Origin of the sequence: Candidatus Brevundimonas colombiensis, from assembly GCA_029202665.1 — a bacterium.
GTDB classification, from domain to species: domain Bacteria; phylum Pseudomonadota; class Alphaproteobacteria; order Caulobacterales; family Caulobacteraceae; genus Brevundimonas; species Brevundimonas colombiensis.
This window is the reverse complement of the sequence record CP119326.1, coordinates 3099537-3155226: the sequence shown is the minus strand read 5'-3', so window position 1 is coordinate 3155226 and position 55690 is coordinate 3099537. Positions and strand designations below refer to the sequence as shown.

The window sequence follows — 55690 nt, the reverse complement described above, 5'->3', positions numbered from 1 at the left end:
GGTGCTGGGCCTGTCGGACGCCTATGAGACGGGCACAGGATTTCTGGTGACGCCGGTCATCGGCTGGCTGGATGCGGCGCCGGCCGTGACGCCTTCGCCGGACGAGGTGGCCGAGGTGTTCGAGACGCCGTGGGATTTCCTGATGGATGCGGCCAACCATCGCCGCGATTTCTATGATCTGGACGAAGGGCTGCGACGCTGGTTCTGGGCCATGCCTTGGGGCGAACGCTACATCTGGGGTGTCACGGCGGGCATTCTGAAGGGGCTGCACGCGCGGCTGTATGGCGACGAACCGGCGCCGGAAGCCGCCTCGGTCGAGGACGCGGCATGAGCATGTCGATGCGCGGCCAGCCGTGGCTGGAGGCGTCGGCCACCCGCGCGGTGATGGCGGCGCTGGAGGCGGCGGGCGGCCCAGGCTGCGCGCGGTTCGTCGGCGGCTGCGTCAGGAACAGCCTGCTGGATCAGCCCGTCGACGACATCGACATCGCCACCGTTCTGACACCCAACCAGACGACGGCGGCGCTGAAGGCGGCCGGGCTGAAGGCCGTGCCGACCGGGGTGGAGCACGGCACGGTGACGGGGGTGTCGGAACGCCGCCCCTATGAGATCACCACCCTGCGCCGCGATGTGGAGACGGACGGCCGACGCGCGGTCGTGGCCTTCACCCACGACTGGGCCGAGGATGCGGCGCGGCGCGACTTCCGCCTGAACGCCCTCTATGCGGATGCGGCGGGCCAGGTGTTCGATCCGACCGGCGGAGGTTTGGCGGATGCGGCGGCGGGACGGATCGTCTTTGTGGGCGAGGCCGAAACGCGCATTCGCGAGGATTATCTGCGAATCCTGCGCTTTTTCCGCTTCTACGCCTGGTACGGGCGGGGCGCGCCCGACGCCGCCGGGCTGGCGGCCTGCGCGGCGCTGAAAGGCGGCATGGATCAGCTGTCGGCCGAGCGAGTGTCCAAGGAACTGCTGAAACTGCTGGCCGCACCCGATCCGCGCGCGACGGTTCAGGTCATGGCCGAGGCGGGGGTGCTGGCCCAGGTGCTGCCGCAGGTCCAGCCGCTGACGCTGTTTCAGGCCATGTGTGATGTAACGCCCGATCCGGTCCTGCGGCTGTCGGCCCTGTTGCCGGCCGAGACGTCGGCGGTCGCGGGCGTGGCAGGGGCGCTGCGTCTGTCCAACGCGCAGCGGGATCGGTTGACGGCGGCGGTGGCGGACGGTCCCGCGGTCGCACCGGACATGGGTGCGGCTCGGGCGCGGGCGGCTGTGTATCGGCTGGGTCGGGGCGCCTTCGAAGATCGGCTGGCGCGGGCCGAGGCGGCGGATGGCGGCGACGGCCGAGTGCTGCGCCAGCTTGCGGCGGACTGGACGCCGCCGAAGCCGCCGGTGAACGGGCGCGATCTGGCGCGGCTGGGCGTGACGCCAGGACCGGAGACGGGCCGGCTGTTGAAGGCGTTCGAGGATGGCTGGATCGCCGACGACTTTCCCGCCGATGGTCACGAGGCGCGGCTAAAGGCGCTGATTACGGCTATTGGGCGCGGGTGAACTCTGTGATGACCGGCCGGTGGTCCGAACCGGTGGACTGGCCCAGACGGCGCGTGATTACGGCCAGGTCGGGCGAGCGATAGACCTGGTCGATGGTGATGCCGGCGAAGGCGGGGGCCAGGCTGGGCCAGGTGCCGGGCCAGCCTGGCGCCGGGATCAGGTTCATGTCCGCCTGAATCTGGCGGCCGATCCGGGCCGTAGAAACGCTGTTGAAGTCGCCTGCGGCGATGACGGGATTGTCCGGGGCGGCCAGTCGCCGCTCGGTCAGGGCCATGACCTGGCTGATCTGGCCCCACTGGTATTCATAGGGCCAGGGCCGGGTCAGATGCACGGCGAAGACATTGATCGGCCCGATGGGGGTCTTCACCACGGCCCCGGCCGCGCTGAGCCCGTCCTGCCGGTCGGGCAGGCGCTGAACGATCGGATAGCGCGAGGCGACGATGGACTGGGCATGGTCGCCCGGCCCCCGCATCCGACCGACGGCGGTGCGGTGGGGATAGCCGGCCAGAAGCTCGTCCAGCCGGGAGGCCGGGGCGTCGCCCACCTCGACCAGCACCAGGATGTCGGCGTCGGCCGCGACGATGGAGCGGCGCATGGCCTCGACGTTGGTGTTGAAGACCCACAGATTGGCGGAATACAGCCTGACGATGGGTTGGTTCGGCGCGGGCGTGCCGGGCGTCGGCGCCCACTGAGGCCAGACCCCGGCCGCCAGGATCAGACAAGCCGCCGCGCCGACCCAGACGGCGGGCCACAAGCGCAGCAGCAGACAGACGGCGGTCGTCGCCACGGCCGCCAGCAGGGCCGGGGCGGTGAACTGGGCCAGGATGTCGACCCATCGATGGCCGACCCCGCTCAGGGCCGCGATGCCGATCACCGCCAGACCCGCCAGGGCGACGCTGGCCAGTGCATTCGCCGTCAGCTTGAACAGGGGCATCGGCGCACCGACCTTTCGGATTGAACAAGGGCGCGTCGTCCCGCGTTAAGGCGACGCTTTGGAGGGCGATATGGCCGCACGGTCAATCCGCGATATCGAAAACATCTGGTCCAATGTCGAGAGCGTGAAGAAGCTGTCCGACCGGGTCATCGGCATCGGCCCGTTCGGCATGGGGCTGGATGCGCTGCTGACCTGGGTGCCGGTGGTGGGCACGGTCTATACGGTCGGCACCGGCGGCTGGTTGATGCTGCAGGCCGTGCGAGCCAAGGCGACGCCGGCGACCCTGGCGCGGATGGGCGCCTATATGGCCTTCGACACGGCGACAGGGACGGTGCCCATCGCCGGGGATCTGGTGGACACCTTCTTTCCCGGCCAACTGATGGCGGCGGGGGCGCTGCAGAAACATATCGAAAGCACCCATTGGGTCGAGGACAGCGAAGCCAACGCCCGCGCCAGCGGCGATCACGACCGCCACGAAGCCAAGGTGCAGGCGGAAAAGGGCCTGAAACGGATCGTCTATCTGCACGACTGAAATAGGATGGCTGGGGGCGGCGCTCCATCCCATCCTTTGAAGTAAAGTCGCTTGAATACAGTCGCTTGGCAAGCGCCAGCGACCATCTTCCGGCCTGAGGACGCGACGCGGCCAGACTGATCTCCGACGACAACGGAGATTTTCGATGAGCGACGACTTCAGCGCGCGTCTGGCCCTGCCTTATCTGGCGGCGGGGCAGATGCAGAAACACGTGACCCTGAACACGGCCCTGACGCGGCTGGACGCCTTGCTGCAGACGGCGGTGGTCAGCCGCGCGACGACGGTGCAGCCTGTCGTCCCAGCAGACGGCGACCTCTACATCCTGCCGGCGGATGCTGAAGGGTCGGCGTGGGCGGGGAGGGGCGAAGGCGCCCTGATGCGGTTCGAGGCGGGCGGCTGGACCGCCGTGCCCACGCCGCCCGGCCTGATCGCCGTGGTGCGGGACGAGGCTGTGGTCGTGATCCGTGACCAGACAAGCTGGACCCCGCTGGGCGCCTGGCTAGGCGAGGCGCAAGGGCTGAGCCGGCTGGGGCTGGGGACCACGGCGGATGCGACAAATCCGCTTTCGGCCAAGCTGAACGCGGCCCTGTTCACCGCCCGCGCCGTTGAAGAAGGCGGCGACGGCGACCTGCGCCTGACGTTCAACAAACAGGCGGCGCCTGACGTGCTGTCGCTGTTGTTTCAGAGCGGATACGCCGCCCGCGCCGAACTGGGCCTGATCGGCGACGACGACCTGGGGCTCAAGACCTGCGACGAAACAGGGGTCTGGCGTTCGGTGTTCCGCGTGGATCGGACCACGGGCCGCGCCGCCTTCGACCAGGGCGTGCTGCGGCGCGAGACGATCCTGATGACCGCCGACGGCGACTATTCGCCCCCGGCCTGGGCGCGCTGGGTCGAGGCGGTCTGCGTCGGCGGCGGAGGGGCGGGCGGGGCCGGTCTGGCGGGGCCTGCCGGAACCCCGCGTTTCGGCGGCGGCGGCGGCGGCGCGGGCGGACTGATCCAGAGCGCTTGGGCGGTCGAGAATCTCGACGGCCCCCTGTCGATCACGGTCGGCGCGGGCGGCCAGACGGCGACGGGCGGCGAAAGCCGGATCGCGGCGAAAGGCGTCGTCCTGTTGCGTGCATCGGGCGGATCGGCGGGATCGACGGGCGCCAGCGGCGGGGCGGCCGGCGGTCCCGGCGGCCTGGGTCTGCGCCCGGCCAATGCGGGCGGCGCTTCTTCCATCACGGCGTCGGGCGAGACGGGCGTCGAGAGCCTGTGTCCCGATGGGCCGGGCGGCGGAGGCGGCGGAGGTGGACTGAGCGCGGCCGACACAGCCCGCCCTGGCGGCGGCGGCGGCGCGGGCGGCTGGTCGACGGCGCGCGCATCCGGCGGAGTGGCTGGCGCGTCGGGCGGCGCGTCCGATCCGGCCCTGTCTCTGGTCGGCGGGGGCGGCGGGGGTGGAACGGCCTCGGCTGGCGGTGCAGGCGCGTCGGGCGGTTCCGGCGGCGGGTTCGGCGGCGGCGGCGGCGGCGGCGGGGCGGGCCTTACGGCGGGTGGTGCGGGCGGTTCGGGCGCGGCGGGCGCGGTTCGCATCACGGTCTTCGGATGACCCGGCGCAGACATCCGGCGGAGCCGGTCGAGGTGCTGGAGGACGAGGCGTGGGAAGCGCCCGACAGCCTCAGCGACACGGAATGGCGGGCGCAGTCGGGCTGGGACGGCCGCTGCGACCCAACCCCTTATGACGAGGAGGATGCACGATGAGCGGGCGTATTCAGAAACCCCTGGCCGAGGGGCGCTGGCTTTTCCGCCGCCTCTACGCCTTCGCGATCACCGCAGGGCTTTGGGTGCTGCTGATGCAGGTGGTGAGGCGGATGCCGCCCCAGATGCTGCCGCGCACGGCGGACGGGTTGATGGGCCTGCTGGCCCTGATCCTGGTCCTCTATCTGGTTGCGCCCACCGCCCAGCAGTTGATCGCCCTGTCGGCCAATGCGCGCCTGCGGATGCCGGGGGGACGGCCATGAGCTTTCATCTGTCCGTCCGCTCGCGCACGCGGCTGCAAGGCGTGCATCCGGCCCTGGTCGCCGTCGTCGAGGCGGCCATCGTGCGCTCCTCTGTGGACTTCATGATCACCGAGGGGCTGCGCACGCCGGCGCGTCAGGCGGTCCTGGTCAAGGCCGGAGCCAGCCAAACCCAGCGGTCGCGCCACCTGACCGGACACGCGGTCGACGTCGCCGCCCTGATCGAGGGACAGGTGCGCTGGGACTGGCCGCTGTATGGCCGGATAGCCGAGGCGTTCAAGGCGGCGGCGCTTGAGCTGAAGACGCCGCTGATCTGGGGCGGCGACTGGAAGACGCTGCGCGACGGGCCGCACTTCGAACTGGATCGAAAGGCGTTTCCATGAGCGCGGGGTCGTTTTTGCGCGCCCTGACGCCGGTGGGCTGGCTGGCGACGGGCGTCGCGGCCCTGATCTGCATCGTCGCCCTGCTGGGCGGATTGGGCTTCCGCTGGGACCCGCTGAACCTCCAGCAGAAACGCCTGGCGGCCGAGCAGGGCCGGGCTCGCGCCGCCTCGACCGAGGCGGCGGCGCAAGAATGGGCGCGACGCCTGGAGGTTCAGGGCGCGGCGGACCAGGCGCTGCGTGTCGATCACTATCAACAGACGACGACGGGGGCTGGGCGGGCGACCGCCGCCGCCGTCGTCCAGGCCAGGAGCGCCGATGACGCCGACCACCCCTTGGACCCCCGCCGCGCTGATCGTCTGCGCGCTCATGACGGCCAGCTGTGCCGGATCGCGCCCGATCTCGACGGTTGCGCCGCCGCGACTGGTTCTGCCGCCCGCAGCGACACGGCCTTGCGCCCTGGCCGTCCTGCCCGCTGAGCCGACGGCGGGCGATCTGGACGCCGCCTATGTGCTGCGCGGCGCCCAGATCGTCGCCTGCGACGGGGCGCGGCGTCTGGCGGTCGAAACGCTGATGGCCGAACGGGCGATGCAGGACGCCTACGAAAAGCGCCGGGGCGGCCCACGCTGAGGGGCTGCAAAAACGACTCGGCATTTTCTGCCGCCCTGAGGCGGGACTTGCCGGGTCGTCGCGCCGCACGACGACATAAGTTCAGTAAAATCAACGCTGCGTCGCGTTGATGTGCGATTTTGAAACTGGCCCCGCGCTTGCTCCTGATGGAGCGAGCAAAAAGCTCCTGGCGCTAAAATGGCGCCGGACATCACACGAAGTGAAAAGGACAGCCAAAATGGCTACGAGCATCAATACGAATTACGGCGCCGCCATCGCGCTGCAAAACCTCAATGCGACCACCGCAGAGTTGGGACGCACGCAGAGCCGTGTGAGCACGGGCCTGAAGGTCGCCACCGCCAAGGATAATGGCGCGATCTTCGCCATCGCGACGACCCAACGCGCCAATATGGCCGCCATGGACGCGGTCAAGAACTCGCTGCAACGCGGCCAATCCATCGTCGACGTCGCCCTGGCCGCCGGAGACACCGTCACCTCTGCTCTGCAAGAGATGAAGCAACTGGCGGTCAACATTCAGTCCTCCACCGCCGGTTCTGACTCTGAAGCTCACTACCTTAAGGACTACAACGCCTTGGGTAAGGAAATTGACGCGGCGCTGAAGGGCGCCAACTTCGACGGGGTCAATCTGTGGAACATGACCACGGCGACCGCGGTCACCACCAATCTGAACGGCGGAAGCTACGAGATCGGTTTCGGCACGGTCGACAAGGCCGCGGAGACGACGATCGCTGCGGTTTCCGGCGGCGCGGCCGCCCGCGCCGACGCCACCACCACAGCCGTGGACGCCGCCATCAAGGAGGTCACCACCAATCTGGCGACCCTGGGCACCCAGTCCAAGTCAGTCGGTCGCCAACTGACCTTCGTCGGCAAGCTACAGGACGCCACGGAGGCCGGTATCGGCAATCTGGTGGACGCCGACCTGGCCAAGGAAAGCGCCAAGCTGACGGCGCTTCAGACCAAGCAGCAGCTGGGCGTGCAGTCGTTGTCGATCGCCAACTCGTCCAGTTCCTTCCTTTTGAGCCTGTTCCGCAACTAAGGGCTCGCCGGCGTCGCGTGGGCCGTAGAGCGCCCGCGCGTCCTCTTTCCTCTCCATCACTGGGCAAAAGTTGCCGGGTGATGCTGGGTTCCCGGCAGAATTTGCCGGGAGATAAGGATGGTGAATAGACAATTAACGTGTAACTTCAATATCTTGCAATTATTGCCTAGGCCTACAACTGGCCCGGCAATTGCTTCTCACCAGGCTGAGCAAAACGCTCCCGTCGCCAAAAAGGCGCCGGAGATCACAAAGTGAAAAGGACCCGCCAAAATGGCGTACAGCATCAATACGAACTACGGCGCCTCCATCGCGCTGCAGAACCTGAGCAAGACGACCTCCGACCTGCAATCGACGCAAGCGCGCGTCAGCACGGGCCTTAAGGTCGCCACCGCCAAGGACAATGGCGCCATCTTCGCCATCGCCACCACGCAACGCGCCAACATGGGTGCGCTGGATGCGGTCAAGAACTCGCTGCAACGGGGGCAGTCGCTGGTCGACGTCGCTCTGGCGGCGGGCGACACGGCCACTTCGGCGCTGCAGGAAATGAAGGCCCTGGCGGTCAACATCGCCTCGTCCACCGGCGACGCCCAGACGGCCTATCTGAAAGACTACAACACCCTGGGTAAGGAAGTGGCCTCGGCCCTGTCCGGCGCCAGCTTCGACGGCGTCAATCTGTGGGCGACGGCGGGGGAAACGAATGTGACGACCAACGCTTCGGGCGGCACCTACGGCATCGGCTTCGCGGCCGATATGAGCGCGGACTCCACCCTGACCGCTGTCAACGCCGGCACCGCGACCACCACGACCGCCACGACGACCGCTGTCGACGCCGCGATCAAGACGGTGACGACCAGCCTGGCGACCCTGGGCACCCAGTCCAAGTCCGTCGGCCGCCAAATGACCTATGTCGGCAAGCTGCAAGACGCCACGGAAGCCGGTATCGGCAACCTGGTGGACGCCGACCTGGCCAAGGAAAGCGCCCGCCTGACCGCTCTGCAGACCAAGCAACAGCTTGGCGTGCAGGCGCTGTCGATCGCCAACTCGTCCAGCTCAATGCTGCTGGGCCTGTTCCGCTAAGGCGACCGGACGGGGCGGTTCGCCGCCCCGTCCGAGCGTTTCTCACCCTAGAGGCGCGCGGGTCAGTTCGCGCGGGGAGCCATGACAAACCATGTCGCGAGAGTAACCAGCTTACCCCAGCCGATCGCGCCGACGACCGTGCAGGTCGCCCAGCCCGAACCCCGCAACGACAACGGCGACGCCAGCCGGTATCGCCTGACGATCGAGGCGATCGGCAAGAACCGTTATGTTTACAAGGTTCTGGACCGGGTGACGGGCGAGTTGATCCGCCAGCTGCCGCGCGAAGACGTGGAGAGGCTGGCCGCCGATCCGGCCTATCGCGGGGGGAAGGTGGTTGATACATCGGTCTGACGACCGACAACTTACGCTTCGAAATCGTTGACGCCGCCGGCTGACCGGACGGCGCAATCATGGTTTCCGGCGCGTTAACCCTACGCTCACGACTCATGGTTAATATCGCCAGGAACAGAACGTCCGGGGCTTGAAGCCATGACCACCAGCATCCGCACCAACACCTCGGCGATGCTCGCCCTGCAGAATTTGAACAGGACCAACGATCAGTTGGCCTCGACACAGACCCGGGTGAGCACGGGGCTGAAGGTGCAAGGGGCCAAGGACAACGCGGCCGTCTGGGCGGTGGCTCAGGGCCAGCGTGCGGATCGCGGCTCGCTGGAGGCGGTGACCACCAGCCTGAAACGCGCTACGACAATCGCCGATGTCTCACTGGCCGCTGGCGCTCAGATTTCCGACATTCTGGTCGAACTGAAGCAAAAGGCGACCGCCGCCGCCGATCCCAGCGCGACCGCCGCGATGAGGACATCGTACAACGACGAATATCAGTCGTTGTTGAAGTCGATCCAGTCGTTCGCCGACAACGCCACCTTCGATGGTGCAAACATCCTGGACGCCAGCGCGACCACGGCGCTGAGCTTTCTGGCCAGCGCCGATGCATCGGAAACCATTTCACTGGGCAGGCAGGACCTGACGTTGACGGGTCTGTCGCTGACGGGGACCAGCCTGACCAGCGACACGAACGCCTCCGCCGCCCTGACGGCCGTCAACACGGCGATCGCCACCAGCAGTGCGCGCCTGGCCGAACTGGGATCTCAGGCCAAGCAGATCGAACGCCACACCACCTATGTCGGCAAGCTGTCCGACGCGCTGGAGGCGGGCATCGGCAATCTGGTGGATGCGGACATGCCTAAGGAAAGCGCCCGTCTGACCGCCCTCCAAGTCCAGCAGCAACTGGGCGTGCAGGCCCTGTCCATCGCCAACCAGTCGCCGCAGATCATCCTGTCGCTGTTCAAGAACTGATCGGCGTTTAAGGCTTCGTTATCCGGGCGGGGGCATGATCGACGCGGAGCCGCCTGAATGATCAACAACAGCTATCTGCTGGGTCTATTCGGGACGTCGACGGGAACGTCGTCGTCACCATTCAGCGCGACCACGACCGCCATTCCCAAGAAGAAGACGCAGCCGACCGCGCCCTGGGCCTCCACCGCCGCCGCTGCGGCGCCCAAGGCCAGCGACATGGTGCGTGCGGCGCTCGCCGGGCGGCGCCTGATCAACGAATCCGCTGTCGATTTGGATCTGGCGGGTGCATCGGCCGATTATCGCAAGCTTTTCGCGCTTTATCAGGGGTTGAACACCCTCAGCGCCTTGGCCGACCGCGCCAGCGCCAAAGGGCTGAGCAGCGCCGAAGCCGCCCAGGTCGGCAAACGGTTCGAGGCCGGTCTGGCGGAGATGTCGGACTATCTGAAGTCCGCCCGTTTCGAAGACGTGCGGCTGGTCCAGGGCGTGTCCCAGTCGACGGTCAAGACCGGGTATGCGCTGGAAAAGGCGCAAGCCACATTCGTCACCACGCCGATCCACGACGGCGCGCTGAGCGATCCGGTCAAGGCGTTCCAAGGCGACGTGAAGTTCGCCATCACCATCAAGACGACGGCGGGCAGTCAGGCCATCGATGTCGATCTGTCGGACATGGGCGACACGCCCCGGACGATGGACAACGTCATCGCCCACATCAACGGCAAACTGGATGCCGCCGGGGTCTCCACGCGCCTCGAACGCGAGATGATCCAGGCCCAGCCCAAGGTGGTCAAGAGCGGCTCCAAGACCATCACCCTGCCGGCCGGGCCGGATCAATGGGCGCTGAAGGTACGGGGCGGGGTCGGCGAGACCGTCGGCTTCAAGGCGGTGAATACCTCGGACGCCGTCTATGTGACCCAGGGCGGCGGGACCTCAGGCGCGGCCCAGCTGCTGAAGTTCCAGGCGGACGGCGGCGCGGCGCCGGCGGCGCAGCAGGGCGTCAATGACCCATTCTGGGTCGAGGGCAGGGCGGGGCAGACCAATCTGCCGGACGGCGTCGCCGCCGTGCGGTCCAGCGCCGTGGCGCCTGACGGTTCGATCTGGGTGGTCGCCGACCTGACCCAGGGCGCCGCGAATCAGCCGATCAAGGGCGCCCGCGATGTCGCCCTGCTGAAATACGATTCCGCCGGCAATCTGATGCAGACCAAGCTTCTGGGGGCCGCCTCGACCGCCAACGGCTTCTCCATCGCTGTGGACGCCGACGGCCGCGTCGCGGTCGCCGGTTCGGTGACCGGGGCGCTGGAGCCGGGCAAGAGCGGCGACGCCGCCAACACCGCCGACAGTTTCGTCACCGTCTTCGACAACGACGGCAAGGAACTGTGGACCCAGAGGCGCGGCGCCAGGGCGGCGGACGAGGCGACCGAGGTCAGCTTCGGCGCGGACGGCATGGTCTATGTCGCCGGACGCTCCAAGTCCGCCATGTCCGGTCAGGCGGCCCTGGGCGGCTGGGATTCCTATCTTCAGACGTTCCAGGAAAAGCCGATCGCGATCAACGGCCCGGATATCGGGGTGAACATCTCGACGCTGCAATTCGGCACCAGTGGCGACGATTCGGTCCAGGCCATGACGGTGTCGGGGGCCGACGTCTACACCGCCGGGGTCGAGGACGGACGTGCGATCGTGCGCCGCTTCACCCTGGACGCCTCAGGCGTGCCGACCTTGGCGGCGACGCGCGATCTGGGCTTGGCCAGCGGGTCCATCGCCGGGATTTCGGTCGAGAACGGCAAGGTCGTGCTGACGGGCCAGACCGACAATCCCGCCCTGAACATCGGCACGACGACCAACGCCCACGCCGGCGGAACCGATGTCTTCGTGGCCACCCTGTCGACCGATCTGCAAGCTGCCGCCAGTGACCGGCTGACCTATTTCGGCGGGACGGGCAACGACACCGCCGCCGACGTGAAGATCAAGGACGGCAAGGTCTGGATCACCGGCACGAACCGCGACGCCGGCGCCGCGAAGACCGATCCGACCAGGGCCTATCTGGCGCGTCTGGATCTGGCCACGGGCGCCGTCGAATACAATCAGACCTGGCGCGGGGAGGGGGATCAGGTCTCGCCCACCAGCCTGAGCATCGTTTCGGGCGGCGCCAGCGTGCTGGACCGGCTGGGCCTTCCGCAGGGCGAGATCATGCAGGAAGATTCCAAGCTTTTGACCGTGGCCACATCCGCGCGCGTCGGTGATCAGTTCAGCATTTCTCCGGCCGGCGGGGGACGGGCCGTCACCGTGACCATCGAGGCCAAGGATACGCTGGACACCCTGGCCAAGAAGATCATGACGGCCTCCAACCGTCAGCTGAAGGCCACCGTCATCACCGATTCGCGTGTCTCGCCGCCCGTGCAGCGGCTCCAGATCGTCGCCGCCGACAACAAGCAGGGCGCCGTCATCTCGGCCGGCGCCGTGGGCAAGGACGCGTTGGCGGCCTTGGGCCTTTCGCCCGGCTTCGTCGGCAAGACCGGCGACAAGTCGGCCAAGACCTATGGTTTGAACCTGCCCAACACGCTGAACTTGAACGATTCGACCAGCATCAAGGCCGCGATCGACGCCCTGGCCCAGGCCATGACGGCGGTGCGGTCGGCCTATCGGTCGCTGGGGCCGCAACAGGCGCCGACCACCAACACCCAGTCGAGCGGGGGCTCCTCGACCGCCTATCAGAAGACCCAGGCCGCCAACTTCCAGGCCGCGTTGAACCGCCTGTTGGCCTGACTCCGCGCAGGGGCGTCCAAGGCGGTTGACGCCCGGCTCCCGCTTGGCCTTATTGGCCTTCCCTTCAGCGAAAGCCCGTTTATGGCCCTTCCGAAAGACAACCGCGTCATCCTGGCGGTCGGCGCAGGCGTGGTCATCGTCGCCGCCGTCGTGCTGGCCCTGATCTTCACCGGAGGCGGCGACAAGACGCCGGAGCCCTCCCCCGCGTCAAAGGGCGGGCTGGTGGTCAATCTGGCCGAAGCGCCGACGCTGGAGCCGACGCGTGAACTGCGCTGCTTCGTCGACGGCCAGTTCGTGGGCATGGCGACCCTGGCGGACTGCGCGCGTCGCAACGGTCTGGCGACCGACGCCCTGGACGTGGGTCTGGACTCCACCGGCGCCCTGGCCGCCGCGCCCACCGCCGCCTTCGCCCCGCCGCCCCAGCTGCCCGCCGTGCAGATGACCGAGACCCCGCCGCCCGCCAGCGTGGAACAGACTCCCGCGCCGCGTCCGACGCCGACCGCCTCGGGCAGTCCTTGTCTGCGCCACACCGGCTCTGACTGGCGCACCCTGTCGACCGGCATGAGCCTGAACGCCTGTGTTCAGGCGCTGTACGCCGGAACCTGCGTCGGGCCGGGCGATGCCCAGTACGGCCGTTGGGGCGACACCACGCTGCGTCTGGTGCCGCGCCGGGTGGAACAGTCGAACGACAACGCGCGTTTCCGGACCCTGGCCGAGCAGGATCGCAACTGCCAATTTCCGGGGATGAACTGATGCGTTTCGCCCTTATCGCCATCGTCGCAGGCGCGGCCGCTCTGGGCGCCTGCTCAAACAAGCCTGAGTATGAGTTCGCCCCAGGCGCCTGCTATTTCGTGGCGACGCCGGACAATGCGCCGCCGCGCCTGCAGAAGATCGCCGACGACCAGCCTCAACTGGAACAGTGCGCCGCGCGTCTGGAAGAGATGCGTCTTCGCTTCCTGCGGATGGGCGGATCGAACCAGGAGATCGCGGGCGCCTATCAGGGGCGCTTCATCTTCATCGACCGCGAGGGCGTCAAGATCGGCAAGAGCCTGACCGGCAGCCGCTTCTTCTCCATGGCCCGCACCGGCGATGGTCGCCTGGCCATTCCCGGCGCCATCCAGCGCGACGAAACCGGCCGACCCGTGGCCGTAGCGGCGGACAGCGCCGCGAAGTAAAGACTTGCGTGGTGTGAACAAAGGTGGAACATTTCGTTAATCCACCGGTTTGGCGGGTCTGATGTCGAATGCGGCTGGCGGTGATCCGCATCGGCTCTAAGACATCCGGCTGAATTACGGGGCGGGCGAGAGACGCGCCGCCCTTTGACAGAAGGAAGTTCCCATGGCTGGCAGCGTCAACAAGGTCATTCTGGTCGGCAACCTGGGCCGTGACCCGGAAATCCGCTCCATGCCCAATGGCGATCGGATCGCCAACCTGTCCATCGCCACCTCAGAGACCTGGCGCGACAAGTCTTCGGGCGAGCGCAAGGAAAAGACGGAGTGGCACCGGGTCGTCATCTTCAACGACAACATCGTGAAGGTGGTCGAGAACTATGTGAAGAAGGGTTCGACCGTCTATATCGAGGGCGCGCTCCAGACCCGCAAATGGACCGATCAGCAGGGCGTCGAGAAATATTCCACCGAGATCGTGGTCAGCCGCTTCAAGGGCGAGCTGACCATGCTGGGCGGCCGGTCGGAAGGCGGTTCGTCGGGTGGCGGTTACGGCGGCGGTCGCGGCGATGACGACTATTCCTCGGGCTTCTCCACCGGCGGGGCGAACAAGCCCAGCGGTCCCAAGGAAAGCTACGACCTGAACGACGACATCCCGTTCTGATATCAAGTCGGTGCGGCGGGGGGCTTACAGCTATCGTCAGGATCCCGCCGTCCCGGCCTTTCCGGACGACCGGCCCCTGGTGCTGTTCGACGGCGATTGCGCCCTATGTTCCGGCTCGGCGCGCAAGATTTTGAAGCACGACCGCGCCGGGCGGATCCGTCTGGCGCCGACCCAGTCGCCCTTGGGTCGGGCGCTGTTGATCCATTATGGCGTCGACCCCGACGATCCCTATACGATGCTGCTGATCCAGGACGGCGTGGCGCGCCAGCGCTCGGACGGCGTGCTGGGCATCGCGGCCCTTTTGCCACAGCCATATCGCCTGGCGGTTCTGGGACGGATCGCGCCGCGGTTTGTTCGCGACACCCTGTATGACTTCATCGCACGTCGTCGCCGCCGTTTTCCCGGCGCGACGTGGTGCGCCATGCCGCCGCAGGGCGTCGATCTGAACGACAGGATGCTGGGATGAGCGGACGGGTGCTGGTGCTGGGCGCCAATGGGTTCATCGGCTCCCATGTCGCCGCCGCCCTGGCCTCGGCCGGGTGGTCCGTGCGGGCTGGCGCGCGCCGTATCGCCGGGCCGTCCCGACGCGCGCCTGATTTCGACTGGGTGTGCGCCGATTTCGCCCGGCTGACCACGGCCGAGGCCTGGAAGTCGGTGCTTATGGGCGTCGATGCAGTGGTCAATTGCGTCGGCGTCCTGCAGGACGGCGGCGGCGACAGCACGCGCGCCGCCCATGTCGATGGACCGCGCGCCCTGATCGCGTCGTGTCAGGCGGGGGATGTGCGGCGACTGGTGCACATCTCTGCCGTGGGTGCGGACGACGCGGCCGGCACGCCCTATGCCCGCACCAAGGCCGAAACCGAACGGCTGGTGGCGGCCAGCGATCTGGACTGGTTGATCCTTCGACCGTCGCTGGTGGTGGACCGGGCGGCGTTCGGCGGAACGGGACTGATCCGGGCGCTGGCGGCCTTTCCGGTGTTCAGCCCGGTCGTGGGCGGCGATCAGACCTTCCGGCCCATTCCGCTGGGCGATCTGTCCGCCGCCGTCGTCGCGGCGGTGAAAACCGACGCGCCCTCGCGCCGGGCGTTCGACATGCCGGGGCCGCAGCCGGTGACCATGATCGAGACGGTGCGGCTGTATCGCGGCTGGATGGGCCTGAAGCCTGCGCCGGTGGTTCGCGTGCCGCGCGCCCTTGCCGCGCCCGCCCTGGCCGTCGGCGACCTGCTGGGCCGGCTGGGATGGTCGTCGCCGATCCGCACGACGGCCGTCAAACAGATGGATCACGACGTCGCGGGCCAGGACAGCGGTTGGGCCGAGGCGTTGGGGGTGCGCTCGCGCGGCTTCACCACCTTTCTGGCCCAGACCCCGGCGTCGGTCCAGGATGTCTGGCACGCGCGGCTGTGGTTCGTGCGGCCGGTCGCCATCGTGACGCTGGGCCTGTTCTGGCTGATCACCGGCCTGATCAGCTTCGGCCCAGGCTGGAGCCGTGCGGTCGCCATCCTGCATGAGGGCGGCTATGGCCGCCTGGCCGGTCCTATCGCCTGGTGGGGCGCCTTGCTGGACGTGGTGCTGGGGTTGATGCTGTTCGTGCGGCCCTGGACGGCGCAGGTGGCCGTCTTCATGTGCCTGGCCACGGTCGGCTATCTGATCGCAGGCACGCTCAGCCTGCCGCACTATTGGATCGACCCGCTGGGGCCCTGGCTGAAGGTTCTGCCGATGATGGCGCTGTGCCTGTTCGTCGCCGCTACGGACGCGCGCCGATGAGCCTGTATGTCCTGCTGAAGATCGTTCACATCCTGTCCGGCGCGGTTCTGTTCGGGACCGGGGCGGGGATCGCCTTCTTCATGTTGCGCGCGCACGCCACCCAGGACGCCCGGACCGTCGCCCAGGTCGGCCGGATCGTGGTCCTGGCCGATTTCGTCTTCACCGCCAGCGCCGTGGTGGTTCAGCCGATCAGCGGTCTGGGCCTGATCCATCTGCAGGGCTGGTCCTTGACCAGTCCGTGGCTGCTGGCCGCCTATGGCCTCTATGTTCTGATCGGGATCTGCTGGCTGCCGGTGGTTTGGATTCAGTATCGGATGATGAAGCTGGCCGAACAGGCGGCGGGGCAGGGGGCGGCGCTGCCGCCCGCCTATCACCGGCTGTTCCGCTGGTGGTTCGCCCTGGGCTGGCCCGCGTTTGCAGGCGTTCTGGCCATCTATTGGCTGATGGTGGCCAAGCCGGGTTTCTGAACACGAAACTTCGGGTCATCCAATGTGAACCGACGTCCGCGCGCGAGAATGACATAGCTGAATCATGACAGACGCCGTCCCGCCCGCGCCCGCCAGACCTCATGCCCTGACCGGGCTGGAGATCGCCGCCATTCTGGCGATCATCGTCGTGTGGGGGGTGAACAATGCGGGCGCCAAGCTGGCGACGGAACACCTCAGCCCGCTGCTGGTCGGGGCGATCCGTTTCGGCATCGCAAGCGCCTGCCTGTTCGCCTTCGTGCGGCCGCCGTTCCCCGACTGGAAAAGGCTGCTGATCATCGTGCTGGTGGGCGGGCCGTTGCAGTATGGGCTGGTGTATACGGCCTATTGGCTGGCGCATGACATCAGCCCCGTGACCGTGGCCAATCAGCTCTGGATTCCCTTCACCTCCCTGTTCGCCTTTCTGATTCTGGGCGAGCGGCTGAGCCGTGGGGCGATGGTCGGCATGGGGATCGCCTTCGTCGGCGTGGCCTGGATGACGATGGACGCCCATGCGCTTCAGGACTGGCGCGCCATTCTGGTGGGGATTGCGGCGGGGGCGGCGTGGGCGGTGGCGACGGTGGTGGCGCGGCGCACGACCTCCATACCGCCGTTGAAGATGCAGGGGCTGCTGGCGGCGGGCACCCTGCCGGTGCTGGCCTTTGGCTCATTGGTGTTCGAGCACGATCAGATCGAGGCGATCCGCACCGCGCCGCCGATGGTCTGGGTGTCGCTGATCTGGGCCGGGGTGGTGTCGTCGGTTCTGGCCACGACCCTGCTGTTCTGGCTGGTGCAGCGGCGAGAGGCCGGGCGGGTGACGCCCTATCTGCTGGCGACGCCGGTGGTGTCGATGGCCATCGGCTGGGGCCTGATGGGCGACGTGCTGACGCCGCAGATTCTGACCGGATCGGCCATCGCCATGGGCGGGGTGGTGTTGGTGGCCCTGGCGGAACGGGGCTTGCGCGCGGGCGCCGCGAAGGCTTGATCTGGTCGGAAACGATTCAGGAGCCGTCCGTGAACCATAGTCCCCTAGACGCCGAGCATGTTTCCCGCCGCTGGCTGGGCAAGTCGGCGCGCGAACTGCACGCCCAGGAGGCCAGCGTGGTGGCCAGCGCCGCCGACCGCCGCCCGATCTCCGAGGACATCAACGAGACCTTCGCCGACCACCAGACCTTTGGCGAGCGGCTGGCGGACCGGGTGGCGGCCTTTGGCGGCTCCTGGCCCTTCATCATCGCCTTCGGCGTCTTTCTGGCGCTGTGGACGGTCATCAACCTGTTGCTGCGGAAAGAGGCGTTCGACCCCTATCCGTTCATCTTCCTGAACCTGGTGCTGTCCATGCTGGCGGCGGTGCAGGCGCCGGTGATCATGATGAGCCAGAACCGCCAGGCGGCCAAGGATCGGCTGGACGCGGGCAACGACTATCAGGTCAATCTGAAGGCCGAGATCGAGATCATGGCCCTGTTGGACAAGGTCGAGCACCTGACCGCCCGCCAGGAGGAGCAGACCGAACTGATCCACCGCCTCCTGGCCGAACGCGGCCGCTGACCGATCAGCTGGCGTTGAGCGCCGCGCAGGCGACCCGGTCGCCGGCGCCGCCGATGGGCTGGGTCGTGTGGTCGTCGGGGTTGGCGTGAATGATGATGGCCGAGCCGTCGGCGTCCCACAGCCACTGGCCGGGGCCTTCCGAGGAAATGCGGGCGCGGGTGGTGAACAGTTCGGCGTTCACCTTGCCATCTGCGCCGGCGTAGATGTTCGGCAGGTCGCCATCGTCAGGACCGGCGGGGTTCAGCAGGCCGTGCGGCTGTTTCGGTTCGCCGTGGTTGATGTGGGCGCCGGACGAGGTGAAGGGCGCGGCGCATTCGCCCGTGGCATGGATGTGGATGCCGTGCCAGCCCGGCGTGAGACCAGACGCCTCGATCTTGATCAACAGGCCCGTTGGCCCCTGACGCAGATCGACGCGACCGATATTTGCGCCCGAGGCGTTGATCAGGACCGCCTGTCCGGTCGCGCCAACGGGCGCGCGTTCGACAGCAGTCGTCGGTGCGTTGCCAGTGGCCGCACAGGCCGTGGTGAGGGCCAGCGGCGAGGCGATCAGAAGGGCGGCGGCGAGTGTATGGGCGCGCATATGAAAAGTCCTTTCAGAGACGGGCTTTCACGGCGGCGTCGCTTTGCCACCGGGCCCCTTGAATGCTAGAAATCGTCACAACGGATCACGTTCCGATTCCGGCCGCATAAAGCCACGCTTCATTGACCGACGACAGCTACGAAAACGCCGCAACCCCGATTAACGGCCGGGGCGGCGGCTCCGACATTTCCACGATCACGATCGAGGACGAACTGAAGCGTTCGTACCTCGATTACGCCATGAGCGTGATCGTCTCGCGCGCGCTTCCCGACGCCCGTGACGGCCTGAAGCCGGTTCACCGTCGCATCCTGTATTCGATGCACGACCTGAACATGACGCCGGAGCGCAGCTATTCGAAATGCGCCCGCGTGGTCGGCGACGTGCTGGGCCGGTTCCACCCCCACGGCGACGCCTCGGTCTATATGGCCCTGGTGCGGATGGCGCAGCCCTTCTCGATGGGGCTGATGCTGGTCGACGGCCAAGGCAACTTCGGCTCGGTCGACGGCGATATGCCCGCCTCGATGCGTTACACCGAGGCCCGGATGGCGCCCGCCGCCGTGGCCCTGATGACGGACATCGACAAGGACACCGTCGATTTCCAGCCGAACTATGATGAGAAGGAGCTGGAGCCGGTCGTTCTGCCGAGCCGGATTCCGAACCTGCTGGTCAATGGCGCGGGCGGCATCGCCGTCGGCATGGCGACCAACATCCCGCCGCACAATCTAGGCGAGGTCGTGGACGCGGCCCTGGCCCTGCTGGATGATCCGAACGTTTCGGACGACGCCCTCTTGGACATCGTGCCGGGCCCCGACTTCCCCACCGGCGGCGAGATCATGGGCCGCACGGCGCCGCGCAATGCTCTGCGTGACGGTCGCGGTTCGGTGATCGTGCGCGGCCGCGCCTCGGTCGAGGAAATCCGCAAGGATCGCGAGGCCATCGTCGTCACCGAACTGCCCTATCAGGTCAACAAACAGACCCTGATCGAGCGGATCGCCGAAATGGTGCGCGAAAAACGTCTGGAAGGCATTTCCGACGTCCGCGACGAATCCGACCGCCAGGGGATGCGGATCGTCATCGAGCTGAAGCGTGACGCCTCGGGCGATGTGATCCTGAACCAGCTGTGGCGCTATACCGCCATGCAGTCGTCGTTCGGCGTCAACATGCTGGCGCTGAACCACGGCCGGCCCGAGCAGATGGGCCTGCGTCACCTGTTGCAGATCTTCCTCGACTTCCGTGAGGAAGTGGTCGTTCGTCGCGTCAAGTTCGAGCTGAACAAGGCCCGCGATCGCGGCCACGTTCTGGTCGGTCTGGCCGTCGCCGTCGCCAATATCGACGAGGTGATCCACATCATCCGCTCGTCGGCCGATCCCAGCGAGGCGCGCGAGCGTCTGCAGGCCAAGGCCTGGCCGGTCGGGGACATGATGGCCCTGGTCGAGCTGATCGCCGATCCGCGCTCGGTCATCGTCGAGGGCGACAAGATTCGCCTGACCGACGAACAGGCCCGCGCCATCCTGGCCTTGACCCTGTCTCGCCTGACCGGCCTGGGCCGCGATGACATTTTCGGCGAGGCGCGCAGCCTGGCCGATACGATTCAGGGCCATCTGACCATCCTGTCGGACCGCAAGAACGTCCTGGCCATCATCCGCGACGACCTGATCGAGGTGAAGGACAGATTCGCCGTGCCGCGTCGCACCCTGATCGGGGAAGGCGACGGCGAGATGGAGGACGAAGACCTGATCCCGCGCGAGGACATGGTCGTCACCGTCACCCACACCGGCTATGTCAAACGCGTGGCCCTGAACGCCTATCGAACCCAGCATCGCGGCGGCAAGGGCCGCAGCGGCATGTCGATGAAGGACGAGGACGCGATCACCAGCGTCTTCAGCGCCTCGACCCACACGCCGGTCCTGTTCTTCGCCACCAACGGCAAGGCCTATAAGCTGAAGACCTGGCGCCTGCCGCTGGGCAATCCGCAGTCGCGCGGCAAGGCCTTCGTCAATCTGCTGCCCATCGAGCCGGGCGACAGCATCATGAACGTGCTGCCCCTGCCTGAGGACGAAGCGACCTGGGGCGACTACGACATCATGTTCGCCACCAGTTCGGGCGACGTGCGCCGCAACAAGCTGTCGGACTTCGCCACCGTCAACCGCGCGGGCAAGATCGCCATGAAGCTGGAAGGCGACGACCGGATGGTCGGCGTCGGCCTGTGCACCGCCGACGACGACGTGCTGTTGACCACGGCGCTGGGCCGGGCGATCCGCTTCAAGGTCGACGACGTGCGGGTGTTCAAGGGGCGGGATTCCACAGGCGTCCGGGGCGTGCGCCTGCAGGATGTCGACGAGGTCATCTCCATGGCCATTCTGGGCCGCGTGGACGCGACGCCGGAAGAACGTTCGGCCTACGTCAAACACGCCAACGCCATGCGCAAGGCCCTGGCGGGCGCCGAGGGCGAGGACGACGCCGCCCCGGTCGAGACCGATGAAGAAGCGACGGGCGATGCGGTCCTGTCGGTCGAACGCATCGCCGAACTGGGCGCCGCCGAACAGTTCATCCTGACGGTCACCGAAACCGGCTTCGGCAAGCGGTCCTCGGCCTATGAGTATCGCCGCACGGGTCGCGGCGGTCAGGGTCTGACGGCGCACGGTCTGGGCGGACGCGCGGGCACGCGACTGGCGGCAGCCTTCCCCGTCGAGGAAACCGACGACCTGCTGCTGGTCACCTCGGGCGGTCAGATGATCCGCACCCGCATCGATCAGGTCCGCATCGTCGGCCGCTCCAGCCAGGGCGTCACCATCTTCCGCACCGGCAAGGACGAAAAGGTCGTCTCGGTTGAACGCCTGCCGGAAAGCGGCGGCGACGATGCGGAAGTCGCAGGCGAAGAGGGCGAGGGCTGATCCTCCGCCGCGCAGTGGGGATCCGTTGAACGCGACCATCCTGATCGACGGACAGCCCGCCACGGCCGATGACCTCGCTCATCAGGCTTTGGTCAACTACGGCGCCTACACTTCCTTCCGCGTGGAGAACGGCGCCGTGCGCGGGCTGGATCTGCATCTGGCTCGGCTTGAACAGGCGGCGGTCGAACTGTTCGGAGAAAGCCCCGGCGAGGTCGAACTGCGCCGTCTGATGACGCTGGCGGTGGGGGGGCGCGACGCCTGCTGGCTGCGGGTCAGTCTGTTCTCGCCCGAGATCGGCCATCGTAATCCGTCCTTCGTGGGGCGGCCCAGGGTGATGACCGTGATTTCGCCCCCGCCGCCGCCTCTAGCGACCCGCATGAGGGTGACGGTCGTGCCCCATGTTCGTGAGGCCGCGCATCTGAAACACGTGGCCACCTTTGGCCAGACGCGCGCCCGTCGAGCCGCCCGTGCAGCGGGATTCGACGACGTCCTGTTTGTCGACGGTCAGGGCTGCGTCTCCGAAGGCGCGACCTGGAATCTCGGCTTCATTCAGGGCGAACAGATCGTATGGCCCCAGGCGCCGATACTGGCGGGCGTGACCCAGGCTCTGATCCAGCGCGGCCTGACCGGCGCAGATTTGACGTCCGAAACGCGCCCGGTCTCCCTGTCGAATATCGCCGCCTTCGACGGCGCCTTCCTGTGCAACAGCGCCACGCCGGTCTGCCCCATCACGGCCATCGACGACGTGGCCTTCGCCAACGATCCGGCCTTGCTGGCCAGGATCAAGGCCGCCTGGTCCACCCAGCCGCCGCAAGCTATCGCGTCCCGCGACGATGACGAAGGCGTCAGCCGTCTAGGCCGCTGATTTCGCACCTGCTAAACGACGCCGAACAGCAGGCGACAGGCTGGGGAGACACGCCATGCGCATCGGACTTTATCCGGGCACCTTCGACCCGGTGACGAACGGGCATACAGACATCATCAAACGGGCGCTGAAGCTGGTGGACCGGGTGGTCATCGGCGTGGCGCGCAATGACGAGAAGGGACCGCTGTTCACCACGGACGAGCGGGTCGGGATGCTGCAGGACGAGGTCGCGGGCCTGGGTGGCGACATTGTGGTCCAGCCCTTTTCGAACCTGCTGATGCATTTCGCGGAAGAACTGAACGCCAATGTCATCATCCGGGGTTTGCGCGCGGTCGCCGACTTCGAATACGAGTTCCAGATGACGGCCATGAACCAGCGCCTCAATCAGGACATCGAGACGGTATTCCTGATGGCCGATCCGCGGCATCAGGCCATCGCCTCGCGGCTGGTCAAGGAAATCGCCCGTCTGGACGGCGCGATCGACAGTTTCGTCAGCCCCGCCATCGCCGCGCGCGTGCGGGACAAGGTCAAGAACGGGATTTGAGAACGACTATGCGTAAGGCGATCATCGCGGCCGGCCTCGCCGCCCTTCTGGCCTCCAGCGCGGTCCAGGCCCAGACGGCGGCGCCCGCCGCCGCTCCGGTCGCGGCCTCCGCCGCCGACTGGCGCACAATTGCCCCCGAAAACCTTCTGGTCATCGACACCGCCAAGGGCCGCATCCTGGTGGAGTTGATCCCGGTGGCGGCGCCCAATCATGCCGAACGCATCCGCACCCTGGCCAATCAGGGCTTCTACGACGGTCTGAAGTTCCACCGCGTCATTCCCGGCTTCATGGCCCAGACCGGCGATCCCAAGGGCACCGGCGAGGGCGGCAGCGACCTGCCCGACCTGAAGGCCGAATTCCATTTCCGTCGCGGCCGCGACGCGGGCTTCGTCGCCGTGCCGAACGCGGGCGCAGGTCTGCGCGGCCTGGTCGGCGACCTGCCGGTCCAGACCCAGCCGGACGCCCAGATGATGGTCACGGCCGACTTCAAGGTGGACGCCCACGGCCTGTTCTGCCCCGGCGTGCTGGGCATGGCCCGTTCAGGGTCGCCCGACAGCGCCAACAGCCAGTTCTTCCTGATGATGGGCGCCCGCGATCAGCTGGACGGCGTCTATACCGCCTTCGGCCGTGTCGTGTCCGGCATGGACGTGTTGGACAAGATCAAGAAGGGCTCGGACGCCGAGGACGGCAAGGTGACCGATCCCGACGTGATGACCCACGTCCGCATGGCCTCTGGCCTGCCGGAGGGACAGCGCCCGACCGTGCGCGTGCTGAACGCCTCAAGCGCGGCCTTCGCCGACCGGATCGCCGCGGCCCGCACCGCGCGCGGCGCGAGCTTCAGCATCTGCGACGTCCAGCCGGTGGCCGAGGTCGTCGGCGGCTGAGGCCGGATCGAACATCAGGAAGGGCAGGGGATATGGTTCGAAACGCGTGGGCGGCGGCGATCCTGACCGCCATCCTGTCCGGCCCGGCCCTGGCGCAGGAGGCGTCGCCGCCTCCGCCCCCGCCGGCCCCGGCCGACTGGCGCGTCATCTCGTCCAGCGATCTCCTGGTCATCGACACGACCAAGGGGCGCATCCTGGTGGAACTGGCGCCCGAGCTTGCGCCCGCCCACGTCGAGCGGATCAAGGTTCTGACCGCGCGCGGCTTCTATGACAATCTGGCCTGGCACCGGGTGATCGACTGGTTCATGGCCCAGACCGGCGATCCGCTCGGCACCGGCGATGGCCAGAGCTGGTATCCCGATCTGAAGGGCGAGTTCACCTTCCGGCGTGGGCCGGACATGGCCTTCACCCCCGTCGCGGCCCCGACCGGCGCCCTGGTCGGCTTCGTCCGCTCCGTGCCGGTCCAGACCCAGCCTGACGCCCTGATGGCCGGCACCAGCGACAACAAGGTGCATGGCTGGGCGCTGTATTGCCCCGGCGTCGCCGGCATGGCGCGCGACGAGGGCAATGACACCGCCAACAGCCAGTTCTTCCTGATGCGTCAGGCCTATCCGGCGCTGGACAAACGCTACACCGTCTGGGGCCGTGTGGTGTCGGGACTGGACGTGGTGCGCGCCCTGAAGGCCAGCCCAAACCCGGACGGCATCGTGACCGAGCCAGACCGCATGACCCGCGTGCGTTTGGCCGCCGACCTGCCCCAGGCTGAACGCCCGACGGTTCAGGTGATGAACGCCACCTCCGCCGCCTTCCGCGCCTTGGCCGACCAGGCGCGCCAGTCCAAGGGCGCCGACTTCTCGGTCTGCGACATCGACGTGCCGGTGCAGGTGACGCCGGCGGCGTAAGGTCTCAGCTTGTGGAACCTCGCCCACGGCCGCGCCGACGACGCCGACGACGCGGCGGCTTCTGGTCCTCTCGCATCCTCTGCAGCAGCAGACCTTCGCGCAAACCCCGGTCGGCGACGCGGACCCTTTCGGACGGCCAGGCGCGCTGGATGGCCTCCAGGATCGCGGCGCCGGCCAGCACCAGATCGGCGCGGTCGGGGCCGATACAGGCTTCACGCGCGCGACCTTCCGGCCCCAAGGCCTTCAGCCGATCGGCCGCCGCCTCGCATTCGCCGCGCGTCATCCAAAGTCCGTCGACCCGGTCGCGAATATAGCGCGGCAGCTTCAGGTGAATGCCCGCCAGGCTGGTGATTGCGCCCGATGTGCCGATCAGATGCGCGCGGTCTCGTCGCAGCAGGTCCAGCATTCCGTCGTCCTTAACGCCCCCCTCCGCCAGGGCCGCGCCCATGTCGGCGACCATGGCCTCGTACCACGGCTCGCCCGCGCCTTCCGGCTCAGGGTGGCGTTCGGCCAGGGTGACCACGCCCAGCGGCGCCGACATCCAGCCGGTGGTCCGCCATTCCGTGTCGTCGCGCTTCAGCCACGACAGTTCGGTCGAGCCGCCGCCCACGTCGATGATGACCACCCCTTCGGCCCGGGGGTCGATCAGATTCAGGCAGCCTTCGACCGCAAGCCGCGCCTCTTCGGCCGGATCGATGATGCGCAGGCGCAGGCCCGTCCCCTTTCGCACCCTGTCGATGAAGTCGACGCCGTTCTCGGCCGCGCGGCAGGCCTGGGTGGCCACGGCGCTCAGGCGCGCCGAATCCACGCCCTTCCTGACGATACGCTCGGCGCACAGGGCCAGGGCGTCATAGGCCCGGTCCATCGCCTGCGGGTCCAGACGCCCGGTGCGCGACAGGCCTTCGCCCAGGCGCACGATGCGGCTGAAACTGTCCACCACGCGAAATCCGTCGCGTGACGGCCGCGCGATCAGCAGCCGACAATTATTGGTCCCCAGATCGAGCGCGCCATACAGCGGCGCATCCCGACCCGACGCATCCCGCGGACGGGACGGCTGGGACCGCTCGTCGCGCCGTCGTGGCGCGCCGGGGGTCTCCGGCATGGGTCGTCATTCCGATGTGGGCGGTCCGAAGCGGCGCCCGTCCTCATCAGCCTAGCGCGCCAAGATCGTCCGCGCCAAGCCATTCTGTCAGGAAGATGAACAGCCCCGCCGGGTCCGCGTCATCCGCCATGGCGTATCCAGAGCCATGACCCAGGTTCATACAGCCCGCTTCTCCATCGGTCAGGTTGTCCGCCATCGCGACGACGCCTTTCGCGGCGTGGTGATGGATGTCGACTGGGCCTATGACGGCCTGGCCGCCGAAACCGGCTCGGTCGATCCCAGCCAGCCCTTTTACCGGGTCTTCGCCCTGGGCGACGATGGCGGCTTTGTCGCCTATGCCGCCGAGGCCGTTCTGGAACACGGCGACGCGGTCTTGCTGCCTGACGACGCCAAACGCTGGTTCACCCGCGATGCAATGGGCCATCACGCCCCCCTGGACGTGCGGCTGCACTGACAGTGGAAGACCCCGCCGGTCCTCGTTAGGATGGGGAAAAGATGAGGAGCGTTCCATGTCCGATTTCGAGCACGTCTTCGAGCAACCGCCCGAGGGCGCGGCCGCCGACTGGACCATCCCCCAGAACTGGGCCGCCTATACCGAGGTCGAGCATCGGACCTGGGACACGCTGTACGCCCGCCAGATCAAGATCCTGCCCGGACGCGCGTGCGAGGCCTTTCTGAACGGGCTCAAGGCGCTGGACTTGAACGCTGGCGGGATTCCCGACTTCAACATCATCAATCCCAAGCTTCAGGCCCTGACCGGCTGGACCGTGGTCTGTGTGCCGGGCCTGGTGCCGGACGAGGTCTTCTTCGACCATCTGGCCAATCGCCGTTTCGTCTCGGGCCAGTTCATCCGCAAGCCGGATCAGCTGGACTACCTCCAGGAACCGGACATCTTCCATGATGTGTTCGGCCATGTGCCGATGCTGACCGATCCGGCCTTCGCCGCCTATATGGAGGCCTATGGCAAGGGCGGGCAGCGGGCGGCTTCGCTGGGCATGCTGCCCAATCTGGCGCGGCTGTATTGGTACACGGTCGAGTTCGGCCTGATGCAGGAGGCTGAAGGCCTTCGCATCTATGGCGCCGGCATCGTGTCATCGGCGACCGAGAGCGTCTTCGCCCTAGACGATCCGTCGCCCAACCGCCTGGGCTTCGACCTGCAACGGGTGATGCGGACCCTGTATCGGATCGACGACTTCCAGCAGGTCTATTTCGTCATCGACAGTCTGGAAGCGCTGAAGAACGAGACGCTGAAGGACTTCGGGCCGGTCTATGCCGCCTTGAAGGGACAGGACGATCTGGCCATCGAAACCGTCTTGCCCACCGACCACGTCTTCACGCGCGGCACCCAGGCCTATGCCGAACGCGGCGGGCGGTTTGCGGCCTGAGGCCATTCCAACCTCTTCATCCTCGCCCTTGGATGACGGACAAGTTGGCTAGGTATGCGTGATCAGGCTGTTGTGCCGGGTGTCGCGCATGCGGATGAAGGTGATCAGCGACACCCCGATCATGCCGGTCACATACCAGAAGAAGACGCTCTCCATCCCGACGCCCTTGAACCACAGGGCGACATATTCGGCCGTGCCGCCGAACACCGCATTGGCGATGGCGTAGGGCAGGGCGACGCCGAGGGCGCGGATGTGGGCGGGGAACAGTTCGGCCTTCACCACCGCATTGATCGCCGTATATCCCGACACGATCACCAGCCCGGCCAGCGCCAGTCCGAAGGCCGCCAGCGGGCTTTCGACCCGCGACAGCATCGTCATGATCGGCACGGTGAAGATCACCCCCAGCACGCCGAAGGCGACCATGACCGGCCTCCGTCCGATCCGGTCGGACAGCGCCCCGACGGCAGGTTGCAGCAACATGAAGATGAACAGGGCCGCCGCGCTGATCTCGGTCGCGGTGTTCTTGGGAAAGCCCGTGGTGTTGACCAGGAACTTCTGCAGATAGGTCGTGTAGGTATAGAAGGCCAAGGTGCCGCCCGCCGTCAGGCCCAGCACCATAAAGGCCTCCTTGGGGTGTTTGACGAACAGCTGGACGGCGCTGGACTTGGGCTGGTCCTTGACGTCCTCGGCTTTGTGCGTCTCGTCCAGCCGCCGACGCAGCCAGAAGACGACGACCGCCAGCGCGGCCCCCACGAAGAAGGGAATGCGCCAGCCCCAGTTCGCCAGCGCCGTCTCGCTGAGCGTGTTCTGCAACACGATCAGCATCAGAAGCGCGATCAACTGGCCCGAGATCAGGGTGACATACTGGAAACTGGACCAGAAGCCGCGCCGATGCGGCTCGGCCATTTCCGATAGATAGGTGGCGCTCGACCCGTATTCCCCGCCGACGCTGAGGCCCTGAAGCAGGCGGGCGAACAACAGCAGGGCGGGCGCCGCCAGCCCGATGGTCGCATAGCCGGGCGTCAGGCCGATGATCAGCGAGCCGGTGCACATCAGCGTCACCGACAGGGTCAGACCCGCCTTGCGACCCTTGCGGTCGGCGTAGACGCCCATGATCCAGGCGCCGATGGGCCGCATCAGGAAGCCCACCGCGAACACGGCGGCGGCGCTCAGAAGTTGGGCGGTCGGGTCTTCGCTCGGGAAGAAGACCGGGGCGAAATACAGGGTGAAGGCCGCATAGGCGTACCAGTCGAACCACTCCACCAGATTGCCGGCCGATCCGCCGACGATGTTCCGAAGGCGGCGGGCGGGGCTCATGGTCGCGTTCGGGGTCGCGTTCGGGGTCGCATCGGCGGTCATCGGCGCGTCAGCCTCTCTGGAAGGGATAGAAGTCGGGGCCCAGTTTCAGGATTGCCGTCAGCGCGTCCAGCGCCCCGCGCGTCTCGTCCAGCAGGGCCGGATCGGCCAGATCGGCGGGACGCAGTTCATCACGATACCAGCGGTTCGCCCAGTCCGACAGGCGCGCGTGCAGGGCGTCGGTCAGGCGCATGGCCGGATTGGTCGCCGCCAGCTCCGCGTCAGTCAGCACCACGCGCAGGCGCAGGCAGGCGGGGCCGCCGCCGTTCCGCATCGACTGGCGCACATCGACGTAGCGCACCGTGCCGATCGGACCATTGGAGGCGGCGATCCGTTCGGCGACCGCATGGCTGCGTGGATTGTCGCGGGTTTCCGTCGGACAGATCAGGGTCAGGCGGTCCTCGCCCGGAACCTGGATCAGCATGGAGTTGAACAGATAGCTGCTGATCGCGTCGGCCAGCGGCAGGTCGGCGTTGGAAACCTCTAAGAACTGCGGGTCGAACAGGCCGTCGGCGGCGCGGCGGATGGCGGCCTTTGTCGCATCCGTGTCCTCAAACGCCAGTTCGTGGAAGAACAGGGTGTCCAGCGCCCCGACGCAGACCACGTCGTTATGGAAGGTTCCGCCCGCGATGGCCGCGCGGGACTGCTGGACCAGAACCGGGCGGCCCGCCTCATGGCGGCGGACGATGGCCTCTGAGGCTTCGCGCGTCTGGCGCGCGGGGAAGGGGCCGTCCCAAGGCTCAAACGCCTCGCGGCCCCAGACCAGCAGATTGACCCCGCGACCGCCGTGCGTGGCGCACAGGCGGACATGATTGGCCGCGCCCTCGTCGGCTAAATGCGCCACGGCGGGCAGGGCGTCATGGACGGCGAACCGGCCGGGATCGAGGAACAGGGCGTCCAGCGCGCGTTTCGTCTGCTGGTGTTCCAGGCTGCGGTGCAGATTGGTGTGCAGGTTGGCGGGGGTGAAATGCACCCGACCGTCCGCGGCGTCGGCGCTGGGCGTCACCGTGGCGGCGTTGGCGGCCCACATGGGCGAGGCCGAACAGGCGGCGGCGGCGAAGGAGGGGGCGGTCCGCCACGCGCGTTCCAGCACCTGGGCGTCCGAACCGCCGAAGCCCAGCGAACGCAGGAAGGGGATGTTCGGCCGCTCATGCGGCGGCAGGACGAACTGGGGCAGGCCCAGGTCCGCCAGCAGCCTCATCTTGTCCAGGCCCTGTAGAACCGCCGCGCGCGGGTTCGACGCCTCGCCCTTGTTCAGGCTGGACGCCAGATTGCCCGGCGACAGGCCCGCATAGGAATGCGTCGGACCGATCAGGCCATCGGCGTTGGCTTCGACGGCGGTCATCAGGATTCTCCCTCCCCGGCCCGGGGAGGGTGGCTGAGCCGAAGGCGAAGACGGGTGGGGGCGACAAGGCGACGTCCCACAGACCTGTCATGCACCAGACCAGCGCGACCCTGCCGGGCCGCCCCCACCCCGTCGCTGCGCGACGACCCTCCCCGAAACGGGGAGGGAGAGGCACGGTGCGAGATCACGCCCGCAACCCCTTGATCTCGCCTTCGATGTTGGCGACCGCGTCCGCCTCGAAACTGGCGACCGGATAGGCGCAGTAGTCGGCGGCGTAATAGGCGCTGGGCCGGTGGTTGCCGCTGGCGCCCAGGCCGCCGAACGGCATGTCGCCCGCCGCCCCTGTGGTCGGGCGGTTGAAGTTGACCACGCCCGCGCGGATGCGGCGGATGAAGTGGTCCCAGGTCTTCGGATCATCGCTGACCAGACCGGCGGACAGGCCGTATCGCGTGGCGTTGGCGGCGGCGATGGCGGCCTCGAACGTCGGGACGCGGATCACCTGAAGGAAGGGCGCGAACATCTCCTCGTCCAGCACGTCCAGGCCGGTGACGTCGATGATGGCCGGGCGGACGAAGGCGCCGGGCAGATTGTCCACGGGTCCCGACGCCCGGATGACCTTGGCGCCCAGGTCGATGCGCTGCTGCAGGGCCTGAAGCGCGGTCTGGGCGGCGTAGGCCGAGATCAACGGCCCGGCATAGGGCTCGGGATCGCTGTTCCACGGGCCGAAGATCAGGCGGTCGGACAGGGCGACGACGGCCTCCACAATCGCGTCGCCCTGCGGTCCTTCCGGCACGATCAGGCGACGGGCGCAGGAGCAGCGCTGACCCGTGGTGACGAAGGCAGACTGCACCACGATGCCCGCCACGGCCTCGGCGTCGGCGGCGTCCCAGACGACCAGCGGATTGTTGCCGCCCAGCTCCAGCGCCAGGATGACGTGCGGATTGTCGGCGAACTTCCTGCGGAAATGCGCGCCCGCCGCGCCAGATCCGGTGAACATCAGGGCGTCGATGCCGGCGTCCAGCAGGGCCGCGCCCGTTTCGCGCCCGCCTTGAACTACATTGATCACGCCGGTCGGCAGGTCGGCGGCGGCGAAGGCCTCGGCCATCATCTGACCGACCAGCGGCGTCTCTTCCGAAGGCTTGAAGACCACCGTGTCGCCCGCCAGCAGGGCCGGGACGATATGGCCGTTGGGCAGATGGCCGGGGAAGTTGAATGGGCCAAGCACCGCCGCCACGCCGTGCGGGCGGTGACGCAGGGCGGCGCGGCCGAAGGCGGTGCCATTGGTGCGCTCGCCCGTTCGCTCGTCATAGGCGCGGATCGAGATGTCGACCTTGCCGATCATGGCGGCGGCTTCGGTTTTGGTCTCCCACAGGGGCTTGCCGGTCTCGCGACTGATGGCCTCGGCGATCTGGGGCGCGCGGTCCTTCAGCACGGCCTGATAGCGTTTGACGGCGTCGATCCGGTCCTGACGCGGGCGGTTGGCCCAGTCGGGGAAGGCGGCGCGGGCGGCGTCCACGGCGGACTGGACCTGGGCCGGGCTGGCGGCCTGCCCCTCCCAGTTCACGGCCTCGGTCGTGGGGTCGATGGAGGTGAAATGGGTCATCGCAAAAATACTCCGCTCATCCCGGCGAAAGCCGGGACCCAGTTCTTTCGCATTGTCGGTGCGTCGGATGACCACCGGGTATCGATGTCACGCATCCATCGCCCAAAGCGCTGGGTCCCGGCTTTCGCCGGGATGAGCGGGATAGGGAGGATCACGATTTCACCCGCACGGCGTCCCCCGCGCGAACCTTCAGCGCGGCGGCGGTTTCGGCGGACAGGCGAACGGTCTCGCCGTGGATGTCCGCCTTGGCGCGGACGGCGCGGAAGGCGGCCACGCTGTCGGTCGAGATCAGGGCCGGCAGTTCGGCCTCGACCTGATCGGTGATCTCCAGCGTCAGCAGGCGCGCATCGCGCACCGTGCGGATGTTGTCGCGCCCGCAGGAGACGGTCGGGCCAGCGTCGAAAATATCCACCAGCCCATTGGTGCGGAAGCCTTCGCTCTCCAGCAGGGCCATGGCGGGCACGCCCTGCGGATGCACCTTGCCGATCACGGCGCGGGCGGGTTCGGGCAGCAGCTCGACATAGATCGGATGGCGCGGGGCCAGATCGAGGATGAACTGTTTGTCGGTCGATCCGGTCATCCGGTCGGCGTCGTCGAACTCCATCGGGAAGAATTTGTGCGCCACATGATCCCAGAAGGGGCAGGCGCCGTCGGGGGTGAAGACGCCGCGCAGTTCGGCCAGCACATTCTCGGCGAACAGGTCGGGCTGGGCGCCGATCAGCATATAGCGCGACTGGCTGAGCAGGCGGCCTGCGCCGCCCTTGCGCCGGTCGGCCTTCAGGAACAGCGACCCGACCTCGGTCCAGCCGGTGCATTCATTGACCAGCACCAGGGTATGATGATCCAGCTTGACCCCGATGGAGGGCGAGGAGGCGGTGTTGTTCACGACGCGGAACGAGAAGAAGGGGCGTTTCAGCCCCACCGTCGCCTTTACCGAGCCGATGCCGTCGATGTCGCCGGTGTCGCCGTCCTCCAGCATCAATGTGTACCAGGCCTCCTGCGGCGTGACCTCGCCCCGGAAGCTGGCCTGGCTCAGCTCCAGCCGGTCGGACAGGACGTCGGGATCTTCAGGCAGGCTGGTGAAGCCGGGGCCGGACAGGATGGCCAGCTCCAGAAGGTGATCCAGGTCGGCGGGACCGGCGGGACGGACGATGAGCATTCTACAGGGTTTCCATCCGCAGGGATTTCAGTTTGGCCGCGTCGATCTCGCCCGAGGCGACCTTGCACAGGATCAGGGCGCTGAGCTGGGCGCGTTCGACGAAACTGTCGGGCCAGGCGAACTCCTGATCCGAATGGATCTCTCCACCCCGGACGCCCAGGGTGTCGATGTTGGGCAGACCGGCGGCGTGCAGATTATTGCCCTCGCACACCCCGCCCGAGGGTTTCCAGGCGATGGGCTGGCCCAGCAGGGCGCCCGCTTCCTTCACCGCTTCGAACAGGGCGGTCTGGGCCGTGTCCATCGGCTTGGGCGCGCGGGTGAAGCCGCCGTGCAGGTCAAGCGTCAGCCCCTCGAACGGCGGCGTTGCGGCGATGGCGCGCACCTGGGCGTCGATCCAGTCGGCGGCGGCCTTGTCCGGCACGCGAACATTGAAGCGGACCACGGCGTTATCGGCGACCACGTTCAGGGCGCCGCCGCCCGCGATCCTGGCGACATTGACGGTGACGCCCTCGTGCTGGCCGTTCAGCCCATGCAGGGCGCCCGCGATGATGGCGGCGCCCGCCACCGCATTGCGCCCCTCGTCGAAGGCGCGACCGGCATGGGCGGCGCGGCCGGTGACGATCAGGTGATAATTGCCGCTGCCCTTTCTCGCCCCCGCCAGGGTGCCGTCGGCCAGGGCCGGTTCATAGGTCAGGCCGATATGTCCCCGCGCGCCCAGTTCGGCCAGCAGGGGCGCCGAGGCGGGCGAGCCGATCTCCTCGTCGGGGCTGAGCAGCACGGTCCAGCCCACGCCGTGGCGGTCGGGATGGGTTTCGAACGCCTCAAGCGCGGCCAGCATCACGCTGATCCCACCCTTCATGTCGGCCACGCCGGGACCGTTCAGGGCGCCGTCGGGGCGGGTGGTCACGGTCTGGAACCTGCTGTCGGCCGGAAAGACGGTGTCGTAATGGCCGGTCAGCACGATCTGGATCGGGGCGTCGGGCCGGGCGGTGATCTTCAGGGCGTCGGCGTGGGCTTCTTCTCGCACTGCGCCGTTGTCGTCGACTGTGGTCGAACCCTGCGTCGGCAGCCGCTCGACCGAGGCGGGCAGGCGGCGGGCCTCGGCCTCCAGCACATCCAGCATGGCGTTCAGCCCGGCGGCGTTGCGGCTGCCGGAGTTGATGTTCGCCCAGTCGATGGTGCGCCTGATGATGGCCTCGCGTCGCGCAGCGACGTGGTCGAGGACGGCCTGGTCGGAGGTCAGAATCCGCATCGGCCGAACCCTAGACGGACCGGCGACAAAGGTGAAGGACGGGTCTGTAAGTGAGCGCCGATCATCGCTAGTTTCCCGACCGAACAAGGGACCTCTCGCATGAAACGTTCGACCATCGCGCCGTGGGTGCGGGCCATGAACCCCCTGAAACTGCCGCGCGGCATGGCCGAGGCGCAGCGGTCGGCCCGGTCCATGGTGTTCGGCCTGGCCATCGCCCTGATCGTCGGTCTGATCCCGACCTGGTGGATGTTTACCTCGGGCTGGTTCGAGACGGCGATGAGCAGCGAATACGCCCGAATGGGTCTGTCGGCGGATCAGGTCGCCGTGCAGCGCGAGATGATGAAGGCCATCTTTCCGTTCGCCATGGTTTCCGGCGCCGTCTTCACGGTCCTGCTCTATGTCGTGCTGGGCGTGGTCCAGTGGCGGGCGATGACGCGCGCCATCCCCATCATCATGCTGGCCCTTATCGCCTATAGCCTGGTGGCCAATATGGGAATGCGTCTGCTGGGCACGATGCCGACGCCGGAGCTGCCGCTCTGGGTCACCCTGACCACCTGGCCGGCGGCGGCGGTCTCTGCGGTCATCTATGTGGCGTCGCTGCAGGGGGCCATGATGCTGCACCGTTTGCGGAGAGAACCCTGATGACCGTGGTGCTGTATCACAATCCGAAATGCTCGACCTCGCGCAACGCCCTGGCCCTGCTGCGGGAGCGGGGGATCGAGCCGGCGGTGATCGAATATCTGAAGACCGGATGGGATCGGGCGACGCTGGAACGACTGGCCGCGCGGACCGGCGGCGGCCTGTCCGGCCTGATGCGCCGCAAGGAGGCCGAGGCCAAGGCCCTGCTGGACGCCGGCGCCGATGACGAAGCGTTGCTGGCCGCCGCCCTGGCCCAGCCGATCCTGATCGAACGCCCCATCGTCGAAACCGACAAGGGCGCCGTCGTCGGCCGCCCGCTGGAGCGGGTGCTGGAGGTCCTCTGACCCCGCGCCCGACCTCGCGGCCGGCGGCGGGGGTCAGCGGTTGCGGCCGCTGCGATTGGGGCGACGATCGCCGGCCTCGCGGCTTTCGTGGCGCCAGCGGATCGACAGGCTGGTCTGGCCCTGGCCCCCGAACTGCGAGGCGATGGCGACGTTGCGGCGAGGCTGCCACTCCACCTTGACCGCTGCGCCGTTCTGCCCGCCGCCGATGACCTCCAGATAGACGTCGTCGGTGATGTAACGCCCCCCCGCTACAGTCACCGCCGAGGCGTCGCCGCCGAACGACAGCCGGTCCAGACCCGCCAGTTCGCGCAGGTTGCCGATCACGTCGAACCCGCCGCCGCCGGCCAGGGCGGCGACCCCGGCCGCCAGCTGCGCCGCCTCGAACGCCGACAGCTGCGACGCCGACCGCCCGAACAGCACCTGCGACAGGATTTCGTCCTGGGGCAGGGACGGGGTGGACGTCAGGGCGATCTTCGGCTCCGCCGCCGTGCCGGTCACATTGATGGTGGCGGTCAGGGCCGCATCTTCTCGCGTCGCCGCCAGGTTCAGGCGGATCTGTTTGGGATCGGTCGACAGGGTGATCCGGCCGGTGTCGTTGAACACGAACCGCTTACCCGCGAACTCATAGTCGCCGCGCACCACATTGGCCGATCCGGTCAGCTGCGGCTCGGCGATGGTGCCGCGCACGCGCGCGTTGACGTCCAGGATGACATTCAGGCCGCGGCCGTTGACGCGCACCTTGCCGCCCGAGGATCGCAGGCTGATGTCCATGCCGATCTGCGGCCCGCGCGTCTTCTGTTCGCTTTCGACAGGATCGCCGCCGGGGCGATTGATCTCCACCACATCCATGGAGACGATGCCGGTCGATCCGGGCAGTTCCGGTTCGATCTTGGCCTCGTCGACCACGATCTGGCCGCCCAGCTGGATATTGCCGTCGGCGCCGCGAACGATGGTGATCGGCCCGGACGCCCGCGCCTCGGCGATGTCGTTGTCGATGAGGCGGAAGCGGTTCAGCATCAGCTGGGCGTTGGAGCCGGACCCCTGGCGCAGACCCACGCGGCCCTGACCGGACACGGTCCCGCCCTTGCCGTCGTTGGCGGTGAAGGTTTCGATCTGGGCCGCGGTGTCGTCGAACCGTGTCCGCAGGGTCAGGTCGCTCAGCACCAGGCCCACCGCCTTCTCGCGATAGTTCCCCTGACTGAGATCGAACCGTCCGTTAAGGCGCGGGGCATTCAGGGTGCCGGCGAGGGTCGCCTGACCCGCCACCTGGCCCGCCAGGCTGCGTTCGCCGCCCAGGAACAGGTCCCAGATCGGCTGAATCTGGCCGTTGATGGAGACGCGCCCCGACATCTCGCGCGTCCGGGCGATGGCCAGCCGCAGCGGCGCCGCCGAAGCCTCGACCGGCAGCACCACGTCGGCGGAGGCCTGGACCGCCCCTTCGTCCACCGCCGTCGCCTTGATCGTCAACCGATCGCCCGCCAGGGTCGCATCCACCCGTCCATCCACCGCCAGACCGCGCGGCGCGTCGATGCTGCGCACGTTCTGCAGGGCGATGTTGGCCGTGCCCGACAGGTCGTTGCCGGCGCCGCGCATCGCCACCTGTCCGGTGACGCTGCCGCGCAGTTCGGGCGAGATGGAGCCCAGGTCCACGCGCGTCAGGTCCGCCTGCACCGCCACGGTGCGCGCGTCCTGTCTCAGATCGGCCAGCAGCACGCCGCCGCCGACGCCCAGGTCCAGATGCGCCGTCCGGTTCGCCCCGTTCAGGGTGACGGAGGCGGGACTGCGTGTGGTGAAGGCCACCTCGCGCACCCGGCCGCCGCCACGCAGCGTCAGGGCGTGCGTCGTGTTCTGACGCGAATAGACGCCGGTGCCGTTGAACTGGGCCGGGGTCGATCCGCCCACGTCCAGCGCCAGGGTGAAGGGCAGGTTGTTCAACGTGCCGCGCCCGTCCAGATCCAGGGTGCGGATGGTCCAGCTCTGGCCCGCCAGCCGCACGTTGCGGCCGTTGACGTCCAATATGGCGCTGTCCGAACCGCCGCCGTCGGTCAGTCGCACCCGCCCGTTCGCCTCGCCCGAGGCCAGGAAGGCGCCGGCCCGCGCGGTGAAGGTCAGGTCGGCGCTGGAGGGGATGTTGTCCGACAGGGCGATGGCGCCCTTGGCCGTCACCCCGCCCGCATCCACGTCCAGGTCGCTGAGACGGATGCGCTTGCCGCCCAGGAAGAAGTTGCCCGAGGCGCGCGCGGGTCCATAGTTCGAGCCGCTGACCACGGTGATCCGCCCGTCCGAGGCGTCGGCGCCCTTGCGGAAGCTCAGCGTCAGGTCGGCGTTGTTGAGCGTCAGGGCGCCGGCCGTGACCTGCTGGAAACCGGCGGTCAGATCGACGCGAGGTTGGGACAAGGTGCCGGTCAGGGCGCCCCGTCCGTTCATGTCGCCGCCGATCTCGACCGGCCCGGCCGCGAACGGTCCACGCGCGTTCCAGTCCAGCGCCAGCCGCAGCCGCCCCGCTGTCTCGATCAGACCCTTGGCGCCCGCGCGTCCGGCCGCGCCGGTCAGCTCGCCGCGCTCGACCTCGATCCGTCCGCCGTTCAGCCGGCCGGCCAGTTGCAGGCGCGGGGTCTTGCCCAGCAGGCGGTCCAGCTCGGCCATGCCGATGGTCAGGTTGCGTCCCCGTCCGTCGAAGTTCAGCACCCAGGGTGCGCCTGTCTTTGCCGACGAGGCTCTGATCGGCCCGCCGAAGGCGCCGCGCGCATCCGGCAGCACCCGCCTGGCGTCCGTCAGTTGCGCTTCGCCGCGGAAGCTCATTCCGCCCAACAGGTTGCGCGAACCGGAACCGTTCAACGTCAGTCCCTGGCCTTGCAGATCGATCTTCTTCAACAGGATGGCGCCGTCCTTCATGCGCGCCGCCTGCATCTGCAGGCGGGGCGATGCGCCCAGCAGGCCGCCGATGATGCCTTCGCCCGACCCGCCGTTGGCGCGAATGTCGCCGTCCAGATCCATCCGGCCGTCCTTGACCATCAGGTTCAACGGCCCGGCGATCCGAGTGGCGCGATAGCTGGCGACATTGGCGTTCAGCAGCGTCGCCTGACCGTTCAGGCTCCAGTTGCTGGCGTCGCCTTTGAACAGGCCGGAATAGGCGGCCGGACCAGCCACGTCGGACCCGACCAGTCGGCTCAGCGATGCGGCCTGGATATCCAGCTTGATCCCGTCCGGCGAACTGCGGTCGGCGTTGCGGATCAGACCGCGCGCCTCGGACTGGACATTGTCGGAAATCAGCTTCCAGGCGACGCCCTGGCTGGCCTTGTCCGGCGTCGGGACCATGGCGAAGCCGAAACGGGCGGTGCGCCCGATGCGCGTCACGAAGGGCGCCAGCAGGTCCGATCCGCTGAAGTCGACGAAGCCCGAAACGCGCGATCCCTTGTCGCCGAAATGGCCCTGGACGATCAGCGGCACGAACCGGCCCGTCTGGACGCGGGCGTTGACCACGTCGGCGTTCAGCACTGCGGTCGCCGAGAAGGGCTGGTCGGGCGAATAGCCCAGCGCCCCGGCCAGCGGCCCGCCCTGGGCCTCGTTGGCGCGCAGGTTCAGTCGCGTGTCTTCAAGCTTGCCGCCGAAGCTGGCGGACAGCCGCAGGAAGTCGCCCGGCCGGTTCAGGCTGTCGGCGTTCACCGTCGCGCTCTTCGCCCCATTGCGCGGCAGACTGGCGTCGCCCGCCAGGCTCCAGCGGCCGTATTCCTTGGAGAAGCCTTCCATCAGCTCGACGTTCGCCGAGAATTTGTCGATCCGAACCGAGATCGGCTGCGGGCTGGACGGCTCATTGGTCGGCGGCTCGACCACCGGGCGGCGCAGCACGCGGATGGTCTCGGCCTTGATGTCGTTGGCGTGGAAGCTGCGGCCCAGCAGGGCCAGATACGACCAGTCCATGCTGAGGTTGTTCGCCTCCAGCCAGACGCCCTGACTGTCGGCCAGGGTGATGCGGTCGATGCTGAAATCGCTGAGCAAATCGCCCTTCAGCCCATACACCTTCAGCCGGCCATAGCGGCTGATCTTCAGGTCCTGGATTCGCTCCAGCACCAACTGCCGACCACCGTCCGACGCGATGTAGAACCGCCCCGCCACCAGGGCCGCCGCAACCAGCACCAGAAGGCCCGCAACCACCGCCCCCGCGATCAGGGCGATGCGCTTGACCAGACCGCGCCTGCGCGCCCGTTTGGCCGGCGCGGACCCGGTGGACGGCGTTTCTTCCGCCACGACGTCTGGCTGGGTGTCGGGGCCGTTCTCGGGCGGTCTGTCGGTCAAAACGCCTGCCCGATGCTGATGTAGATCTGGAAGTTGGAATCGCCCTCACGCTTGTTCAGCGGCAGGGCGACGTCGGCGCGGATGGGTCCGAACGGCAGCATGTATCGCACGCCGACGCCCGCGCCGTAGCGCATGTTCGTCAGGTTCGGCGTCTCCTGGAAACCGATGGACCCGGCGTCCAGGAAGGCCACGGCCTGGAAGCTCTGGCCGATCGACTGACGCGCCTCCAGCGAGGTCTCGAACAGCGACACGCCCCCGCGCGGCGTGCCGTCCGGCAGTTGCGGATTGACGCCCTGATAGGAATAGCCGCGCACCGACCCGCCGCCGCCGGAATAGAACAGGCGGTCTGACGGCACGCTCAGCTCGCTGCCGCCGACGATGGAGCCGATCCGCACCCGGCCGGCCAGGATGGTCCGGTCGGCGGCCACCGGCACATAGGCGGTGCCCTGCGTCTCGGTGCGCAGGAACAGGACGTTGCTGTCGCCCGTCACCGCTGTCGGTTGAACCGCCAGATTGACCCGCCAGCCCTTGGTCGGGTTCAGCGGATCGTTGGAATGGTCGATATAGGCGCTGGTTCGGGCGGTGATGATGGCCAGGTCCCGGTCGAACGTCACGCGCTGCGGGGGCAGGGTGGTGTAGTCGTACCGGTTCTCGCTGTAACGTCCGGCGTCCAGCCCGATGCCGTAGTTGAAATAGGAGGTCTTGCCGATCCGCTGCTGGAGGTCGGCGTACAAGACCGCGGCCGTCCGCCTATAGGCGTTGGTGTCTTCGTTCACCACGGCGGCGCCCAGCTTCAGCGTCCGGCCGGGCCGACGCCAGTGCGGCAGCGACAGATCGGCGCCGATGCGGCTGTCGATATCGGCCAGCCGCGCTTCCAGCCGCAGCGTATCGGCCCGGCCGAACCGATTGTAGCGGGTCTGGATCACGTCCACGCCCGCGCCATCGGCGGTCGACCAGGTGGCGCCGGCCTCCAGCACGCGACGCGGCCGGTCCTGCAGGCTGACGATCACGGGCCTCAGGCCCTCGGCCGTCTTCTGGTCCACGGGCGACAGCGACACGCCGATGCCGTCATAGACGCCCGTGTCCAGAAGCCGTCGCTCCAGCTCGGCGACCTGATCGGGATCGTAGCGGTCGCCTTCCTTCCAGGGCGCCAGCCCGGCCACCCACTCGGGATTGGTCCGTCCCCGGCTCAGCACGCGAACGCCGTCCAGGCGCACCAGGCCGCCCGAATCGATCCGGTATTCCGGCGCGACGGTATAGGCGGCGTGGTCCACCACCACACGACGCGGATCGGCCTTGGCGTCGGCATAGCCGTCGCGCACCAGGGCCGCGACCAGCCGTCCTTCGCCCGAGATCACATCCACCGCGCGACCCGGATCGCCGGCCTTCAGGCCGATGGCGTCGCGCCCCTTCGCCTGGGCCTCGGCCTCCGGCGCCGGGTCGCTCCAGGTCACCGTGGGATCGTTCAACAGGAAGCGGCGGCCCGGCTGGACCGAGACAATGGCCACGGGATTGTCGTCGCCCTCGACCAGATCCTCGACCGTGGGCTGGTAATAGCCTTCCGAACGCAGCAGGGCGGTGGCGGAGGCGACCGCGCTCTCGGCGCGTCGACGGGCCTCGAACCGGCTTTCCGGCGCGCCGTCGACCTCGCCCACGGCGCGTTCCAGCGCGCGGCGCAGTTCGGCGTCCATGTCGCCGCGCACCTGGGCGCGAGGGTCGGCGGCGGCGGCGTGCGCGCAGCCCGAAAAGGCCGCGAGCGCTGCGACCAGCAGGGAAGGCCTGAACGTCAAACTCGATCTTTCGTCAAAGCGCGCGCGTCGAAACCCCGTCCTTTAGTAGAACAGGGTGTCGCTTTCGGGTTGGACCGACTGTTCCGACGAACGTTCCTCGGGCGGCAGTCTGTCGCTGGGAGGCGGCGTGGGCGTGGGATCGCGCACTTCCGGCGGCGGCGTCGGGGCCTGTTGCTCGACCGGCGGGGGGGCTTCCTGCTCGATCTGAACCGCCTCGCGGTCGTCGTCCGACCGCGACCGATGATCGTCGCAGCCCGACAGCGCAAGCGCAGCCAGGGCGGCGGCGGCCAATAGGGTGTTGGAAGGTTTCATTGAATTCCCCGGGTCTTCGCCCTTGCAACGCTCGTGGCGCGCTGGCGTTCCTTTAGCGCCGAAAACCTCTGGGGTCATCCGGCCTGCTCCGATCTCACGGTCGACCCCTCAGCCGACCACAGGGCGACAGCCTCCTCCAGGCGCACGGCCGAACTATGACGAGGCGTGTGCGGCTTGCCGTCGAAGCGGGGCGCGGGCCCGGGCAGGCCCTGGTCGAACACGGTCCTGGCGCGATTGTGCGGATGATCCGGCGCCTCAGCCAGGCTCAGAACCGGGGTGACGCAGGCCTCGGTTCCGTCGAAATGGTTGGCCCAGTCGTCGCGGTCGCGCCGGGCGAACAGGTCGGCGAAGTGCGCGTGCGTCGCCGGCCAGCCGGCCATGTCGTACTGCGGCGCCGCCTCGGGCGAAATCTCCAGGCCTTCCAGCAGGGCGGCGTAGAATCGGGGCTCCAGCGCCGCCACAGCCACGAACCCGCCGTCTCGGCAGGCGTAGCAGCGATAGAAGGGCGCGCCCCCGTCCAGCAGGTTCGCCCCGCGCCGGTCGCTCCACATCCCCTGTCCGCGCAACGCCTGGAACAGACCGCCCAGCAGGGCCGAACCGTCGGTCATCGCCGCATCGACCACTCGGCCCCGGCCCGTCGTCCGGGCCTCGATCAAGGCCGCCAGCACGCCGACCACCAGCATCATCGCCCCGCCGCCATAGTCGCCGATCAGATTCAGCGGCGGCGCAGGCGGCCGGTCCGCATCGCCCATGGCGTGCAGCACGCCCGACAGGCCGATGTAGTTCAGGTCGTGGCCCACGGTTTGCGCCAGCGGACCCGTCTGGCCCCAGCCCGTGACGCGCCCGAACACCAGGGCGGGGTTTCGCGTCTGCATCGCCTGCGGCCCGAACCCCAGCCGCTCGATCACCCCGGGCCGATAGCCCTCGATCACCGCATCCGCGCCGTCGATCAGCTCCAGGATGCGCGCCTGATCGGCCGGATCCTTCAGGTTCACAGGCACGGCCGCGCGACCCCGATGCAGCACGGAACCGCCCACCTGATCGAACACGGCGGGCGCAGCCGATTCGCTGCGCGTCAGCCTGAAGACCGCGGCGCCAATGTCGGCCAGCATCATGCCGGCGAAGGTCACCGGCCCCAGGCCGTCGAATTCGATGATGCGGAGCCCATGAAGCGGTTGCATTCGACATGAGTAGCAGACCCGGTCTTGACCGGAAGGCCGGATTGCAACAGAAGGCGCCCTTCGACGGTTCGGGCCAACCCCGACGTCGCACGGTGCGTCCTTAGCTCAGTTGGTTAGAGCATCTGACTTTTAATCAGAGGGTCCTCGGTTCGAGCCCGAGAGGACGTACCATTTAAAGCCCGCTTCGGCGGGCTTTTTGCTGTCTGCGACGGATTCACCGCTCCGCTTGCATCGTTTGTCCGTGCACGGCGTTCAGCCTGCGAGATCAAGGGGCTGGCGGCGCGTGACATTACAGCAGGGACTGGCGTTCGGGCTGATCGCCCTGACGATCGGGGCTTTCGTCTGGGGGCGATTCCGGTTCGATCTGGTGGCGGTTGTCGCCCTGGTCGCCGGTCTGGCGGTGGGGGTCATTCCGGCCGAGGCGGCCTTTGACGGGTTCAAGAACGACGTCACCGTCATCATCGCCTGCGCCCTGATCGTGTCGGCGGCCTTCGCCCGGTCGGGCATTGTGGAACTGGCCATGCGGCGGGTGCTGCCGTTGCTGAAGACCGAGCGCAGCCAGGTGCCGGTGCTGACCACCGCCGTCACCGTCCTGTCGATGGCGACCAAGAACGTGGGCGCCCTGGCGATCATGATGCCGGTCGCGCTTCAGGTCGCGCGACGGACCGGATCGGCGCCGTCGCGCCTGCTGATGCCGATGGCGTTCGGGGCCATGGCCGGCGGCATGGTCACTCTGGTCGGGACCGCGCCCAACATCATCGTCTCGGAGGTGCGCCAGCAGATCGTGGGCGAGCCCTTCGCCATGTACGATTTCGCCCCCGTCGGCCTGGCTATCACGGCGATGGCCCTGGCGTTTCTGGCCGTCGGCTATCGCATCCTGCCCAAGGATCGGCGCGGCGCGACACAGATGAACGCGGCCCTGGCCGCCAACGCCTACGCCACCGAAGTCATCGCGCCAGAGGATTGGGTCCAGGAAACCATGACCGTTTCAGCCCTCGCGGCGTGCGGCGAGGGGGATGTGCGGATCATGGCGCTGCTACGGGCGGGAAAGCGCCGACCCAGTCCGCGCGGCAATCTGGTGGTGCGTCCAGGCGACGTCCTGCTGGTCGAGGGCGAGCAGCAGGCGCTGCAGGAGTTCATCGCACGCTCCAAGCTGAAGCTGATCCGCGAGGACCGCCCCATCGCCATGGAGAACGCCGCCGAAGAGATCGCGGTGGTCGAGGCGGTCATCGGCCGCAATTCGCCGCTGCAAGGCCAGTCGGTCAAACAGTCCGATCTGTACGGCAGGCACGGGATCAATCTGCTGGGCGTGTCGCGCAGCGGCTACGAACTGACCCAGCATCTGCGGACCGCGAAACTGGCGCCCGGCGACATCGTGTTGTTGCAGGGCGCCGAGCAGAGCCTGCCTACCGCTCTGCAGGCGTTGGACCTGTTGCCCCTGGCCGAGCGAGAGGTCCGACTGGGCAGCACCAAGAAGCGGTTCCTGCCCGCCGCCGTGCTGGCCGTCGCCATGATCCTGGTCGGATTCGGTCTCGTGCCGGTGGCGGTGGCCTTCTTCGGGGCGGCGGTGGTGATCGTGGCGTTGGGCGGACTGAAAATGCGCGAGGCCTATGCCGCGCTGGACGGTCCCTTGCTGGTGTTGATCGCCGCCCTGATCCCGGTATCGGATGCGATCCAGCAGACGGGCGGGTCGGACCTGATCGCCGGTCTGCTCCGCCACGTGTTCAACGGCCTGCCGGGTCTGGTCGCGGTGGCGGGGGTTCTGCTGGCCTCGATGGCGGTGACGCCGTTCCTGAACAACGCCGCCACGGTTCTGATCGTCGCGCCGATCGGCGCTACTCTGGCCAGGCAGTTGGGCTTCAACGCCGACCCATTCCTGATGGCGGTGGCGGTGGGCGCAGCCTGCGACTTCCTGACGCCCATCGGGCATCAGTGCAACACACTGGTCATGGGGCCCGGCGGCTATCGGTTCGCCGACTATCCCCGGCTGGGCGCCCCTTTGAGCGTCCTGGTCCTTCTGGTCGCGCCGCCGCTGATCCTGCTGTTCTGGCCGCTGTGACGACGGCTCCGTGACCCGGCGACCTTTGGCGGCGACAGCCGAACGTGATCTAAGGCCCCGTATGAGAACAGTTGTTTGTGCGATAGTGGCGGTCGGCGGTTTGGCGTCCGTCGGTCTGGCGGGCTGCAACGCCGGGCGTTCGGCCATGGGCGGGGCAGAGCAGGTGGGGGCGGGGTTCGCCGCGGCGGCCACGGCGCCGCTTGAGGATTTCAACCTGCGCCGCCAGATGATTCCGACGGTCCTGCTTCAGGCCGAGGCCAATCCCTACGATCTGCGCAACCTGAACCAATGTTCCACCATCGGCGCCGAGGTCGCACGCCTGGACGAGGCCCTGGGACCGGACACCGACGAGCCGCCGCGTCAGGACGGCGCCTATCTCAGCGAGCGCGCGGCGGATGCGGCGGCCAAGGCGACGCTTGAGGCCATTCGCGGCACGACCACCGACTTCATTCCGGGGCGCAGCTGGATTCGCCGCCTCAGCGGGGCTGATCAGCATTCCAAGCACGTCCAGTCCGCCATCCAGTCGGGCCGGATGCGGCGCGCCTTTCTGAAAGGCATGGGGATGCAGCGAAACTGCGCCCCGCCGGCCGCTCCCAGCTGGTTCAGGCCGCACCGTTAGGTTTCGTTTCTTTCCGTCGTCCTCGGGCTTGACCCGAGGATCAGATGGGCCGCCGCAAGTGCGGCGACTGTGACGCACAGCCCGACCGACGCTCGATCCTGGGGGCAAGCCCGAGGATGACGGTTTAGAAACAGATGTTCACCCGTTCGACGTATGCCGCGCGTGGAAGTCGCGGCGGAACGCCTCGAACCGACCTTCCGAAATCACCGCCCGCATCGCCGCCGTCAGGGCCTGATAGAAGGCGATATTGTGCCAGCTCAGCAGCACCTTGCCGAGGATTTCGTCGGCGCGGATCAGGTGGTGCAGATAAGCCTTGGAATACGACGACGACGGCCCGGCGATGGTCGGATCCAGCGGGTCCTGATCCTCGGCGAAGCGGGCGTTCTTCAGGTTCAGCGGACCGTCCCAGGTCCAGGCCTGGCCGTGACGGCCGGCGCGGGTCGGCAGGACGCAGTCGAACATGTCCACGCCGCGCCACACCGCCTCGACCAGATCGACCGGCTTGCCCACGCCCATCAGATAGCGCGGGCGGTCGGCGGGCAGGAACTCGGGCGCATAGTCCAGCACCTCGCACATGGCCTGATGGCCTTCGCCCACGGCCAGGCCGCCGATGGCGTAGCCGTCGAAGCCGATCTCCTGAAGCTGCTCGGACGACTGGCGGCGCAGGTCTTCGAAGGTCGAACCCTGCTGGATGCCGAACAGGGCCTGATGCTCGCGCTCGCCAAAGCGCGCCTTGGACCGCGCGCCCCAGCGGATTGACAGCTCCATCGCCTTCTTCGCCGCATCCTTTTCCGCCGGGAAGGCGACGCACTGATCCAACTGCATCGAGATGTCGGCGCCGATGCGGTCGGCCTGAATCTCGATGGAGCGTTCCGGCGTCAGGACGTGTTTGGAGCCGTCGATATGGCTGGAGAAGGTGACGGCCTCTTCTTTCACCTTCGAGATTCCGGCCAGGGACATGACCTGAAACCCGCCGCTGTCGGTCAGGATCGGCTTGTCCCAGCCCATGAACCTGTGAAGCCCGCCCAGACGCTCCATCCGCTCGGGGCCGGGGCGCAGCATCAGGTGATAGGTGTTGCCCAGCAGGATGTCGGCGCCCGTCGCCTTGACCTGATCCACCGTCATGGCCTTGACCGTGGCGGCGGTGCCGACCGGCATGAAGGCGGGGGTGCGGATGTCGCCGCGTGCGGTCTTCAGCACCCCGGTGCGGGCGCGGCCCTCGGTGGCGGAAATGGCGAAGGGGAAGGGCATTCAGTCGATCAGTCGTTCAAGCTGTTCGACGCGCGCCAGGTCCTTTGGACGGCCGAACAGGCGATAAAGGGCGATGTGGTCCCGCACGTCGGGCACGAACATCGGCGTGTCCTCCACGAAGACCTGACGGCGAGAGGCGAAGGCGACCGGCGCCCAGTCTGCGCCGTCGCGCACCTCTAGCCCGGCCATCACTTCGATCAGGATCGGCTGGTCCGGCGCGCGGCCGAAGACGGCGGAGCGGAACAGGCCCTCGCCCGGATCGGCCACCACATGGCCGTCCAGCGCCGCCAGCAGGGCGCGGGCGTCGCGCGGCGCGCACATCACGTCGATGTCGGGCACATGGATTTCATCCAGGCCGTAAAGCGCCATGGCCGCCCCGCCGAAAATCCACCATGGCGCCTGCAACGCGCGCGCAGCCTCACCGACGGCGATCAGGCCATCCTTGAGGTCGTCGGGCAAATGGTCGGCGGGCACGGCAGGCGGTCTTTCTGTTGAGGGAAGGGCGGCATTTAGGGCGTCTGGCGACGAATGACCACCCGGCTCACCACGCCAGGGCCGCTTCGCCGCGCAGGATCGCCTCGGCCTGCGGACTGTGTTTGCCCCCCTCGCGGTCGTGCAGCACCAGGGGCGGCAGCAGGCGCAGGGGCGCCCGCCCGGTCTTGATCGCCTGGACCAGCACCCGCTTAGCGGGTTCGTCCGCAAACGGATGAATGGGTCTGATGGCGAACGACCCCGCCTTGTCGCCCAGCAGGGCCAGCAGGTCCGCCAGCCGATCCGCCCGGTGAATCACCACGATCCGCCCGCCCTCGCGCACCGCCTTCAGCAGAAAGCCGGTCCAGGTCTCCAAACCGTCGTCAGCCATCCACGCCCCGCGTTTGCCCTCGGCCGGGGCGCGCAGGGCGCCCGCGTCGTCGAAGAAGGGCGGATTAGACACGGCCCAGTCGCCCGGCGCCGCATCCAGCGCCCGAAATCCCGCCGCCACGTCGCCCCGATGGATCGTGGTCGTCGCCTGAACGCCGTTCAGCGTCGCGTTCTCGACCGCCAGGGCCGCCATGGCCGGATCGCGCTCGATACCGATCAGCCGGACGTCCGGCCGACGCGCCGCGATCTGCATCAGGACCGCGCCCGCGCCGCAGCCGGCCTCGATCACGGTCTGGCCCGGAAGGGCGGGAACCGCCGCCGCCAGCAGGGCCGCATCCATGCCGGCGCGATAGCCGCGCGCGGGCTGGCGCAACCGCACCCGTCCGTTCAGCAGGCCGTTCTCCACGATCTGCGGCGGCGTCGTTTCGACCGCGTCCAAGCCTCAATCTCCTTGACCCTCAAAGGGGTGAACATCATTGTGCGCCGCAGTGCGCCGGGGCAAGTCGAACCGGCCGCCAAATCCTTCGACGCGGTTCGCCGCGCCAGTGAAAGAGTATCTCTTGGAAGTCGCTCTCGCCGCCGCTCCCCGCCCCAAGGGAGACGTCAACGCCCTTGTCCGGCTGGCCGAGGTCGACATGGCCGCCGTGGACGCCCTCATCCTGGAGCGGATGCAGTCGGACGTGCCGATCATCCCCAAGCTGGCCGAGCATCTGGTGTCGGCTGGCGGCAAGCGGCTGCGTCCCCTGCTGACGGTCGCCGCCGCCCGGGCGACCGGTGCAGGCGACGCCATCCTCTCGCCCAAGAAACTGGCCGCGGCGGTCGAGTTCATCCACACCGCCACCCTGCTGCACGACGACATCGTCGATGCGTCCGAACTGCGTCGCGGCAAGGTCGCGGCCCACCTGATCTGGGGGGCGCCCACCAGCGTCCTGGTCGGCGACTTCCTGTTCGCCCGCGCCTTCGAACTGATGGTCGAGACTGATTCGATGCGCGCCCTGGGCATTCTGGCCGCGGCGTCGCGGGTGATCGCGGAGGGCGAGGTGCTGCAACTGACCCGCGCCCACGACCTGAACCTGGATCAGGACACCTATCTGCAGATCATCTCGGCCAAGACCGCCGAACTGTTCGCCGCCGCCGCCGAGGCGGGCGCGGTCGGGGTCGGCGCCTCGGCCAAGGCGGTCAAGGCGCTGCGCGACTATGGCATGGCCTTGGGCATCGCCTTCCAGCTGGCCGACGACGCCCTGGATTACGGCGCCACGGCCGAGGCCCTGGGCAAGAACGCCGGCGACGACTTCAACGAAGGCAAGGCCACCCTGCCGCTGTTGCTGGCCGTGACCCGCACCAAGGGCCGCGAGGACGCCTTCTGGGAGCGCACCGTGACCAGGGGCGAACGCACGCCCGAGGATTTCGCCCGCGCCCGCGAACTGGTGGTCGGCTCCGGCGCCATCGGCGCGACCCTGGATCTGGCGGGCGAATACGCCGACGCCGCCAAGGCCGCCCTGTCGGTCCTGCCCGTCAGCGACTGGCGCGCGGCGCTGGAAGACCTGGCCGATTTCGCGGTGTCGCGCGCGGCCTGACCGTGACCCCGACGGACACCCTGGATCAGCAGGTCCGCGCCGCCGATCTGGACCGCTGGCTGTCCAGCCGGCTGGTTTCGGACCCGCAGGCGCGCGCCGATCTGATCGCGCTCTACGCCTTCGAGGCCGAGTTGATGGCCATTCCGACGCGCGTCACCCAGCCCCTGCTGGCCGAGATGCGCTACACCTGGTGGGCGGAACAGATGGACGGCGTCTTCGCCGGCGTGGCGCGAAAGGGCCATCCGGTGCTGGAGGCCCTGACCGACCTTGTCGCCCGCCACGCCCTGGATCGCGCCCCGTTCGAGGCCCTGATCGAGGCCCATATCGGCCGTGTCCACGGCGCGCCGCATGATCTGGACGCCTTCTATCTCGGGCCGATGCAGGTCGCGGCGCAGGTTCTGGCGGGCAGGGGACATGACGCCGCCGTCGCGGATGCGGGTCGCGTCTGGGGATTGACGCAGACCGGCCGGTCGGCAGAGGCGGCGGCCCTGCGCGCCACGGCCAATGCGGCGTTGAGGCGCCTGCCGCCCGTCGGCTTCCCTGCCGTGGCCCATGCGGCGCTGACCGACCCGGATGGGCCGGAGCCGTTGAAGCGGCTGCGCCTGTTGTGGGCGGTGCTGCGCGGCCGCATCTGACCTAGCCGTTCAGGCCGGCGATCAGACGCGCCAGCAGGGCGTTCAGCGTCTTTTGTTCCTCAATCGACAGCCCGGCCAGCGCCGCGCGCGCGGCGTCCTGATGACTGGGCATGATCGAATCGATCAGGTCGAATCCCTTGGCGGTCAGGCGGACCAGCGTCGCCCGGCGATCGCTGGGGTGCGGACGGCGTTCGACCATGCCCGCCTTTTCGAGCCGGTCGATCCGGGCGGTCATGCCGCCGGACGACATCATCGTCGCCTCGAACAGCGTCGTCGGCGTCAGGCCATCGCGATCTCCTGAGCGACGCAGCGTCGCCAGGACGTCGAATTCGCCGTGTTGCAAGCCATGGCTGGCGAACAGCGGCGTCTGTCGTTCGCGGATCACCAGCTGCGACGCCTCGTTCAGACGGCCCAGAACCTCCATCGGCAGCATATCCAGGTCGGGACGTTGCACGGCCCATTGGGCCGCGGCGCGAGAGGCTCTGTCTGGCATGGTTATCTTGACATCGAGATACTTGAGGTCGAGAGAGTAGCGCGATTTTCAGTCGGAGTCCTCACCATGGCCGCACAATCTGATGTCGCGCCGACGCGCGGCGCGTCGCTGCTGTTGCTGGCGGCCATCGTGGCCCTGGCGCTGAACCTGCGTCCTGCCATGGCGGCGGTCGGGCCGCTGCTGGACCTGATCGAGGGCGCGACGGGCATGGGGTCCACCGCCGCCAGCCTGCTGACCACCCTGCCGGTTCTGATGATCGGTCTGGGCGTCCTGTCCATCCGGCCGCTGCGTCGGCGCCTGGGCGAGCGGCGCGGCGTCCTGCTGGGGGCGCTGTTGATCGGCGGGGCCTGTCTGGCGCGGGCGCTCTTGACGGATACGGCCGGGCTGATCGCCAGCGCGGCGGTAGTCGGCGTCGGTGTCGCCTTGATCCAGGCGCTGGCGCCGGTCGTTATCAAACGGGCGTTTCCGGCGCAGTTCGGCACGGTCATGGCGCTGTACACCACCGGCATCATGGGCGGCGCGGCGGTCGCGGCGGCCACGGCGGCGGGTCTGGCCGAGGCGATCGGCTGGGCGGGGACGCTGGCGTTGTGGAGCGTTCCGGCCTTCCTCGCCGCCCTGATCTGGCTGGCGGCGTCACGCGACCCGGCGGCCGAGGAGCCGAACCGCGCCGCCGTGATCGCGGCGACCGACCCGGAGCGTCCCTTCTGGAGCCAAGGCCGGGCATGGCGGCTGATCCTGATCATGGGGCTGGGCACCTCGGCCTATACGCTGGTTCTGGCCTGGCTGCCGCCCTTCTACATCGACCTGGGCGAGCCCAGGGCCACGGCCGGCTATCTGCTCAGCGGCATGACCGGCGCCGAGGTCATGGCCGGCCTGCTGGTGTCGATGACCATCGGGCGGTTCCCGGATCGACGGGGGCCGATCCTGACGGCCCTGGTTCTGGCCCTGCTGGGTCTGGCGGGACTGGTCATCGCGCCGGTCAGCCTGGCGGTTCCGGTGGTGATGGTCCTCGGGCTGGGGATCGGCGCCATCTTCCCGCTCAGCCTAATCCTGGCGATGGATCAGATCGACGATCCCGCGCGCTCGGGCGATCTGCTCGCCTTCGTTCAGGGCGGCGGCTACATCATCGCCAGCCTGTCGCCGCTGGCCGCCGGCCTGTTGCGCGACCGCATGGCCGACCTGACCCAGGCCTGGGTTCTGATGGGCGTCGGCGTGGTGCTGCTGGGCGTCATGACGCTGGGCTTCCGGCCGGGTCTGCCCAAGCTGCGCTGAGCGACCCGGCCGGGATCGTCAGCCCGCGTCGCGCCAGGCCTTCAGGCTGTTCATCGCGCGGATGCTCATCAGCCGTTTCTTGGCGCGGCCGCGTTCTTTGGGGTGGATGCGCTTGCCGTCCTCGTCGATTTTGGGCGCCTCAAGCGGGGGCAGCAGGCCGTAGTTGATGTTCATCGGCTGGAACTTGGCGCCTTCCAGATGGCCGCCGGTGATGTGTTCGACCAGGGCGCCCATGGCGGTCTCGGGCGGCGGGGCGGACAGGTTGCGACCCAGGGCCTGGGCGGCGGCCAGACGACCGGTCAGCAGGCCCATGGAGGCGCTTTCGACATAGCCCTCAACCCCCGTCACCTGACCGGCGAAGCGCAGGCGTGGCAGGGCCTTCAGGCGCAACTGCTTGTCCAGCAGCTGGGGGCTGTTCAGATAGGTGTTGCGGTGCAGGCCGCCGAGGCGCGCGAACTGGGCGTTCTGAAGCCCCGGGATCATGCGGAAGGTCTCGGCCTGCGCCCCGTGCTTCAGCTTGGTCTGGAAGCCGACCAGATTGAACAGGGTGCCCAGGGCGTTGTCCTGGCGCAGCTGGACGATGGCGTGGGGCTTGACCGTCGGATCGCGCGGATTGGTCAGGCCGACGGGCTTCATCGGGCCGTGACGCAGGGTCTCGCGGCCGCGTTCGGCCATGACCTCAATGGGCAGGCAGCCGTCGAAATAGGGGACGTTCTCCCAGTCCTTGAACTCGGCCTTGGGGCCGTCCAGCAGGGCGTCGATGAAGGCGTCGTACTGGGGCTTGTCCATCGGGCAGTTGACGTAGGCGGCGGCGTCTCCCCCGGGACCTTCCTTGTCATAGCGCGACTGGCGCCAGGCGATGTCGAAGTCGATCGAGTCCGCATGGACGATGGGGGCGATGGCGTCGAAGAAGCTGAGGCTCTCCTCGCCCGTCGCCTTCAGTATGGCCTCGGCCAGGGCGGGCGAGGTCAGGGGGCCGGTGGCGACGATGACATTGTCCCAGTCCTCGGGCGGCAGGCCGGCGATCTCCTCGCGGACGATGGTGACGAGAGGATGGGCCGCCAGTCTGGCGGTGACGGCGGCGGAGAAGCCCTCGCGGTCCACGGCCAGGGCGCCGCCGGCCGGCACCTGGTGGGCGTCGCCGCAGGCCATGATGATCGAATCCAGCGCCCGCATCTCGGCGTGCAGCAGACCCACGGCATTGTATTCCCAGTCGTCCGACCGGAAGGAGTTGGAGCAGACCAGTTCGGCCAGACCATCGGTGTGGTGGGCATCGGTCCTGACGCCGGGCACGCCGCGCATCTCGTGCAGGATTACGGGCACGCCGGCCTGGGCGATCTGCCAGGCGGCTTCGGAGCCGGCCAGGCCGCCGCCGATGACGTGGGTGGGGGAGGGGGAGGCGGAAGAAGCGGTCATCGCGGCCTTCTAGCCATTGGCTGGCGCGGTGTCATGGTCCCCTGCTATATCCGCCGCCGGTCATTGGGGGGCGGGTGTTGGACGGACGGCGGATTCTGCGACTGGGCGAGACGCTGTCGGCGGCGGGTTCGGCCCTGCCTCGCCTGTGGCGCGGAACCTGGGGCGCGATCCTGCTGGCGGCCGTGATCTGGAGCATTCGGCCTTTTGCGGCAGGGCTGGTCTGGGCGCCGTTTGCCTTGGTCGCGACGCTGGCGCTGGTTGGGGCGCTGGGTCGGATCGCGATCACCGACGAGCCGACGCAGGCGCGCGGGCTGGGCCTGGGACCGGCGGGACTTCAGTTCGGGCGGCCGGAGCTGCGGCTGCTGGGCGCGGGTCTGTTGTGCGCGGTTTTCATGGCCATGATCCTGTCCGTCGTCGCCCTGGTCCTTCTGGCCGTGTTCGGCATGGCCGAGCTGAACGCCCGGGCCATCGCAGTGCGCCAGTGGGGCGCGGTCGGGCCGGTCTGGAAACTGGGGCTGCTGGCGCTGGTGACGGCCGTCGCCCTGTTCGCCGTTGTCGCGTTCAGCGTGCGGCTGTCGCTGTTCGCCCCGGCGACGATCGGGCGTGGGCAGATGGTGTCGCTGCAGAGCATGACCCTCGCGCGCGGCGCCTTCTGGCCCCTGCTGCTCGGCCTGATCGCGACGGCGGCGCCCAAGATCGGCCTTGTGCTGCTGTGGGGCGCGGGGCTGCTGTCGGGAAAAGCGGGCTGGGTGGTCTTCGCCGTCGTACTGACGGGCCTTCAGGCGCCGCTGACGATGGCCTTCGTCGGCGCCGCCTATCGCAGGCTCGATGTCCAATCCTGATCCTTAGACCGCGTCTTCAGTCCTTGACGGATCGGCAGGGATAGAGGCTATCTGGCGCGCAACTGGAGATCGTCATGTTACTGGCCGCCTTGATGGCAGGGGTCCTTATGCAGGACGCGCCGCCGGCGTATCCGCCCACCCCCCAACAGTTCGAGGGCCGCCGGTCCGCCTTTGTTCAGGGCACGTTGAACGTGGCCGCAGGCGAACGGGCGACCCTTCGTCGGAACGCGAATGGAACCTACGATCTGATAAAGGTGGACCGCATCGAGGTTCGCGATGTCCTGCCGCCTGCGGAAGGCTCGCGTGGGCCGCTGAACGAGGCGGCGCCCGGAACGGTCCGGTTCGGACTGCATGCCCGCCGGGATGTCGGGTCGCTATTGAAGGTCGAGAACAGCCAGGGCGAGGGCCTGAAGTATTCGGGCTTCATCGTCAGCTATGTGGGCGGACAGGCGCGCGGACCTGCCGAAACCTCGGTCTGCACCGTGCCCTCGGGGATGACGGGTTACGAGCATTGGAACGAGCCCGTCATCCAGATCGTGGTCGGCGGATTGCAGACATCGGCTGACGCGGCGCCGACGTGCCCGCCTCATGTCGAGGGTTCGTCAGGCACGCCGTCCTCGTCGCCGCCGGTCAGGCCGTCTTGAGGTTCTCCGAAACCGAATAGGCGGCCTCGGTCTTGGCGGCGACCTCTTCCAGGGTGACGCTGTCGGCCAGTTCGATCAGTGCAAGGCCCGCGCCGTCCGGCTTGACGTCGAAGGTCGCCAGGTCGGTGATGATGCGGCTGACGACGCCCGTGCCGGTCAGGGGCAGGGTGCAGGATTTCAGCACCTTGGACTGGCCGTGCTTGTTGGCGTGCTCCATGACCACGACCACGCGCTTGACGCCCGCGACCAGGTCCATGGCGCCGCCCATGCCCTTGACCAGCTTGCCGGGGATCATCCAGTTGGCGATGTCGCCGTTCTGGGCCACCTCCATCGCGCCCAGGATCGACAGGTTGATGTGGCCGCCCCGGATCATGGCGAAGCTGTCGGCGCTGCTGAAATAGGACGACTCGGGGATCTCGGTGATCGTCTGCTTGCCGGCGTTGATCAGGTCGGGATCCTCGTCGCCCTCATAGGGGAAGGGGCCCATGCCCAACATCCCGTTCTCGGACTGCAGGGTCACGGTCATGCCGGCGGGGATGTAGTTGGCCACCAGGGTCGGGATGCCGATGCCCAGGTTGACATAGAAGCCGTCCTGAAGCTCCTGGGCGGCGCGCTCGGCCAGTTGTTCGCGAGTACGAGCCATTATGCATTCCCCCCTAGGGCTACCGCTTCGCTACTTGAGCCCGGCTCCCTCTGACGCACGGTGCGCTGTTCGATGCGCTTCTCGGACACGGTCTGGACCAGGCGGTCGACATAGACGCCCGGCGTGTGGATGTGGTCGGGATCGAGCGAGCCAACGGGGACGATCTGCTCGACCTCGACGACCGTGACCTTGCCGGCCGTGGCCATCATCGGGTTGAAGTTGCGGGCGGTCTTGCGGAACACGAGGTTGCCGCGCTCGTCGGCCTTCCACGCCTTGATGATCGACAGGTCGGCGATCAGGCCGGTCTCCATGACGTAGTCGCGGCCGTTGAAGTTGCGGACCTCCTTGCCCTCGGCGACCAGGGTGCCGACGCCGGTGGCGGTGAAGAAGGCGGGGATGCCCGCGCCGCCCGCGCGGATGCGCTCGGCCAGGGTGCCCTGGGGGTTGAACTCCAGCTCCAGCTCGCCGGCCAGATACTGACGCTCGAACTCCTTGTTCTCGCCGACGTAGGACGAGATCATCTTGGCGATCTGGCGGGTTCCGAGCAGTTGGCCCAGACCAAACCCGTCGACGCCGGCGTTGTTGGAGATGACCGTCAGGCCTTTGACGCCGCTGTCGCGCAGGGCGGCGATCAGGTTCTCGGGGATGCCGCACAGGCCGAAGCCGCCGGACATGACCGTCATGCCGTCGAAGGTCAGCCCTTCCAGCGCGGACGTGACGTCAGCGTAGATCTTTCCCATCGCTCTCCCTTTTTCATTGCCTGGTGAATATCGGCTGTTGACCACGCCTAACGCGGGGGCGGGCGGGGGGCAAGTCGGGGCGGCGATCCAACGCGGAGATTTTCAGACGGCGGAGACGAAAAACAGAGTCTGAATCGTCTGAATGCTCTCAATCCCAGCCGATGAAAACACGGTGCAATGTGTGCACTTCGTCTGAAAACCGTGCGGCGCAGACGTTCGATGTCGGCATCGCCGGGCCGGGATTCAAGGGCGCGGGCATCCGCTGGCGGCGGGCGGTCGTATTGCTGTGAAGCCTGCTGTTGAAGGCGACGATCAAGGACGCGCCGATGAACCTGACCAATGTCGCCATTCGCCAGCTTCAGGACGCGCCTTTTCCAGATTTCGTGACCCGTCCCGC

The 55690-nt window shown here is 68.1% G+C and carries 58 protein-coding genes and 1 tRNA gene (2 of these 59 only partly in view); 39 read left to right on the top strand and 20 right to left on the bottom strand.

Features of this window, described 5'->3' with window-relative positions; all coding sequences use genetic code 11:
* On the top strand, nt 1-331 hold the 3' end of the coding sequence (locus P0Y50_15470) for a CoA pyrophosphatase (GenBank protein WEK39913.1). The gene continues 332 nt to the left of window position 1, outside the view; only the last 331 of its 663 coding nucleotides appear in the window; its start codon lies beyond the left edge, outside the window; the stop codon is at nt 329-331.
* A complete protein-coding gene (locus P0Y50_15465) occupies nt 328-1542 on the top strand; it encodes a CCA tRNA nucleotidyltransferase (protein WEK39912.1) in 1215 nt (404 codons plus the stop codon). Before P0Y50_15470 ends, P0Y50_15465 begins: the two co-directional genes overlap by 4 nt.
* Here P0Y50_15465 and P0Y50_15460 read toward each other — a convergent pair.
* A complete protein-coding gene (locus P0Y50_15460; GenBank protein ID WEK39911.1) occupies nt 1526-2476 on the bottom strand; it encodes an endonuclease/exonuclease/phosphatase family protein in 951 nt (316 codons plus the stop codon). The two genes, P0Y50_15465 and P0Y50_15460, sit on opposite strands and share 17 nt — an antisense overlap.
* 70 nt (nt 2477-2546) lie before the next feature.
* Here P0Y50_15460 and P0Y50_15455 point away from each other — a divergent pair, with 70 nt between their 5' ends.
* The 19 genes from P0Y50_15455 (at nt 2547) to P0Y50_15365 (ending at nt 17808) form a co-directional block, all read left to right on the top strand.
* Nucleotides 2547-3008, top strand: coding sequence for a DUF4112 domain-containing protein (locus P0Y50_15455; protein WEK39910.1), 462 nt, complete (start codon nt 2547-2549; stop codon nt 3006-3008).
* 145 nt (nt 3009-3153) lie between these two features.
* Nucleotides 3154-4599, top strand: a complete 1446-nt coding sequence (locus P0Y50_15450; protein WEK39909.1) for a DUF2793 domain-containing protein — start codon at nt 3154-3156, stop codon at nt 4597-4599.
* Entirely contained in the window at nt 4596-4751 is a 156-nt protein-coding gene (locus P0Y50_15445; protein ID WEK39908.1) for a hypothetical protein, read from the top strand. The genes P0Y50_15450 and P0Y50_15445 overlap by 4 nt, the downstream gene beginning before the upstream one ends.
* A complete protein-coding gene (locus P0Y50_15440; protein WEK39907.1) occupies nt 4748-5011 on the top strand; it encodes a hypothetical protein in 264 nt (87 codons plus the stop codon). The genes P0Y50_15445 and P0Y50_15440 overlap by 4 nt, the downstream gene beginning before the upstream one ends.
* Nucleotides 5008-5391 (top strand): M15 family metallopeptidase, encoded by a 384-nt coding sequence (locus P0Y50_15435; protein WEK39906.1) that lies wholly within the window; start codon nt 5008-5010, stop codon nt 5389-5391. The genes P0Y50_15440 and P0Y50_15435 overlap by 4 nt, the downstream gene beginning before the upstream one ends.
* A complete protein-coding gene (locus P0Y50_15430; GenBank protein WEK39905.1) occupies nt 5388-5867 on the top strand; it encodes a hypothetical protein in 480 nt (159 codons plus the stop codon). Before P0Y50_15435 ends, P0Y50_15430 begins: the two co-directional genes overlap by 4 nt.
* A 368-nt stretch (nt 5868-6235) precedes the next feature.
* Nucleotides 6236-7054 (top strand): flagellin, encoded by an 819-nt coding sequence (locus tag P0Y50_15425; protein WEK39904.1) that lies wholly within the window; start codon nt 6236-6238, stop codon nt 7052-7054.
* Nucleotides 7055-7324: 270 nt separating this feature from the next.
* Nucleotides 7325-8131, top strand: a complete 807-nt coding sequence (locus P0Y50_15420) for a flagellin (GenBank protein ID WEK39903.1) — start codon at nt 7325-7327, stop codon at nt 8129-8131.
* Nucleotides 8132-8212: 81 nt separating this feature from the next.
* Nucleotides 8213-8482 carry a hypothetical protein gene (locus P0Y50_15415; protein WEK39902.1) on the top strand — a complete coding sequence of 90 codons (270 nt, stop codon included), beginning with the start codon at nt 8213-8215 and terminating at the stop codon, nt 8480-8482.
* Nucleotides 8483-8620: 138 nt separating this feature from the next.
* Nucleotides 8621-9445 carry a flagellin gene (locus P0Y50_15410; GenBank protein WEK39901.1) on the top strand — a complete coding sequence of 275 codons (825 nt, stop codon included), beginning with the start codon at nt 8621-8623 and terminating at the stop codon, nt 9443-9445.
* Between the two features lie 57 nt (nt 9446-9502).
* Nucleotides 9503-12205, top strand: coding sequence for a transcriptional regulator (locus tag P0Y50_15405; GenBank protein WEK39900.1), 2703 nt, complete (start codon nt 9503-9505; stop codon nt 12203-12205).
* Between the two features lie 81 nt (nt 12206-12286).
* Nucleotides 12287-12958, top strand: a complete 672-nt coding sequence (locus tag P0Y50_15400; GenBank protein WEK39899.1) for a hypothetical protein — start codon at nt 12287-12289, stop codon at nt 12956-12958.
* On the top strand, nt 12958-13380 hold the full coding sequence (locus P0Y50_15395) for a hypothetical protein (GenBank protein WEK39898.1): 423 nt from the start codon (nt 12958-12960) through the stop codon (nt 13378-13380). Before P0Y50_15400 ends, P0Y50_15395 begins: the two co-directional genes overlap by 1 nt.
* A gap of 163 nt (nt 13381-13543) precedes the next feature.
* Nucleotides 13544-14035 carry a single-stranded DNA-binding protein gene (gene ssb, locus P0Y50_15390; protein WEK39897.1) on the top strand — a complete coding sequence of 164 codons (492 nt, stop codon included), beginning with the start codon at nt 13544-13546 and terminating at the stop codon, nt 14033-14035.
* Nucleotides 14036-14045: 10 nt separating this feature from the next.
* The gene (locus P0Y50_15385) at nt 14046-14501 is read left to right on the top strand and encodes a DCC1-like thiol-disulfide oxidoreductase family protein (GenBank protein ID WEK39896.1); all 456 of its coding nucleotides are present in this window, start codon (nt 14046-14048) and stop codon (nt 14499-14501) included.
* The gene (locus tag P0Y50_15380) at nt 14498-15799 is read left to right on the top strand and encodes an SDR family oxidoreductase (GenBank protein WEK39895.1); all 1302 of its coding nucleotides are present in this window, start codon (nt 14498-14500) and stop codon (nt 15797-15799) included. The genes P0Y50_15385 and P0Y50_15380 overlap by 4 nt, the downstream gene beginning before the upstream one ends.
* Complete coding sequence (locus P0Y50_15375; protein ID WEK39894.1) at nt 15796-16266, top strand: DUF2269 domain-containing protein; 471 nt, start codon at nt 15796-15798, stop codon at nt 16264-16266. Before P0Y50_15380 ends, P0Y50_15375 begins: the two co-directional genes overlap by 4 nt.
* A gap of 64 nt (nt 16267-16330) precedes the next feature.
* The gene (locus P0Y50_15370; GenBank protein WEK39893.1) at nt 16331-17248 is read left to right on the top strand and encodes a DMT family transporter; all 918 of its coding nucleotides are present in this window, start codon (nt 16331-16333) and stop codon (nt 17246-17248) included.
* Nucleotides 17249-17277: 29 nt separating this feature from the next.
* The gene (locus tag P0Y50_15365; GenBank protein WEK39892.1) at nt 17278-17808 is read left to right on the top strand and encodes a DUF1003 domain-containing protein; all 531 of its coding nucleotides are present in this window, start codon (nt 17278-17280) and stop codon (nt 17806-17808) included.
* A 4-nt stretch (nt 17809-17812) separates the two neighbouring features.
* Here P0Y50_15365 and P0Y50_15360 read toward each other — a convergent pair whose 3' ends face one another.
* Nucleotides 17813-18388, bottom strand: coding sequence for a superoxide dismutase family protein (locus P0Y50_15360; protein WEK39891.1), 576 nt, complete (start codon nt 18386-18388; stop codon nt 17813-17815).
* A gap of 122 nt (nt 18389-18510) precedes the next feature.
* Here P0Y50_15360 and gyrA point away from each other — a divergent pair, with 122 nt between their 5' ends.
* Genes gyrA through P0Y50_15335 form a run of 5 tightly spaced genes read left to right on the top strand, consistent with a single transcriptional unit; the run spans nt 18511 to nt 24477 of the window.
* On the top strand, nt 18511-21282 hold the full coding sequence (gene gyrA / locus P0Y50_15355; GenBank protein ID WEK39890.1) for a DNA gyrase subunit A: 2772 nt from the start codon (nt 18511-18513) through the stop codon (nt 21280-21282).
* Between the two features lie 25 nt (nt 21283-21307).
* Nucleotides 21308-22147 carry an aminotransferase class IV gene (locus tag P0Y50_15350; GenBank protein ID WEK39889.1) on the top strand — a complete coding sequence of 280 codons (840 nt, stop codon included), beginning with the start codon at nt 21308-21310 and terminating at the stop codon, nt 22145-22147.
* A gap of 55 nt (nt 22148-22202) precedes the next feature.
* Entirely contained in the window at nt 22203-22691 is a 489-nt protein-coding gene (gene coaD / locus P0Y50_15345) for a pantetheine-phosphate adenylyltransferase (GenBank protein ID WEK39888.1), read from the top strand.
* 8 nt (nt 22692-22699) lie between these two features.
* Nucleotides 22700-23575 (top strand): peptidylprolyl isomerase, encoded by an 876-nt coding sequence (locus tag P0Y50_15340; protein ID WEK39887.1) that lies wholly within the window; start codon nt 22700-22702, stop codon nt 23573-23575.
* A gap of 32 nt (nt 23576-23607) precedes the next feature.
* A complete protein-coding gene (locus tag P0Y50_15335; GenBank protein WEK39886.1) occupies nt 23608-24477 on the top strand; it encodes a peptidylprolyl isomerase in 870 nt (289 codons plus the stop codon).
* Nucleotides 24478-24481: 4 nt separating this feature from the next.
* On the opposite strand, the gene P0Y50_15330 is transcribed toward P0Y50_15335, so the two are convergent.
* Nucleotides 24482-25579 (bottom strand): Ppx/GppA phosphatase family protein, encoded by a 1098-nt coding sequence (locus P0Y50_15330; GenBank protein ID WEK39885.1) that lies wholly within the window; start codon nt 25577-25579, stop codon nt 24482-24484.
* Nucleotides 25580-25724: 145 nt separating this feature from the next.
* On the opposite strand from P0Y50_15330, the gene hspQ reads away from it, so the two are divergent.
* Together hspQ and phhA are read left to right on the top strand one after the other, a co-directional pair.
* Nucleotides 25725-26033 (top strand): heat shock protein HspQ, encoded by a 309-nt coding sequence (gene hspQ / locus P0Y50_15325; GenBank protein ID WEK39884.1) that lies wholly within the window; start codon nt 25725-25727, stop codon nt 26031-26033.
* 55 nt (nt 26034-26088) lie between these two features.
* The gene (gene phhA / locus P0Y50_15320) at nt 26089-26964 is read left to right on the top strand and encodes a phenylalanine 4-monooxygenase (protein WEK39883.1); all 876 of its coding nucleotides are present in this window, start codon (nt 26089-26091) and stop codon (nt 26962-26964) included.
* A 48-nt stretch (nt 26965-27012) separates the two neighbouring features.
* Here the strand turns inward: phhA and P0Y50_15315 are convergent, their stop codons facing one another.
* The 5 genes from P0Y50_15315 to P0Y50_15295 form a co-directional block, all read right to left on the bottom strand.
* Complete coding sequence (locus P0Y50_15315) at nt 27013-28323, bottom strand: MFS transporter (protein WEK39882.1); 1311 nt, start codon at nt 28321-28323, stop codon at nt 27013-27015.
* Nucleotides 28324-28330: 7 nt separating this feature from the next.
* A complete protein-coding gene (gene astB, locus P0Y50_15310) occupies nt 28331-29668 on the bottom strand; it encodes an N-succinylarginine dihydrolase (protein ID WEK41590.1) in 1338 nt (445 codons plus the stop codon).
* Between the two features lie 181 nt (nt 29669-29849).
* Nucleotides 29850-31268, bottom strand: a complete 1419-nt coding sequence (gene astD, locus P0Y50_15305; GenBank protein ID WEK39881.1) for a succinylglutamate-semialdehyde dehydrogenase — start codon at nt 31266-31268, stop codon at nt 29850-29852.
* Nucleotides 31269-31419: 151 nt separating this feature from the next.
* Entirely contained in the window at nt 31420-32427 is a 1008-nt protein-coding gene (locus P0Y50_15300) for an arginine N-succinyltransferase (protein WEK39880.1), read from the bottom strand.
* A 1-nt stretch (nt 32428) separates the two neighbouring features.
* The gene (locus P0Y50_15295; protein WEK39879.1) at nt 32429-33679 is read right to left on the bottom strand and encodes a hydrolase; all 1251 of its coding nucleotides are present in this window, start codon (nt 33677-33679) and stop codon (nt 32429-32431) included.
* Nucleotides 33680-33778: 99 nt separating this feature from the next.
* On the opposite strand from P0Y50_15295, the gene P0Y50_15290 reads away from it, so the two are divergent.
* Together P0Y50_15290 and arsC are read left to right on the top strand one after the other, a co-directional pair.
* On the top strand, nt 33779-34321 hold the full coding sequence (locus P0Y50_15290; GenBank protein WEK39878.1) for a hypothetical protein: 543 nt from the start codon (nt 33779-33781) through the stop codon (nt 34319-34321).
* Nucleotides 34321-34662: an arsenate reductase (glutaredoxin) gene (gene arsC, locus P0Y50_15285; GenBank protein ID WEK39877.1), complete on the top strand. Its 342-nt coding sequence runs from the start codon at nt 34321-34323 to the stop codon at nt 34660-34662. The genes P0Y50_15290 and arsC overlap by 1 nt, the downstream gene beginning before the upstream one ends.
* Before the next feature lie 33 nt (nt 34663-34695).
* Here the strand turns inward: arsC and P0Y50_15280 are convergent, their stop codons facing one another.
* The 4 genes from P0Y50_15280 to P0Y50_15265 all read right to left on the bottom strand — a co-directional run bounded on the left by P0Y50_15280 (nt 34696) and on the right by P0Y50_15265 (nt 42241).
* On the bottom strand, nt 34696-38958 hold the full coding sequence (locus tag P0Y50_15280; protein WEK39876.1) for a translocation/assembly module TamB domain-containing protein: 4263 nt from the start codon (nt 38956-38958) through the stop codon (nt 34696-34698).
* Entirely contained in the window at nt 38955-40748 is a 1794-nt protein-coding gene (locus P0Y50_15275) for an autotransporter assembly complex protein TamA (protein ID WEK39875.1), read from the bottom strand. Before P0Y50_15275 ends, P0Y50_15280 begins: the two co-directional genes overlap by 4 nt.
* A gap of 42 nt (nt 40749-40790) precedes the next feature.
* Nucleotides 40791-41060 (bottom strand): hypothetical protein, encoded by a 270-nt coding sequence (locus tag P0Y50_15270; protein WEK39874.1) that lies wholly within the window; start codon nt 41058-41060, stop codon nt 40791-40793.
* Between the two features lie 74 nt (nt 41061-41134).
* On the bottom strand, nt 41135-42241 hold the full coding sequence (locus tag P0Y50_15265; GenBank protein WEK39873.1) for a CaiB/BaiF CoA-transferase family protein: 1107 nt from the start codon (nt 42239-42241) through the stop codon (nt 41135-41137).
* 94 nt (nt 42242-42335) lie between these two features.
* On the opposite strand from P0Y50_15265, the gene P0Y50_15260 reads away from it, so the two are divergent.
* The 3 genes from P0Y50_15260 (at nt 42336) to P0Y50_15250 (ending at nt 44919) form a co-directional block, all read left to right on the top strand.
* A tRNA-Lys gene (locus P0Y50_15260) sits at nt 42336-42412 on the top strand.
* Nucleotides 42413-42524: 112 nt separating this feature from the next.
* Nucleotides 42525-44300 (top strand): SLC13 family permease, encoded by a 1776-nt coding sequence (locus tag P0Y50_15255; GenBank protein ID WEK39872.1) that lies wholly within the window; start codon nt 42525-42527, stop codon nt 44298-44300.
* Nucleotides 44301-44361: 61 nt separating this feature from the next.
* Nucleotides 44362-44919, top strand: a complete 558-nt coding sequence (locus P0Y50_15250) for a hypothetical protein (GenBank protein ID WEK39871.1) — start codon at nt 44362-44364, stop codon at nt 44917-44919.
* Nucleotides 44920-45057: 138 nt separating this feature from the next.
* Here P0Y50_15250 and tgt read toward each other — a convergent pair whose 3' ends face one another.
* From tgt to P0Y50_15235, 3 genes are all read right to left on the bottom strand, one after another.
* Nucleotides 45058-46170: a tRNA guanosine(34) transglycosylase Tgt gene (gene tgt, locus P0Y50_15245; GenBank protein WEK39870.1), complete on the bottom strand. Its 1113-nt coding sequence runs from the start codon at nt 46168-46170 to the stop codon at nt 45058-45060.
* Nucleotides 46171-46644 (bottom strand): hypothetical protein, encoded by a 474-nt coding sequence (locus tag P0Y50_15240; GenBank protein WEK39869.1) that lies wholly within the window; start codon nt 46642-46644, stop codon nt 46171-46173.
* A gap of 67 nt (nt 46645-46711) precedes the next feature.
* Nucleotides 46712-47470: a methyltransferase gene (locus P0Y50_15235; GenBank protein ID WEK39868.1), complete on the bottom strand. Its 759-nt coding sequence runs from the start codon at nt 47468-47470 to the stop codon at nt 46712-46714.
* A gap of 121 nt (nt 47471-47591) precedes the next feature.
* On the opposite strand from P0Y50_15235, the gene P0Y50_15230 reads away from it, so the two are divergent.
* Together P0Y50_15230 and P0Y50_15225 are read left to right on the top strand one after the other, a co-directional pair.
* Nucleotides 47592-48608, top strand: coding sequence for a polyprenyl synthetase family protein (locus P0Y50_15230; GenBank protein ID WEK39867.1), 1017 nt, complete (start codon nt 47592-47594; stop codon nt 48606-48608).
* A 2-nt stretch (nt 48609-48610) separates the two neighbouring features.
* On the top strand, nt 48611-49243 hold the full coding sequence (locus P0Y50_15225; GenBank protein WEK39866.1) for a squalene/phytoene synthase family protein: 633 nt from the start codon (nt 48611-48613) through the stop codon (nt 49241-49243).
* Between the two features lies 1 nt (nt 49244).
* On the opposite strand, the gene P0Y50_15220 is transcribed toward P0Y50_15225, so the two are convergent.
* Entirely contained in the window at nt 49245-49736 is a 492-nt protein-coding gene (locus P0Y50_15220; protein ID WEK39865.1) for a MarR family transcriptional regulator, read from the bottom strand.
* A gap of 66 nt (nt 49737-49802) precedes the next feature.
* Between P0Y50_15220 and P0Y50_15215 the strand changes: the two genes are divergently transcribed.
* A complete protein-coding gene (locus tag P0Y50_15215) occupies nt 49803-51008 on the top strand; it encodes an MFS transporter (protein WEK39864.1) in 1206 nt (401 codons plus the stop codon).
* Between the two features lie 18 nt (nt 51009-51026).
* On the opposite strand, the gene trmFO is transcribed toward P0Y50_15215, so the two are convergent.
* Nucleotides 51027-52424 carry a methylenetetrahydrofolate--tRNA-(uracil(54)-C(5))-methyltransferase (FADH(2)-oxidizing) TrmFO gene (gene trmFO / locus P0Y50_15210; protein ID WEK39863.1) on the bottom strand — a complete coding sequence of 466 codons (1398 nt, stop codon included), beginning with the start codon at nt 52422-52424 and terminating at the stop codon, nt 51027-51029.
* Nucleotides 52425-52501: 77 nt separating this feature from the next.
* On the opposite strand from trmFO, the gene P0Y50_15205 reads away from it, so the two are divergent.
* Nucleotides 52502-53266: a hypothetical protein gene (locus tag P0Y50_15205; GenBank protein ID WEK39862.1), complete on the top strand. Its 765-nt coding sequence runs from the start codon at nt 52502-52504 to the stop codon at nt 53264-53266.
* A 74-nt stretch (nt 53267-53340) separates the two neighbouring features.
* Entirely contained in the window at nt 53341-53910 is a 570-nt protein-coding gene (locus P0Y50_15200) for a hypothetical protein (GenBank protein WEK39861.1), read from the top strand.
* Here P0Y50_15200 and P0Y50_15195 read toward each other — a convergent pair.
* The 3 genes from P0Y50_15195 to P0Y50_15185 all read right to left on the bottom strand — a co-directional run bounded on the left by P0Y50_15195 (nt 53897) and on the right by P0Y50_15185 (nt 55609).
* Nucleotides 53897-54553, bottom strand: a complete 657-nt coding sequence (locus tag P0Y50_15195) for a 3-oxoacid CoA-transferase subunit B (GenBank protein ID WEK39860.1) — start codon at nt 54551-54553, stop codon at nt 53897-53899. The genes P0Y50_15200 and P0Y50_15195 overlap by 14 nt on opposite strands.
* On the bottom strand, nt 54553-55293 hold the full coding sequence (locus tag P0Y50_15190) for a CoA transferase subunit A (GenBank protein WEK39859.1): 741 nt from the start codon (nt 55291-55293) through the stop codon (nt 54553-54555). The genes P0Y50_15195 and P0Y50_15190 overlap by 1 nt, the downstream gene beginning before the upstream one ends.
* A 148-nt stretch (nt 55294-55441) precedes the next feature.
* Nucleotides 55442-55609: a hypothetical protein gene (locus P0Y50_15185; GenBank protein ID WEK39858.1), complete on the bottom strand. Its 168-nt coding sequence runs from the start codon at nt 55607-55609 to the stop codon at nt 55442-55444.
* Nucleotides 55610-55619: 10 nt separating this feature from the next.
* On the opposite strand from P0Y50_15185, the gene P0Y50_15180 reads away from it, so the two are divergent.
* Nucleotides 55620-55690, top strand: the 5' portion of a protein-coding gene (locus P0Y50_15180) for a cyclopropane-fatty-acyl-phospholipid synthase (GenBank protein ID WEK39857.1). 955 nt of this gene lie beyond the right edge of the window; the window shows 71 of its 1026 coding nt (coding positions 1-71); the start codon lies at nt 55620-55622; its stop codon lies off the right edge, out of view.

What these genes read in the sequence shown, in the direction of transcription:
- P0Y50_15465 (WEK39912.1), top strand. Translation starts at nt 328, where the DNA reads ATGAGCATGTCGATGCGCGGCCAGCCGTGGCTGGAGGCGTCGGCCACC.
- P0Y50_15460 (WEK39911.1), bottom strand. Translation starts at nt 2,476, where the DNA reads ATGCCCCTGTTCAAGCTGACGGCGAATGCACTGGCCAGCGTCGCCCTG.
- P0Y50_15455 (WEK39910.1), top strand. Translation starts at nt 2,547, where the DNA reads ATGGCCGCACGGTCAATCCGCGATATCGAAAACATCTGGTCCAATGTC.
- P0Y50_15450 (WEK39909.1), top strand. Translation starts at nt 3,154, where the DNA reads ATGAGCGACGACTTCAGCGCGCGTCTGGCCCTGCCTTATCTGGCGGCG.
- P0Y50_15445 (WEK39908.1), top strand. Translation starts at nt 4,596, where the DNA reads ATGACCCGGCGCAGACATCCGGCGGAGCCGGTCGAGGTGCTGGAGGAC.
- P0Y50_15440 (WEK39907.1), top strand. Translation starts at nt 4,748, where the DNA reads ATGAGCGGGCGTATTCAGAAACCCCTGGCCGAGGGGCGCTGGCTTTTC.
- P0Y50_15435 (WEK39906.1), top strand. Translation starts at nt 5,008, where the DNA reads ATGAGCTTTCATCTGTCCGTCCGCTCGCGCACGCGGCTGCAAGGCGTG.
- P0Y50_15430 (WEK39905.1), top strand. Translation starts at nt 5,388, where the DNA reads ATGAGCGCGGGGTCGTTTTTGCGCGCCCTGACGCCGGTGGGCTGGCTG.
- P0Y50_15425 (WEK39904.1), top strand. Translation starts at nt 6,236, where the DNA reads ATGGCTACGAGCATCAATACGAATTACGGCGCCGCCATCGCGCTGCAA.
- P0Y50_15420 (WEK39903.1), top strand. Translation starts at nt 7,325, where the DNA reads ATGGCGTACAGCATCAATACGAACTACGGCGCCTCCATCGCGCTGCAG.
- P0Y50_15415 (WEK39902.1), top strand. Translation starts at nt 8,213, where the DNA reads ATGACAAACCATGTCGCGAGAGTAACCAGCTTACCCCAGCCGATCGCG.
- P0Y50_15410 (WEK39901.1), top strand. Translation starts at nt 8,621, where the DNA reads ATGACCACCAGCATCCGCACCAACACCTCGGCGATGCTCGCCCTGCAG.
- P0Y50_15405 (WEK39900.1), top strand. Translation starts at nt 9,503, where the DNA reads ATGATCAACAACAGCTATCTGCTGGGTCTATTCGGGACGTCGACGGGA.
- P0Y50_15400 (WEK39899.1), top strand. Translation starts at nt 12,287, where the DNA reads ATGGCCCTTCCGAAAGACAACCGCGTCATCCTGGCGGTCGGCGCAGGC.
- P0Y50_15395 (WEK39898.1), top strand. Translation starts at nt 12,958, where the DNA reads ATGCGTTTCGCCCTTATCGCCATCGTCGCAGGCGCGGCCGCTCTGGGC.
- ssb (WEK39897.1), top strand. Translation starts at nt 13,544, where the DNA reads ATGGCTGGCAGCGTCAACAAGGTCATTCTGGTCGGCAACCTGGGCCGT.
- P0Y50_15380 (WEK39895.1), top strand. Translation starts at nt 14,498, where the DNA reads ATGAGCGGACGGGTGCTGGTGCTGGGCGCCAATGGGTTCATCGGCTCC.
- P0Y50_15375 (WEK39894.1), top strand. Translation starts at nt 15,796, where the DNA reads ATGAGCCTGTATGTCCTGCTGAAGATCGTTCACATCCTGTCCGGCGCG.
- P0Y50_15370 (WEK39893.1), top strand. Translation starts at nt 16,331, where the DNA reads ATGACAGACGCCGTCCCGCCCGCGCCCGCCAGACCTCATGCCCTGACC.
- P0Y50_15360 (WEK39891.1), bottom strand. Translation starts at nt 18,388, where the DNA reads ATGCGCGCCCATACACTCGCCGCCGCCCTTCTGATCGCCTCGCCGCTG.
- coaD (WEK39888.1), top strand. Translation starts at nt 22,203, where the DNA reads ATGCGCATCGGACTTTATCCGGGCACCTTCGACCCGGTGACGAACGGG.
- P0Y50_15340 (WEK39887.1), top strand. Translation starts at nt 22,700, where the DNA reads ATGCGTAAGGCGATCATCGCGGCCGGCCTCGCCGCCCTTCTGGCCTCC.
- P0Y50_15335 (WEK39886.1), top strand. Translation starts at nt 23,608, where the DNA reads ATGGTTCGAAACGCGTGGGCGGCGGCGATCCTGACCGCCATCCTGTCC.
- P0Y50_15330 (WEK39885.1), bottom strand. Translation starts at nt 25,579, where the DNA reads ATGCCGGAGACCCCCGGCGCGCCACGACGGCGCGACGAGCGGTCCCAG.
- hspQ (WEK39884.1), top strand. Translation starts at nt 25,725, where the DNA reads ATGACCCAGGTTCATACAGCCCGCTTCTCCATCGGTCAGGTTGTCCGC.
- phhA (WEK39883.1), top strand. Translation starts at nt 26,089, where the DNA reads ATGTCCGATTTCGAGCACGTCTTCGAGCAACCGCCCGAGGGCGCGGCC.
- P0Y50_15315 (WEK39882.1), bottom strand. Translation starts at nt 28,323, where the DNA reads ATGACCGCCGATGCGACCCCGAACGCGACCCCGAACGCGACCATGAGC.
- astD (WEK39881.1), bottom strand. Translation starts at nt 31,268, where the DNA reads ATGACCCATTTCACCTCCATCGACCCCACGACCGAGGCCGTGAACTGG.
- P0Y50_15300 (WEK39880.1), bottom strand. Translation starts at nt 32,427, where the DNA reads ATGCTCATCGTCCGTCCCGCCGGTCCCGCCGACCTGGATCACCTTCTG.
- P0Y50_15295 (WEK39879.1), bottom strand. Translation starts at nt 33,679, where the DNA reads ATGCGGATTCTGACCTCCGACCAGGCCGTCCTCGACCACGTCGCTGCG.
- P0Y50_15290 (WEK39878.1), top strand. Translation starts at nt 33,779, where the DNA reads ATGAAACGTTCGACCATCGCGCCGTGGGTGCGGGCCATGAACCCCCTG.
- arsC (WEK39877.1), top strand. Translation starts at nt 34,321, where the DNA reads ATGACCGTGGTGCTGTATCACAATCCGAAATGCTCGACCTCGCGCAAC.
- P0Y50_15270 (WEK39874.1), bottom strand. Translation starts at nt 41,060, where the DNA reads ATGAAACCTTCCAACACCCTATTGGCCGCCGCCGCCCTGGCTGCGCTT.
- P0Y50_15265 (WEK39873.1), bottom strand. Translation starts at nt 42,241, where the DNA reads ATGCAACCGCTTCATGGGCTCCGCATCATCGAATTCGACGGCCTGGGG.
- P0Y50_15250 (WEK39871.1), top strand. Translation starts at nt 44,362, where the DNA reads ATGAGAACAGTTGTTTGTGCGATAGTGGCGGTCGGCGGTTTGGCGTCC.
- tgt (WEK39870.1), bottom strand. Translation starts at nt 46,170, where the DNA reads ATGCCCTTCCCCTTCGCCATTTCCGCCACCGAGGGCCGCGCCCGCACC.
- P0Y50_15220 (WEK39865.1), bottom strand. Translation starts at nt 49,736, where the DNA reads ATGCCAGACAGAGCCTCTCGCGCCGCGGCCCAATGGGCCGTGCAACGT.
- P0Y50_15215 (WEK39864.1), top strand. Translation starts at nt 49,803, where the DNA reads ATGGCCGCACAATCTGATGTCGCGCCGACGCGCGGCGCGTCGCTGCTG.
- trmFO (WEK39863.1), bottom strand. Translation starts at nt 52,424, where the DNA reads ATGACCGCTTCTTCCGCCTCCCCCTCCCCCACCCACGTCATCGGCGGC.
- P0Y50_15200 (WEK39861.1), top strand. Translation starts at nt 53,341, where the DNA reads ATGTTACTGGCCGCCTTGATGGCAGGGGTCCTTATGCAGGACGCGCCG.
- P0Y50_15195 (WEK39860.1), bottom strand. Translation starts at nt 54,553, where the DNA reads ATGGCTCGTACTCGCGAACAACTGGCCGAGCGCGCCGCCCAGGAGCTT.
- P0Y50_15190 (WEK39859.1), bottom strand. Translation starts at nt 55,293, where the DNA reads ATGGGAAAGATCTACGCTGACGTCACGTCCGCGCTGGAAGGGCTGACC.